General features: G+C 71.3%; 56 protein-coding genes and 3 pseudogenes (1 of these 59 running past the window's edge). 32 read left to right on the top strand and 27 right to left on the bottom strand.

All coding sequences use genetic code 11. The features are described from left to right. Window positions 1–195: 195 nt before the first annotated feature. The gene (locus tag ACF08M_RS09825) at window positions 196–783 is read left to right on the top strand and encodes a DUF1707 domain-containing protein (RefSeq protein ID WP_392184693.1); all 588 of its coding nucleotides are present in this window, start codon (window positions 196–198) and stop codon (window positions 781–783) included. A 73-nt stretch (window positions 784–856) separates the two neighbouring features. Beyond that, a complete protein-coding gene (locus ACF08M_RS09830; protein WP_392184694.1) occupies window positions 857–1,558 on the top strand; it encodes a hypothetical protein in 702 nt (233 codons plus the stop codon). Window positions 1,559–1,746: 188 nt separating this feature from the next. On the opposite strand, the gene ACF08M_RS09835 is transcribed toward ACF08M_RS09830, so the two are convergent. Both ACF08M_RS09835 and ACF08M_RS09840 read right to left on the bottom strand, forming a co-directional pair. After that, window positions 1,747–2,184 (bottom strand): Zn-ribbon domain-containing OB-fold protein, encoded by a 438-nt coding sequence (locus ACF08M_RS09835; RefSeq protein ID WP_392184695.1) that lies wholly within the window; start codon window positions 2,182–2,184, stop codon window positions 1,747–1,749. After that, a complete protein-coding gene (locus ACF08M_RS09840) occupies window positions 2,181–2,633 on the bottom strand; it encodes a DoxX family protein (protein ID WP_392184696.1) in 453 nt (150 codons plus the stop codon). The genes ACF08M_RS09835 and ACF08M_RS09840 overlap by 4 nt, the downstream gene beginning before the upstream one ends. Window positions 2,634–2,811: 178 nt before the next feature. Here ACF08M_RS09840 and ACF08M_RS09845 point away from each other — a divergent pair, with 178 nt between their 5' ends. The 3 genes and pseudogenes from ACF08M_RS09845 (at window position 2,812) to ACF08M_RS09855 (ending at window position 5,704) form a co-directional block, all read left to right on the top strand. Next, window positions 2,812–3,999 carry a flavin-containing monooxygenase gene (locus ACF08M_RS09845; protein ID WP_392184697.1) on the top strand — a complete coding sequence of 396 codons (1,188 nt, stop codon included), beginning with the start codon at window positions 2,812–2,814 and terminating at the stop codon, window positions 3,997–3,999. 98 nt (window positions 4,000–4,097) lie between these two features. Beyond that, window positions 4,098–4,502, top strand: a pseudogene (locus ACF08M_RS09850) (MFS transporter); the annotation flags it as partial. Window positions 4,503–4,708: 206 nt separating this feature from the next. Beyond that, window positions 4,709–5,704 carry an AraC family transcriptional regulator gene (locus ACF08M_RS09855; RefSeq protein ID WP_392184698.1) on the top strand — a complete coding sequence of 332 codons (996 nt, stop codon included), beginning with the start codon at window positions 4,709–4,711 and terminating at the stop codon, window positions 5,702–5,704. Between the two features lie 118 nt (window positions 5,705–5,822). On the opposite strand, the gene ACF08M_RS09860 is transcribed toward ACF08M_RS09855, so the two are convergent. Next, window positions 5,823–6,749, bottom strand: a complete 927-nt coding sequence (locus ACF08M_RS09860) for an NAD(P)H-binding protein (protein ID WP_392184699.1) — start codon at window positions 6,747–6,749, stop codon at window positions 5,823–5,825. A 109-nt stretch (window positions 6,750–6,858) separates the two neighbouring features. Further along, complete coding sequence (locus ACF08M_RS09865; RefSeq protein ID WP_392184700.1) at window positions 6,859–7,242, bottom strand: hypothetical protein; 384 nt, start codon at window positions 7,240–7,242, stop codon at window positions 6,859–6,861. 296 nt (window positions 7,243–7,538) lie between these two features. Between ACF08M_RS09865 and ACF08M_RS09870 the strand changes: the two genes are divergently transcribed. From ACF08M_RS09870 to ACF08M_RS09880, 3 genes are all read left to right on the top strand, one after another. Continuing rightward, complete coding sequence (locus tag ACF08M_RS09870) at window positions 7,539–9,767, top strand: acetate--CoA ligase family protein (protein ID WP_392184701.1); 2,229 nt, start codon at window positions 7,539–7,541, stop codon at window positions 9,765–9,767. Window positions 9,768–9,810: 43 nt separating this feature from the next. Beyond that, a complete protein-coding gene (locus ACF08M_RS09875; protein WP_392184702.1) occupies window positions 9,811–10,641 on the top strand; it encodes an enoyl-CoA hydratase/isomerase family protein in 831 nt (276 codons plus the stop codon). A gap of 304 nt (window positions 10,642–10,945) precedes the next feature. Continuing rightward, a complete protein-coding gene (locus ACF08M_RS09880; protein ID WP_392184813.1) occupies window positions 10,946–11,059 on the top strand; it encodes a PT domain-containing protein in 114 nt (37 codons plus the stop codon). Window positions 11,060–11,154: 95 nt separating this feature from the next. On the opposite strand, the gene ACF08M_RS09885 is transcribed toward ACF08M_RS09880, so the two are convergent. The 3 genes from ACF08M_RS09885 to ACF08M_RS09895 all read right to left on the bottom strand — a co-directional run bounded on the left by ACF08M_RS09885 (window position 11,155) and on the right by ACF08M_RS09895 (window position 13,803). Then, window positions 11,155–12,051, bottom strand: a complete 897-nt coding sequence (locus tag ACF08M_RS09885) for a hypothetical protein (RefSeq protein WP_392184703.1) — start codon at window positions 12,049–12,051, stop codon at window positions 11,155–11,157. 9 nt (window positions 12,052–12,060) lie between these two features. Continuing rightward, the gene (locus ACF08M_RS09890; protein WP_392184704.1) at window positions 12,061–13,086 is read right to left on the bottom strand and encodes a helix-turn-helix domain-containing protein; all 1,026 of its coding nucleotides are present in this window, start codon (window positions 13,084–13,086) and stop codon (window positions 12,061–12,063) included. Between the two features lie 276 nt (window positions 13,087–13,362). Then, entirely contained in the window at window positions 13,363–13,803 is a 441-nt protein-coding gene (locus ACF08M_RS09895) for an ATP-binding protein (RefSeq protein WP_392184705.1), read from the bottom strand. Window positions 13,804–13,959: 156 nt separating this feature from the next. Here ACF08M_RS09895 and ACF08M_RS09900 point away from each other — a divergent pair, with 156 nt between their 5' ends. From ACF08M_RS09900 to ACF08M_RS09915, 4 genes are all read left to right on the top strand, one after another. Then, entirely contained in the window at window positions 13,960–14,841 is an 882-nt protein-coding gene (locus ACF08M_RS09900; RefSeq protein WP_392184706.1) for a helix-turn-helix domain-containing protein, read from the top strand. Continuing rightward, window positions 14,838–15,047: a DUF397 domain-containing protein gene (locus ACF08M_RS09905; RefSeq protein ID WP_392184707.1), complete on the top strand. Its 210-nt coding sequence runs from the start codon at window positions 14,838–14,840 to the stop codon at window positions 15,045–15,047. The genes ACF08M_RS09900 and ACF08M_RS09905 overlap by 4 nt, the downstream gene beginning before the upstream one ends. Window positions 15,048–15,511: 464 nt before the next feature. Continuing rightward, window positions 15,512–16,996, top strand: coding sequence for an alpha/beta hydrolase (locus ACF08M_RS09910; RefSeq protein WP_392184708.1), 1,485 nt, complete (start codon window positions 15,512–15,514; stop codon window positions 16,994–16,996). Window positions 16,997–17,215: 219 nt separating this feature from the next. Continuing rightward, window positions 17,216–17,764: a DUF1062 domain-containing protein gene (locus tag ACF08M_RS09915; RefSeq protein WP_392184709.1), complete on the top strand. Its 549-nt coding sequence runs from the start codon at window positions 17,216–17,218 to the stop codon at window positions 17,762–17,764. Here ACF08M_RS09915 and ACF08M_RS09920 read toward each other — a convergent pair. After that, a pseudogene (locus ACF08M_RS09920) lies at window positions 17,754–17,972 on the bottom strand (hypothetical protein); the annotation flags it as partial. The gene ACF08M_RS09915 and the pseudogene ACF08M_RS09920 overlap by 11 nt on opposite strands. Here ACF08M_RS09920 and ACF08M_RS09925 point away from each other — a divergent pair. Next, on the top strand, window positions 17,880–18,077 hold the full coding sequence (locus ACF08M_RS09925; RefSeq protein WP_392184822.1) for a hypothetical protein: 198 nt from the start codon (window positions 17,880–17,882) through the stop codon (window positions 18,075–18,077). The pseudogene ACF08M_RS09920 and the gene ACF08M_RS09925 sit on opposite strands and share 93 nt — an antisense overlap. 111 nt (window positions 18,078–18,188) lie before the next feature. Here the strand turns inward: ACF08M_RS09925 and ACF08M_RS09930 are convergent, their stop codons facing one another. Then, window positions 18,189–19,667, bottom strand: a complete 1,479-nt coding sequence (locus ACF08M_RS09930; protein ID WP_392184710.1) for an MFS transporter — start codon at window positions 19,665–19,667, stop codon at window positions 18,189–18,191. 129 nt (window positions 19,668–19,796) lie between these two features. Between ACF08M_RS09930 and ACF08M_RS09935 the strand changes: the two genes are divergently transcribed. The 3 genes from ACF08M_RS09935 to ACF08M_RS09945 all read left to right on the top strand — a co-directional run bounded on the left by ACF08M_RS09935 (window position 19,797) and on the right by ACF08M_RS09945 (window position 21,937). Further along, complete coding sequence (locus ACF08M_RS09935; RefSeq protein ID WP_392184711.1) at window positions 19,797–20,687, top strand: sigma-70 family RNA polymerase sigma factor; 891 nt, start codon at window positions 19,797–19,799, stop codon at window positions 20,685–20,687. Between the two features lie 182 nt (window positions 20,688–20,869). Then, entirely contained in the window at window positions 20,870–21,484 is a 615-nt protein-coding gene (locus ACF08M_RS09940; RefSeq protein ID WP_392184814.1) for a flavin reductase family protein, read from the top strand. A gap of 126 nt (window positions 21,485–21,610) precedes the next feature. Then, the gene (locus ACF08M_RS09945; protein ID WP_392184712.1) at window positions 21,611–21,937 is read left to right on the top strand and encodes a hypothetical protein; all 327 of its coding nucleotides are present in this window, start codon (window positions 21,611–21,613) and stop codon (window positions 21,935–21,937) included. On the opposite strand, the gene ACF08M_RS09950 is transcribed toward ACF08M_RS09945, so the two are convergent. Next, window positions 21,894–22,307: a DUF2809 domain-containing protein gene (locus tag ACF08M_RS09950; RefSeq protein WP_392184713.1), complete on the bottom strand. Its 414-nt coding sequence runs from the start codon at window positions 22,305–22,307 to the stop codon at window positions 21,894–21,896. The two genes, ACF08M_RS09945 and ACF08M_RS09950, sit on opposite strands and share 44 nt — an antisense overlap. Next, a pseudogene (locus tag ACF08M_RS09955) lies at window positions 22,304–22,681 on the bottom strand (MFS transporter); the annotation flags it as partial. The gene ACF08M_RS09950 and the pseudogene ACF08M_RS09955, both read right to left, overlap by 4 nt. 213 nt (window positions 22,682–22,894) lie before the next feature. On the opposite strand from ACF08M_RS09955, the gene ACF08M_RS09960 reads away from it, so the two are divergent. Beyond that, on the top strand, window positions 22,895–23,146 hold the full coding sequence (locus tag ACF08M_RS09960; protein ID WP_392184714.1) for a DUF6400 family protein: 252 nt from the start codon (window positions 22,895–22,897) through the stop codon (window positions 23,144–23,146). Next, window positions 23,130–23,375: a hypothetical protein gene (locus tag ACF08M_RS09965; protein WP_392184715.1), complete on the top strand. Its 246-nt coding sequence runs from the start codon at window positions 23,130–23,132 to the stop codon at window positions 23,373–23,375. Before ACF08M_RS09960 ends, ACF08M_RS09965 begins: the two co-directional genes overlap by 17 nt. A 105-nt stretch (window positions 23,376–23,480) precedes the next feature. Here ACF08M_RS09965 and ACF08M_RS09970 read toward each other — a convergent pair whose 3' ends face one another. The 3 genes from ACF08M_RS09970 to ACF08M_RS09980 all read right to left on the bottom strand — a co-directional run bounded on the left by ACF08M_RS09970 (window position 23,481) and on the right by ACF08M_RS09980 (window position 26,706). Beyond that, the gene (locus ACF08M_RS09970) at window positions 23,481–24,530 is read right to left on the bottom strand and encodes a Zn-dependent alcohol dehydrogenase (RefSeq protein WP_392184716.1); all 1,050 of its coding nucleotides are present in this window, start codon (window positions 24,528–24,530) and stop codon (window positions 23,481–23,483) included. Then, the gene (locus tag ACF08M_RS09975; RefSeq protein ID WP_392184717.1) at window positions 24,527–25,681 is read right to left on the bottom strand and encodes an acyl-CoA dehydrogenase family protein; all 1,155 of its coding nucleotides are present in this window, start codon (window positions 25,679–25,681) and stop codon (window positions 24,527–24,529) included. The genes ACF08M_RS09970 and ACF08M_RS09975 overlap by 4 nt, the downstream gene beginning before the upstream one ends. Window positions 25,682–25,791: 110 nt before the next feature. After that, window positions 25,792–26,706, bottom strand: coding sequence for an SDR family oxidoreductase (locus tag ACF08M_RS09980; protein ID WP_392184718.1), 915 nt, complete (start codon window positions 26,704–26,706; stop codon window positions 25,792–25,794). 83 nt (window positions 26,707–26,789) lie between these two features. Between ACF08M_RS09980 and ACF08M_RS09985 the strand changes: the two genes are divergently transcribed. Next, window positions 26,790–27,716, top strand: a complete 927-nt coding sequence (locus ACF08M_RS09985; protein ID WP_392184719.1) for a cyclase family protein — start codon at window positions 26,790–26,792, stop codon at window positions 27,714–27,716. A gap of 63 nt (window positions 27,717–27,779) precedes the next feature. Here the strand turns inward: ACF08M_RS09985 and ACF08M_RS09990 are convergent, their stop codons facing one another. The 4 genes from ACF08M_RS09990 to ACF08M_RS10005 form a co-directional block, all read right to left on the bottom strand. After that, on the bottom strand, window positions 27,780–28,316 hold the full coding sequence (locus ACF08M_RS09990) for an ATP-binding protein (RefSeq protein WP_392184720.1): 537 nt from the start codon (window positions 28,314–28,316) through the stop codon (window positions 27,780–27,782). 517 nt (window positions 28,317–28,833) lie between these two features. Continuing rightward, on the bottom strand, window positions 28,834–29,808 hold the full coding sequence (locus ACF08M_RS09995; RefSeq protein WP_392184721.1) for an acyl-CoA dehydrogenase family protein: 975 nt from the start codon (window positions 29,806–29,808) through the stop codon (window positions 28,834–28,836). 7 nt (window positions 29,809–29,815) lie between these two features. Continuing rightward, entirely contained in the window at window positions 29,816–30,970 is a 1,155-nt protein-coding gene (locus ACF08M_RS10000; protein ID WP_392184722.1) for an acyl-CoA dehydrogenase, read from the bottom strand. Window positions 30,971–30,977: 7 nt separating this feature from the next. Beyond that, entirely contained in the window at window positions 30,978–32,171 is a 1,194-nt protein-coding gene (locus ACF08M_RS10005) for an amidohydrolase family protein (RefSeq protein WP_392184723.1), read from the bottom strand. Window positions 32,172–32,321: 150 nt separating this feature from the next. On the opposite strand from ACF08M_RS10005, the gene ACF08M_RS10010 reads away from it, so the two are divergent. Both ACF08M_RS10010 and ACF08M_RS10015 read left to right on the top strand, forming a co-directional pair. Further along, window positions 32,322–33,866, top strand: coding sequence for a class I adenylate-forming enzyme family protein (locus ACF08M_RS10010; protein WP_392184724.1), 1,545 nt, complete (start codon window positions 32,322–32,324; stop codon window positions 33,864–33,866). 146 nt (window positions 33,867–34,012) lie between these two features. Then, complete coding sequence (locus ACF08M_RS10015; protein ID WP_392184725.1) at window positions 34,013–34,591, top strand: GNAT family N-acetyltransferase; 579 nt, start codon at window positions 34,013–34,015, stop codon at window positions 34,589–34,591. Between the two features lie 116 nt (window positions 34,592–34,707). On the opposite strand, the gene ACF08M_RS10020 is transcribed toward ACF08M_RS10015, so the two are convergent. Continuing rightward, on the bottom strand, window positions 34,708–35,076 hold the full coding sequence (locus ACF08M_RS10020; protein ID WP_392184815.1) for an STAS domain-containing protein: 369 nt from the start codon (window positions 35,074–35,076) through the stop codon (window positions 34,708–34,710). 365 nt (window positions 35,077–35,441) lie between these two features. On the opposite strand from ACF08M_RS10020, the gene ACF08M_RS10025 reads away from it, so the two are divergent. Both ACF08M_RS10025 and ACF08M_RS10030 read left to right on the top strand, forming a co-directional pair. Beyond that, entirely contained in the window at window positions 35,442–36,071 is a 630-nt protein-coding gene (locus ACF08M_RS10025) for an RNA polymerase sigma factor (RefSeq protein WP_392184726.1), read from the top strand. Next, window positions 36,068–37,441, top strand: a complete 1,374-nt coding sequence (locus ACF08M_RS10030) for a zf-HC2 domain-containing protein (RefSeq protein ID WP_392184727.1) — start codon at window positions 36,068–36,070, stop codon at window positions 37,439–37,441. Before ACF08M_RS10025 ends, ACF08M_RS10030 begins: the two co-directional genes overlap by 4 nt. Before the next feature lie 28 nt (window positions 37,442–37,469). Here the strand turns inward: ACF08M_RS10030 and purU are convergent, their stop codons facing one another. Beyond that, window positions 37,470–38,348 carry a formyltetrahydrofolate deformylase gene (gene purU, locus ACF08M_RS10035; RefSeq protein ID WP_392184728.1) on the bottom strand — a complete coding sequence of 293 codons (879 nt, stop codon included), beginning with the start codon at window positions 38,346–38,348 and terminating at the stop codon, window positions 37,470–37,472. Between the two features lie 28 nt (window positions 38,349–38,376). After that, complete coding sequence (locus tag ACF08M_RS10040; protein WP_392184729.1) at window positions 38,377–38,814, bottom strand: hypothetical protein; 438 nt, start codon at window positions 38,812–38,814, stop codon at window positions 38,377–38,379. Between the two features lie 183 nt (window positions 38,815–38,997). Between ACF08M_RS10040 and ACF08M_RS10045 the strand changes: the two genes are divergently transcribed. Continuing rightward, window positions 38,998–40,287 (top strand): ABC transporter substrate-binding protein, encoded by a 1,290-nt coding sequence (locus tag ACF08M_RS10045; RefSeq protein ID WP_392184730.1) that lies wholly within the window; start codon window positions 38,998–39,000, stop codon window positions 40,285–40,287. 100 nt (window positions 40,288–40,387) lie between these two features. On the opposite strand, the gene ACF08M_RS10050 is transcribed toward ACF08M_RS10045, so the two are convergent. Both ACF08M_RS10050 and ACF08M_RS10055 read right to left on the bottom strand, forming a co-directional pair. After that, a complete protein-coding gene (locus ACF08M_RS10050; protein ID WP_392184731.1) occupies window positions 40,388–41,860 on the bottom strand; it encodes a hypothetical protein in 1,473 nt (490 codons plus the stop codon). Window positions 41,861–42,062: 202 nt separating this feature from the next. Continuing rightward, window positions 42,063–43,445, bottom strand: coding sequence for a transcriptional regulator (locus ACF08M_RS10055; protein WP_392184732.1), 1,383 nt, complete (start codon window positions 43,443–43,445; stop codon window positions 42,063–42,065). 283 nt (window positions 43,446–43,728) lie between these two features. Here ACF08M_RS10055 and ACF08M_RS10060 point away from each other — a divergent pair, with 283 nt between their 5' ends. From ACF08M_RS10060 to ACF08M_RS10070, 3 genes are read left to right on the top strand one after another with little or no spacing between them, the layout of a single operon-like run. After that, window positions 43,729–44,433, top strand: a complete 705-nt coding sequence (locus ACF08M_RS10060; RefSeq protein WP_392184816.1) for a bifunctional DNA primase/polymerase — start codon at window positions 43,729–43,731, stop codon at window positions 44,431–44,433. A 54-nt stretch (window positions 44,434–44,487) separates the two neighbouring features. Beyond that, entirely contained in the window at window positions 44,488–45,327 is an 840-nt protein-coding gene (locus ACF08M_RS10065; protein ID WP_392184733.1) for an ABC transporter ATP-binding protein, read from the top strand. Next, window positions 45,324–46,976 (top strand): transporter, encoded by a 1,653-nt coding sequence (locus tag ACF08M_RS10070; protein ID WP_392184734.1) that lies wholly within the window; start codon window positions 45,324–45,326, stop codon window positions 46,974–46,976. Before ACF08M_RS10065 ends, ACF08M_RS10070 begins: the two co-directional genes overlap by 4 nt. 80 nt (window positions 46,977–47,056) lie before the next feature. Here ACF08M_RS10070 and ACF08M_RS10075 read toward each other — a convergent pair whose 3' ends face one another. Next, entirely contained in the window at window positions 47,057–47,950 is an 894-nt protein-coding gene (locus ACF08M_RS10075; RefSeq protein WP_392184817.1) for an alpha/beta fold hydrolase, read from the bottom strand. Between the two features lie 676 nt (window positions 47,951–48,626). Beyond that, window positions 48,627–49,319, bottom strand: coding sequence for a metal-dependent transcriptional regulator (locus ACF08M_RS10080; protein WP_392184735.1), 693 nt, complete (start codon window positions 49,317–49,319; stop codon window positions 48,627–48,629). Window positions 49,320–49,618: 299 nt separating this feature from the next. Between ACF08M_RS10080 and ACF08M_RS10085 the strand changes: the two genes are divergently transcribed. Further along, window positions 49,619–50,374: an SIS domain-containing protein gene (locus tag ACF08M_RS10085; RefSeq protein WP_392184736.1), complete on the top strand. Its 756-nt coding sequence runs from the start codon at window positions 49,619–49,621 to the stop codon at window positions 50,372–50,374. Between the two features lie 25 nt (window positions 50,375–50,399). Here ACF08M_RS10085 and ACF08M_RS10090 read toward each other — a convergent pair whose 3' ends face one another. Next, window positions 50,400–51,581 carry an ATP-binding protein gene (locus tag ACF08M_RS10090; RefSeq protein WP_392184737.1) on the bottom strand — a complete coding sequence of 394 codons (1,182 nt, stop codon included), beginning with the start codon at window positions 51,579–51,581 and terminating at the stop codon, window positions 50,400–50,402. Then, the gene (locus ACF08M_RS10095) at window positions 51,578–52,339 is read right to left on the bottom strand and encodes a response regulator transcription factor (RefSeq protein WP_392184738.1); all 762 of its coding nucleotides are present in this window, start codon (window positions 52,337–52,339) and stop codon (window positions 51,578–51,580) included. The genes ACF08M_RS10090 and ACF08M_RS10095 overlap by 4 nt, the downstream gene beginning before the upstream one ends. A gap of 127 nt (window positions 52,340–52,466) precedes the next feature. Between ACF08M_RS10095 and ACF08M_RS10100 the strand changes: the two genes are divergently transcribed. The 4 genes in view from ACF08M_RS10100 to ACF08M_RS10115 are tightly spaced (at most 14 nt apart) and all read left to right on the top strand, a layout consistent with a single transcriptional unit that may run on beyond the window. Beyond that, window positions 52,467–53,000, top strand: coding sequence for a hypothetical protein (locus ACF08M_RS10100; RefSeq protein WP_392184739.1), 534 nt, complete (start codon window positions 52,467–52,469; stop codon window positions 52,998–53,000). A 14-nt stretch (window positions 53,001–53,014) separates the two neighbouring features. Next, on the top strand, window positions 53,015–54,055 hold the full coding sequence (locus ACF08M_RS10105) for a peptidoglycan-binding protein (RefSeq protein WP_392184818.1): 1,041 nt from the start codon (window positions 53,015–53,017) through the stop codon (window positions 54,053–54,055). Next, window positions 54,052–54,834: an ABC transporter ATP-binding protein gene (locus ACF08M_RS10110; RefSeq protein ID WP_392184740.1), complete on the top strand. Its 783-nt coding sequence runs from the start codon at window positions 54,052–54,054 to the stop codon at window positions 54,832–54,834. Before ACF08M_RS10105 ends, ACF08M_RS10110 begins: the two co-directional genes overlap by 4 nt. Next, window positions 54,831–54,884: the 5' portion of an ABC transporter permease gene (locus ACF08M_RS10115; RefSeq protein WP_392184741.1), read on the top strand. 1,176 nt of this gene lie beyond the right edge of the window; only the first 54 of its 1,230 coding nucleotides appear in the window; its start codon is at window positions 54,831–54,833; its stop codon lies off the right edge, out of view. Before ACF08M_RS10110 ends, ACF08M_RS10115 begins: the two co-directional genes overlap by 4 nt.

Here is a 54,884-nt window from a genome sequence, read left to right on the forward strand (position 1 = left end):
GGCGGGGGGCCCCCACCTACCCCCCGCGCCCCCCCGCCCCCCACGACCTGGGGCCCCCCCCCGCCCCCCCCCCGCGGGGGGGGGCCCGCGGGGGCCCGCCCCCCCCCCCCCCCCCCCCCCCCCCCCGACAGGCTCTCAGCCACCGGGGCTCCCAGTACTGGGATCCAGGGCTCCCCCGCCCATATCATCGCTTCCATGACTGCTGAGCCCGCCCGTTCCGCCGCCCGTGTGCGCGCTTCGGATGCCGATCGCGAGGCGGTGGTCGAGCAGCTGCGCGAGGCGGCCGCCGAAGGCCGTATCGACATGGACGAGCTGGACACCCGGCTCGGGCAGGCGCTCTCCGCCAAGACCTGCGCCGAACTGGTGCCCCTCACCGAGGACCTGGTCCCCATCGAGGTGGCCACCGGTGAGCCGCTGGTCCTCAAGGGCGGCATGCACGGCGTGACACGCTCGGGCGCCTGGAAGGTCCCCCCGGTGATACGCGCCCAGGGCGGCCTCGGCGGCGTCCGGATCGACTTCACCCGCGCCGAGTGCCGACTGCGCGAGATCGCGCTGGAAGTACGCGGCGAGATGGCCGGGGTGAAAATCGTGATCCCGGAGGGCTGGACCGTGCACACCGACAACCTGGACCAGGGATACGGCGGCCTGAAGGACAAGACCACCGACGCGCGGACCCCCGGCGCCCCGCTCCTGCGGCTGACGGGCTCCTGCGGCATGGGCGGTGTGGTCGTACGCCACCCGAACTTCCGCGAACGGCGCAAGCTGCGCAGCATCGAATCCTGAGTAGGTGTACCTAGTCCCTGCCGGGTGAGCGCGCCCATCCGCCGCGTTCCCCCGCGGGCATAGCGTCCCCCGTATGCCCGAGGAGACCGCACCCACCGACACCACGCCCGCCCCGACCCCCGCCCCGACCGGGGCCAGGTCCCCCTCCTCCGTTCTCGGGGCCTTCGGATGCGGCTGCGCCGCGCTCGTCGGCGTACCCGTTCTCGGCCTGGTCGCCCTGCTCGCATGGTTCTTTTCGGGGTCGACGGACATTCCCCGGGTCGCACCCGAGGAGATGGCGGACCGCGCCTTCCAGCGCTCCCAGGAGGCGTACGACCTCATGGGGTTCAAGCGCACCGTGGAGCCGGGGGTCGAGGACATCGGCGTCAGCACGGAGAACACCCTGGGCTCCGGCTACTGCTACGACGGAGGTCTGCTCGGGCTGGAGGACAAGACCGTCGACGGCGCCTATCAGATGAGCCACAGCTGGGCACTGGACCACGTGCCCGCGAGCCAGGCCGTCCCCGGTCTCCGCAGGCTGCGCCGGCAACTCAAGGACGACGGCTGGGAGATCACGTCCTACCGCGAGGGCGGGAAGAGCAAGTCCTTTGACCTGTACGTCCAGCGGGACGACGGGGCCGAGCACATGTCCTTCACCTGGTACCAGGACCGGGAGTACTTCACCGGCGGTGCCTCCGTGCCCTGCGCCTACGACCCCGAATGGAAGGACGGCGATGTGAGCCCCGCAGGGGACGACCAGCGGCCCCCCGCTCTCGGGCCCGGACAGCGGAGCTAGGGCCTGTATTGAGTTGCCCCGCGGCGTCACGGCGCTGGGCACGCACGCTCGCGGCGTTACCGAAACGCCCAGCTAGCTCCGCTACAAGGGCGCTCCGGCGCCTTGCGATCGCACGCACCCAGCCCCGCTCCTTCTTCCACGGGGCAACTCAATACAGGCCCTTGTGTGATGCGTCCGGCGCAGCGCACTCAGCAGTCTCCCGGGCGGAAGACGGGAACGGCTACCACCCCTTCCTCCCCTTCCGCCCCCTCCTCCCGCCGGAAGCCCACCCGCAGCGCCATGCCGATGGCGAGAGCGGACTCCTCGCACCCCACGAGCTCCGTCATCATCCGCGGCCCCTCGGCCAGGTCGACGACGGCGGCGGTGTACGGGACGCGGGCGCCGAACGGCGGCAGGTCGTTGCGGTGGACGACGGACCAGGTGTACAGCGTGGCATCCCCGCTCGCCGGCTCCCAGACGACGTCCTCGCTCCAGCAGTGCGGGCAGAATTCGCGGGGGTAGTGGTGGGCGCGCCCGCAGGCGCCGCAGCGGCGCAGCAGCAACTGCCCCCGGGCGGCGGCGTCCCAGTAGGGGCGGGTGAAGGCGTCGGGCTCGGGGAGGTCGAAACGTACGGCTGCCGTGGTCACAGGAAGAGTCCGATCGCGTCGTCGAGGGACCAGGTCTGCCAGGACATCGCGCACAGCGCGACGAGCGAGATGAGCGCCATCATCGCGTTCTGACCCTGCTCGGCCCAGTCGTGGATCATCAGCACGAGATAGAGGAGATTGAGCAGGAGTCCGGCGACGAGCGCGACGGGGGTGAGGAATCCGGTGATCAGGCCGAGCCCCAGGGCGAGTTCGGCGTACACGACGAGGTAGGCCATGGCTCTGGGGCGCGGGGCGACGACCCGCTGGAAGCCCGTGCGCACGGCCGCCCACCGGTGCTTCCCCGCGACGTCGGCGGCCCAGGCGATGCCCGTACCGCGCTCGAACCAGCCCTTCTTGTCCTTGTGCCGCCAGCTCTCCAGCCACCACAGGCCGAGGCCTATCCGGAGGACGGCAAGCCACTCGGCGCCGCCGAGCCAGATCGTCTGCATGGGTCTCCCGCTCACTGGAACCAACATCTGACGGTACGTCAGTTCACCTGATGACGAAGGCTGCCGCAAGAGTCGTGCACGAGAGAGGCGCCCGGGGGCGCGCGCCTGTGATCAATTCGCAATCGATTCCCGTCTTGACCGAGACCCATCAAGTACGTGCGCGATTACGCTCCGGGGCATGCCTGACAGCGCACAGACCGCCGGCGGCACCACCCCGGCCCCCGCCGATCTCACCGAGGGCCGGCCCGTGTACGTGATCGGCGGCGGCCCCGGTGGTCTCGCCGCCGCCGCGGCCCTGCGCGAACAGGGCATACGGGCGGTCGTGCTGGAGAAGTCCGGGAAGGTGGGGGCCTCCTGGCGCCGCCACTACGACCGGCTGCGCCTTCACACGACCCGGCGCCGGTCCGCGCTGCCGGGGCTCGCGATGCCACGCCGGTTCGGACGGTGGGTGGCCAGGGACGATGTGGTGCGCTACCTGGAGAAGTACGCCGAGCACCACGAACTGGAAGTGGTGACGGGGGTCGAGGTGTCCCGGATCGACCGGACCCCCGACGGAACGGGCTGGCAGCTGACCGCGACCGGCGGCCGGATGCTGACCGGCCGGGCCGTCGTCGTCGCCACCGGCCACAACCACACCCCGCGCATCCCCGACTGGTCCGGGCGCGAGACCTTCACCGGCAACCTCGTGCACGCCGCCGACTACCGCAACCCCGGCCCGTACGCGGGCAAGGACGTCCTCGTCGTCGGCATCGGCAACACGGGCGCGGAGATCGCGGTCGATCTGGTGGAGGGCGGGGCGTCCCGGGTGCGGATCGCCGTGCGTACCGTGCCGCACATCGTGCGCCGCTCGACGGCGGGATGGCCCGCGCAGGGGACCGCCGTCCTGGTACGCAGACTGCCGGTCCGGCTGGTCGACCTGGCCGGGGCGCTGATGGCCCGGATCGCCGTGCCCGACCTCGCCGCACAGGGGCTCCCTCGCCCGGACACCGGCCTGTACTCGCGGGTCAGGGCCGGCGCCATTCCGGTGCAGGACGTGGGGCTGATCGACGCGGTGAAGGGCGGCCGGGTGGTGCCGGTGGCCGCTGTCGAGTCGTTCGACGAGGACGCGGTGGTGCTGGCCGACGGGGAACGGATCACCCCGGACGCGGTGATCGCGGCGACCGGCTACCGGCGGGCCCTGGAGGGCCTGGTCGGCCACCTCGGCGTACTGGACGCCCGGGGCCGGCCGGTGGTGCACGGCGGCCGTACGCCCAAGCAGGCGCCCGGACTGTACTTCACCGGGTTCACCAACCCGATCAGCGGCATGTTCCGTGAAATGGCCCTGGACGCACGGAAGATCGCCAAGAGACTGGCGCGCAGGGGCTGACCGGGCGGGGGCCGGGCGGGGGCCGGGCGGGGACGCGGGGGCCGGGAACCGGGCACGGGCCGGGAACCGGGCACGGGCCGGCGGTGCTCGTGGCCCTGATGCTGGCCGCCTTCACCTTCAACACCGCGGAGAACCTGCCGATCGGCCTCCTGGAACTCATCTCCGAGGACCTGCGGGTGTCCCTGTCGGCGGTCGGCTACCTGGTCACCGGTTACGGCGTGGCGGTCGCCGTGGCGTCCCTGCCGCTCGCCCACGTCACTCGGGCCATGCCCCGCCGCCATGTGCTCACGGGACTGCCGGCCGCACTCGTCGCGTCCAGTCCGGCCGCGGCGCTGGCCACCTCCTACTGGCTGCTGCTCGCGGCGCGGCTGCTGACCGCGCTCGCCCAGGCGCTGTTCTGGGCCGTGATGGGGCCGGTGGCAGTGGGCCTGTTCGCACCCGAGATCCGCGGGCGCGTGGTCGGGGCGCTGTCCGTCGCCGGTTCGCTCGCCCTCGTGCTCGGCGAGCGACTGCTGCCCGGAGGTGCCGTCGCTGCGTCGTGCCCCCGTGCGGAGTGAGCGAAGTGATGCGGGAGCAACGGCGGCATCGCAGGGGCCGGCGGCCCGCACGCGCGGGGCGCGGCCGGGCAGGACCGACCGCGCCCCGCGCTGTTCCGAGGTCCAGCGGACGGCTCTGCGACTCACCGCCGCCGCCTGCGTACCGTTGACGTATGGACGTGTTCGACGAGTTGTTGCGCGGTGTGCGGGGCAAGGGCGCCGTCTTCGGCCGCTCGGTGCTGTATCCGCCGTGGTCGCTGAGGTTCCCGGGCGACGCGTATCTGACCCTGTGCGTGCCCCTGCGCGGTGAGGGCTGGATCGTCCCGGAAGGCGGCAGCGGGGACGGAGGCGGAAGCGGTGATCACGCGGCGCACCGGGTGCCGGTCGGTGAGACGGCGATCGTACGGGGGCCGGCCCCGTTCCTCTTCACCGACGCCCCTGCCACGGGTACGGGTACGGGCCGGGGCGTGGGACCGGGTACGTCCGTACGCGAGGTGCGCTGGGACACCGGCCCCGGAGCCGACCCGGTACCACCCGGCGAGCTCAGCGGCCCCACCGTACTGCTGGCCGCCGCCTACGACGTCCGCTCCGAGGTTCCGCGACGCCTGCTCCAAGTCCTTCCACCGGTGCTCGTCGTACCGGACGAAGAGGACTCTTCCCCCCTGCGCGACTATCTGGAGGGGCAGATCGGCAAGGCGCGGCCGGGCGGGCAGATCGTGCTGGACCGGCTGCTGGACTGGTTGCTGGTGTGCACGCTCCGCGACTGGTTCGACCGCCCGGAGGCGGCCCCGCCCGCCTGGTACCGGGCGCTCGGCGACGAGGTGGCGGGCCCGGCGCTGCACGCCCTGCACGAGGAACCGGCCCATGCGTGGACGACGGCGGAACTGGCGGCACGGGCCGGGGTCTCACGGACCACGTTCGCCAAACGGTTCACCGAACTGGTCGGGCAGGGCCCGGTGGCGTATCTGACCGAATGGCGCATGACACTCGCCACCGATCTGCTGAGCCGCCAGGACCTGACGGTGGCGGCGGTGGCCCGCCGGGTGGGATACGCCGACGCGTTCGGCTTCAGCACGGCGTTCAAGCGGGTCCGGGGCACCAGCCCGAGCGCCTACCGCCGCGGATCCGCGGAGCGGGAAGAACTGGGCCGGAAGGCCCCGACAGGCTGACCCCCCGACCCCCGCCCCTCTCGCCCCACCTCCCCTCTTCCCCTCCCTTCCTCGCCCTTCTCGCCCCTCTCCCCTCCCCTGCCTTCTCGCCCTTCTCGCCCTTCTCGCCCGCCCGGGCTCAGCCGGTCCAGGCGCCCCCGTCGGCCGCCTTGCGCACGAACGCACCGAAGTCCCGCGGCGCGCGCCCCAGCGCACGCTGCACTCCGTCGACGACCGGAGCCTCCTGGCTCGTACGGATCGGCTTCATCGCGTCCGTCCACAGCGCCGCCTCCTCGGGGGACATCCCCTGGGCGACCAGTGCCGTCACGAACTCCTGCTCGGGGACCGGAACGTACCCGGCCCGCCGCCCCGTGACCTTCGCGATCTCGGCCAGCGCGTCGTCGATGGTGAGGGCCCGCGTCCCGGACAGCTCGTACAACTGGCCCTCGTGGCCGGGCCGGGTGAGCGCGGCGACAGCGACGTCCGCGATGTCGTCCGCGTCGACGAACGCGGCGGCGCCGTCCCCGGCGGGCAGCGCCAGCTCACCGCCGATCACCCCGTCACGGAACACCCCCTCGCTGAAGTTCTGCGCGAACCAGCCGGGCCGCAGGATCGTCCACGGCACCCCCGAGGCCCGTACCGCGATCTCCCCCTCCAGGTGCGGCCCGGTTTCGTCGTAGGAATCCCCGAAGTACCCCGGCACATCGGCCCCCCGCGCGGAGAGCAGCACCAGCCGCCCGACCCCGGCCGCTGTGGCCCGTTCCACCAGGGCGGGGGTCCGGGAAGGCGTCAGGTCCAGCGGCACGATGTACACCGCCGCCACTCCGTCCAGCGCCGCCTCCCAGGTCTCCGGGTCGTCCCAGTCGAACGGCGTCTCCCCGGAGCGCGACGCCACCCGCGTCTCCACCCCTTGCTCCCGCAGCCGCTCCACGACCCTGCGCCCGGTCTTTCCGGTACCTCCGACGACGAGTACGGGCCCGTCCGTACGAGCGTTCTGTACTTCCTGAGCTTCCTGCGCTTGCTGTGCTTCCTGAGCTTCCTGCGCTTGCTGTGCGTTCTGTGTCATACGGGAAGCCTGTCCCGGCACCCCGCCCACCGGCCATGTCCCGGAATCCGGGATGAATGTCCGGCCGTCCGGCCGCCGAAGCAGGAAGTATGCGGGCATCCATCTCGTCTCAAGTGGTGAGGTGCCGTCGGATGAACGGCGCCGCTCCCAAGACGAGTGCGGCGAAGGCGATCAGTCGTTGAAGGCCGGGCTGAGCGGCGAGGTTGCTGTGCTGGATGCCATAGACCGCGTACCAGTTGGCGGCGAGGTCGGTCGCCATGATGGCGCATGCGAGATCGATTCCTCGGCGTTTGCCCGTGATCAGGAACACGGCGGCGAGCATGTCGAACAGCGCCAGCGACGACCAGTAGAGATTGAGCCACCCCGGTGCCCAGTCATACGGGTGCAGACCGTGGCTGAGGAGGTCGGTGACGTGCGCGGAAACGCCGACGAACAGCAGGCCGGCTGCGATGACGCAGGCCCATATGACCGCCCAGCGCGGAGTGTGGTGCATCCATCCGATCACCTTGTGGATCATCCCACCGCCGGGCGATGGCCGTCAGGCCGCCGGCCTGCGGCAGCAGATGAGGACGGCTGCGATCCCGGCACATTCACCGCTGAACCCTGTCCGTAGCCGAACTCCGGTTGCGCAGTTCCGACGGTCCCGCCCACTCTTCCGGCCGTCCGGTCCAGCCTTTGCCTTCACACCCATTCCTGACGGAGCGTCAGTTCAGTAACCTGACAGAGTGTCAGCTTCATGCTGGCCGGGCACGATCACCCGACGGACTTCGAGCAGGAGTGGGCGGAACGATGCTTGGATCGACTCACGGCACCCTCACCACCGACTTCCGCGCCAGGGTGGTGGCCTGCGGCGAAGAGCCGTATGCCATCGTCCACAGCATGGCGGCCGCCGCCACGGAGGGCGATCTCGATGTCAGCGGCCGCCCGTTGCACGCGCCCGTGCCGGACCTGGACCGGTTCTTCCGGCCCGAGTCCGTGGCCGTCATCGGCGCATCCGACGCCGAGGGGCGACCCAATACCGGGATCACCCGGCAGCTGATCGGCTGGGCCGAGCGGGTCGGGGCGCGGCTGCATCCCGTGCATCCCAGCCGGAAGTCCGTGTTCGGGCGGGCCTGTTCTCCTTCCGTCGCGGACCTGCCGGAGCAGGTCGATCTGGCGGTGCTGCTGGTCGGCGATCCGCTCCCGGTGATCGAGGAGCTCGCGCAGGCCAAGGTGAAGTTCGCCGTCGCCTTCGCCTCCGGGTTCGCCGAGACCGGTGAGGAGGGAGCCGCTGCCCAGGCGCGGCTGGCCGCGGCGGTGGAGCGGTCGGGGCTGCGGCTGCTCGGGCCGAACACCAACCTCAACGCCTTCGAGCGGTTCCGGGACGATCTGGACGGGCCGGCGATCGCGCTGATCACCCAGTCCGGTCATCAGGGGCGCCCCGTCTACGCCCTTCAGGAGCTGGGGGTGCGCCTCTCGCACTGGGCGCCCACGGGCAACGAGGCCGATCTGGAGACCGCCGACTTCATCTCGTACTTCTCGCAGCGCCCCGAGGTCGGGGCCATCGCCTGCTACGTGGAGGGGCTCAAGGACGGGCGCTCCTTTCTGCTCGCCGCGGACCGGGCGGCGCGGGCAGGGGTTCCGGTGGTGGCGGTCAAAGTGGGACGTACGGAGACGGGCGCCAGGATGGCCGCGTCACATACCGGCAAGCTGACCGGCGCCGACCAGGTGGTGGACGCGGCGATGCGGCAGTTCGGCGTGATCCGGGTGGACGGGCTCGACGAGCTCCAGGACACCGCGGCCCTGCTGGCACGGGCACGAAAGCCGCAGGCCGACGGGGTCGTCGTGTATTCGATCTCGGGGGGCACGGGCGCGCATTTCTCGGATCTGGCGACGGGGGCCGGACTGGAGCTCCCCACCCTGTCCGAGGAGAAGCAGCGCGAACTGCACGAGTGGATTCCCGGCTATCTGAACGTGGCGAACCCGGTCGACAACGGCGGCCATCCGGTCGGCGACTGGCGCGGCCGGAAGATCATCGACGCGATCCTCGCCGACCCCGACGTCGGGGTGCTGATCTGTCCGATCACTGGCCCCTTCCCCCCGATGAGCGACAGACTCGCACAGGACCTGGTGGACGCGGCGGAGACCACGGACAAGCTGGTGTGCGTGGTGTGGGGCTCGCCCGTCGGTACGGAGGACGCCTACCGCACGACGCTGCTGGGCTCGTCCCGCGTCGCCACCTTCCGTACCTTCGGCAACTGCATCACCGCCGTGAAGGCCTATCTGGATCACCACCGGTTCGCCGCGTCCTACCGCTCCCCCTTCGACGAGGCGCCGCGCACGCCGTCGCCCTCGTTCCGCAAGGCGCAGGCACTGATGCGCCCGGGCCACCAGCTGAGCGAGCACGCGGCGAAGCAGCTGCTGCGGGCGTACGGAATCCGCGTGCCGCGCGAGCAATTGGTGACCAGCGCCGCCGCGTCCGTCCGGGCGGCGGGGCTGGTCGGCTACCCGGTCGTCATGAAGGCGTCGGGCGCCCGGCTCGCCCACAAGACCGAACTGGGCCTGGTCAAGGTCGGGCTCACCTCCGCCAGCCAGGTGCGCGACGCGTACCGGGAACTGACCGACATCGCACGGTACGAGGGCATCGAGCTGGACGGAATCCTGGTCTGCCAGATGGTCGAGCGGGGCGTCGAGATGATGGTCGGCGTCACGCAGGACGCGCTCTTCGGGCCGACGGTGACGGTCGGGCTCGGTGGCGTACTGGTCGAGGTGCTGCACGATGCGGCGGTGCGCGTACCGCCGTTCGGCGAGGACCAGGCACGGTCGATGCTGGCCGAACTGCGCGGCCGGGCCCTGCTGGAGGGCGTACGCGGCGGCCCGCCGGTGGATGTGGACGCGCTCGTCGAGGTCGTGCTGCGGGTGCAGCGGATGGCGCTGGAACTGGGCGACGACCTCGCCGAGCTGGACATCAACCCGTTGATGGTGCTGGGGCGGGGACAGGGCGCGGTGGCGCTGGACGCCCTGGCCGTCTGCCGCTGACCGGTCCGGCCGCCCGGCCCGCCACCCACTCAGGAGCTGCCTCATGCCGTCCTCCCCCGAAGACACCACCGAGTCCACCGACCCGCTCGACTCATTGGTACTCCACGCCACTGACAACGGCGTCTCATGGATCACGCTGAACCGCCCCGAGGCGATGAACGCGGTCACCTGGGACCAGCGGGAACGCGTCATCGCACTTCTCGCCGGGGCCTCCGCCGACCCGGCGGTCCGGGCCGTCGTCCTCACCGCCACCGGCCGCGGCTTCTGCGCGGGCGCCGACCTGCGCGGCGCCCCTGCGACGGGCGACCGGGTACCCGGAGACGTGGCCCGCACCATCCGGCTCGGCGCGCAGCGCCTGATCGCCGCGGTCCTGGACTGCGAGAAGCCGGTGATCGCAGCCGTCAACGGCACGGCGGCCGGCATCGGCGCCCACCTCGCTTTCGCCTGCGATCTGGTGCTGGCTGCCGAGTCGGCGAAGTTCATCGAGGTGTTCGTACGCCGCGGCCTCGTGCCCGACGGCGGCGGCGCGTATCTGCTGCCGCGCCTGATCGGCCCGCAGCGTGCCAAGGAGCTGATGTTCTTCGGCGACTCGCTCCCGGCGGCGGAGGCGGAGCGGCTGGGTCTGGTCAACCGGGTGGTCCCGGACGAGGAGCTGGCGGCCACGGCCCGAGCCTGGGCACAGCGGCTGGCCGACGGCCCGACCCGTGCGATCGCCCTCACCAAGCAGCTGGTGAACGCATCGCTGGACTCCGACCGGGTGACGGCCTTCGCAGCGGAGGCGAACGCCCAGGAGATCAACATGACGACGCAGGACGCCAACGAGGGGGTGGCGAGCTTCGTGGAGCGGCGTATGCCGAAGTACCGGGGGTTGTGAGCGGCCTCGGGGCGCTCACGTCGGTCCCCTCCCAGCACCGGGCGGGACCGCCCGGTGCTGGGCAGTCACCAGGCCCTTCCGGTGCGGTGCGGCCGGGACTGACCGGTTGGCGTGAGCCATCGACGGGTCCCAGCCGCAACCTGCCTACTTCTCGGCGAAGACGTCTTCGACGGACGCGGCGGCGGGAGCACGCAGAAGCCACCGGCTCAGAACATCGAGGTCAGCACAGCCCGTAATGCGCTCACGCGCCTCCTCGGACACATCCACACCGGCCTGAGCAAGAAGGAGCAAGATGCCCCGCGCGATGCCCTCTGAACGGCCTTCCGAGCGGCCCTCAGCCCGGCCCTCCGAGCGGCCCTCCGCCCGGCCCTCCGCCCGGCCCTCGTCCCGGATCTCCTCCGAGAGAGACGACTTGTAAAAGGAAAGGTCCACGGCCACCAGGTTCCTCCACTGTTGTGCGGCCGGGACCCATCCATGGGCGCGAGCCACCGGCGGGCCCCGGCCGCAGTCCACCTACTCCTCGGCGAAGACGTCTTCGACGGACGCGGCGGCGGGAGCGCGCAGAAGCCACCGGCTCAGAACATCGAGGTCAGTACAGCCCGTAATACGCTCACGCGCCTCCTCGGACACATCCACACCGGCCTGAGCAAGAAGGAGCAAGATGCTCCGCGCGATGCCTTCTGAACGACCTTCCGAGCGGCCCTCCGCCCGGCCCTCATCCCGGATCTCCTCCGAGAGAGACGACTTGTAAAAGGAAAGGTCCACGGCCACCAGGTTCCTCCACTGTTGTGCGGCCGGACGGTTGCCCAGGCCCTGTGCGGTGAGTTCGACGATGGGGTCGGCGATGGTTTCCGGTACGTCCCGCAGAGCGGTCGACAGCGTTTTCAGTATGGCACCGATGTCCGGATCGCCTGCGTGTGTGATCGCCGCCAGCGTGGCCAGTGCCAGGTCCTTGCGGGCCTCTGCCACCTCCGTGATCACCGGCATGTTGTGCGGGCCCGCAACAAGGGCTTGCAGGGTGAGCACGGGCGATTGCGGGTGGCCGACAGGGAACGGGCGTGCTGCCCATTCGGCGGTTGCTCTGTCCTGGCAGACAACCAACAACATGGGAGGCAGCTTGTACTTCGCCTGAAGGTACGACAGGTAGTACATCCAGCTCGCGGGCTTGTCCGGGTCCTTCTTGCCCTGAGCCTCGATCGCAAGGAGGTACGACTGGTCGTCCTCCATGTCGATGCGCAGCAGGGTGTCGACACGGCGTTCGAGGGGCCTGTTCTCGGTGAGGTCCGTAGGCATGACGGTGGCCGAGGCGGGTGGGCCGATCTCGACGCCCAGTACCTCGGAGACGCGGGAGAAGAGTCCCGGGTACTCCTGAAAGATGCGGTGCATCGCCTCGTGGGACGAGCTGACCATGTGGGTTTCCTAGAGTTGTCGAACGGTCGGATGGGAGTTGTCGGTCCGGCAGTCGGCGCACTCTCCTGACTCCGCCGCGCGGAATGCCCGGTCGCAGCTCTCACAGTTCTGCAGCGGGAAGGGCCGGGGCGGGACATCGGCCGGGGATCGGAACGGAGGCAGCGGGGGAAGCCGGGCCGTGAGCCGGTGCGCGAGGAGCCCGGCGGGACGGATCAGCCTTTCGGGTGGGAGTTCGCTGGTCAGGGCGTGTTCTACGGCCGCGGGGCCGGCCTCGCGTTCCAGCCAGGCGGCGACGCCCGGGGCCAGGACGTCCACGTCCTGCGCGGAGAGCAGCAGGCGCGGGTCCTTGTGGTGCAGTCCGGCGAGCAGGTCGGCGGCGGTCCGAAGGAGGGGCCCTGCGGGAAAGGCCGGCTGCGGTACGAGCAGGGGCGTGGACCGGCCGCGCGGGGCGCGGTCGCAGCGCGGCGTGGGCTCGCGGCGTGGTGCGGGCTCGCAGCGCGGCGTGGGTTCACGGCGCCCCGTGGGCATAGTGCGGGCCGCAGACCCGAGCGGACGCGTGTCGTCGGCCTCGGCCTCCCGGCGTAATCGGCCGGGCGCGGGCGGCCGGGCCTTCCCTTGCGGGTGCGGCGAACAGTCACGACCCGGCCGGGTGTCTGCGGGCCGCCGGTCGGCAGGCTGGTTGCAGGAGACGGTACGGGTGACGATCCGGCCGTCGGCCAGGCGCGTGCGGGTGCGTCGCAGGTACCCATGGCCTTCGAGTTCGCGTAACGCGGCGGCGATCCGGGCCTCTCCCTCCGGGAAGCGGGCGGCGAGGTCCTTGATGCCGATCCTGGCTCCGGCGGGCAGCGACTGGATGTGTGCGGCCAGCCCGATCGCGGTGAGGGAGAGCTCGCGGTGCTGGGTGAGGTGGTTGCCCACGACCGTGAAACGGCTGCTGTGCCGGGAGTTGTCGTGTACGACGCCGGACGACGGTGTGGCGTATTCGCGTGTACGGGACGGCGAGGGCGGGGGCGCGCTAATCTGCTGGGTATCCATCGGGAAGCGTTCTCTTCCTCGTTGGTCAGGCCCTCGATCGGGATGCCAGTCCCGGCCGGGGGCCGTCGCATGTCTGGGAGGTTTTCGTTGCGGCGAGCATATGCCAGCCAATCAGCCTGATATCCAGCTAAGTTGGCCAATTTCACCCATGTGGGTGACGGGAGGCAGGGTGGGGTTGGGAAGGGTCATTTCCCTAGTCCTTCAAGGCTTTTGATGTCGTGCGGAGCCGCGTCGCGGACCACCGGATCGCGGAAATCCGCGACCCGGTGGCGGCGGTCACGACACGGGATCGAGTTCGGCCCAGACGGTCTTACGGGGGAAGGGGCCGGGACTGGCTCCCCAACGGTCCGCGAGCGCACCGACGATCAGCAGACCGCGTCCGGACTCGGAGACGCCGTCCGGGACGGCCGTGTCCGCCGGATCGGGCGGAAGGCACTCACCACGGGCGTCGCTCACCTCGATCCGCAACAGTGCGCCTCCGTCGTGGGTCGTTAGCTCCAGCCTGAAGTCCCGCCCCGGCACACGGCCATGAACCACGGCGTTGGCCGCCAGCTCGGCCACGATCTGGGCGGCCGACTCCGACGGGATTCCCCACTCGCCCAGCTGCGCGGTCGTCAGCAGCCGGGCCAGCCGCGCCCCCCGGCGAGTGGGCGACAGCAACACGGTGAACGCGCGGCTGGGATTGGGGCGCTGAGGGAGGGAGATTCCTTGTTTCACGTCACTCAGCGTGGCCGGGCGCACATACGCTGACCAGTGATCAAGCGGATGCGTACGGTTACTGTCCGGCGCTTGTCCGGAGGTGTCCGGGCTGTCCGGAGCAGGCGTGCGGGTAGGTGGTGCCGCGATGGTGACGGTACGTCGGAGGTGGCGCGGATGCGGGTGGATGCGAACGGTACGGAGCGGTCCGAGGGCGAGACGACGGACGAGCCCGGTTGGGAGGTCGACCCGGACGACGAGTCGGGCGCGGCGGTCGTCGCCACGGTGGGGCGGCAGTTGAGGCTGCGCCGGGAGGCGGCCGGGATGCGGGCGGCCGAGTTCGGCGTCGCGATCGGGTACGGGGAGGACCAGGTCTACAAGGTCGAGGCCGGGAAGCGGATTCCGCGCCCGGAGTATCTGGACAGGGCGGACGAGGTCCTGGGGGCCGGTGGGCTGATCACCGCGATGAAGAAGGACGTGGCGGAGGTCCGGTACCCGAAGAAGATCCGGGACTTGGCGCGGATGGAGGCGCGGGCGGTCGAGCTGCTGTCGTACGGCGACCACAACCTGCACGGTCTCCTACAGACGGAGGAGCATGCTCGGGCGTTGCTGAGGACGAGGCGCCCGGCCCTGTCGGACGACGAGGTGGAACGTGGTGTCGCAGCCCGCATGGCCCGACGCTCCATCTTCGACCGCTCACCGGCCCCTGAACTGAGCTTTGTTCAGGAAGAGGCGACGCTCAGCCGCCCCACTGGGGGCAAGATGGTGCTGCGCAGGCAGCTGGAACACCTCTTGGAGGTAGGAAAGTTGCGCAACGTCGAAATTCAGGTGATGCCGACGGTCCACTGGAATCACCCTGGGACAGGCGGGCGGATCCAGATGCTGAAGTTCGAGGACGGCACAGCAGTCGGGCGTTCCGATGACGAGTTCGGCGGTCGTCCCGTCTCCAGCCCGAAGCAGCTACGGATCCTTGAACTCCGCTATGGCATCATCCGGGCGGAGGCTCTCAGCGCACGGGAGTCGCTGGCCTTCATCGAGCGAGCGCTGGGAGAGACATGATCCGGAAGACCTCTGCTGGGGACGGCTCCGAGCTGGCGTGGTTCAAGAGCAGCTACAGCGACAGCAGTAACCCCAACGACTGCGTCGAGGTCGCCACCCCACCCGGCACGGTCCACGTCCGTGACTCGAAGAACGCGCAGGGCCCCCGGTTCGCCGTAACCCCCGACGCCTGGGCGGACTTCGTCGCGTACGCCGCCGGGAGCTGACCGCCGGCACTCACTCCGCGCCCGGCCGAGCCCGGCCGGGCCCGGCCCCGCTCGGGCGGGTTCGGGGCCCCTCGCCGCCTGAGCGTGTACCCGTCCGGTGAGTCCAGATCGCCGTACTCCCGGTTGAGTTCGGGCCGGTCCGGCGTGCCGCTGATGCGCGAGCTCCGCGAACCCCGCGACCTCGACACCGAGCACAGCCCCTACGAACAGGGGGCCCGCCCCTGCCAGGATCGACCGGCCGGTCCACAGGTCCAGCGGGCGGGGGGACGCCTCCGCATCCCTGGGCACCGCCCGTCCGGCGGACCCCGCGGCACCCCTGGTTCGTCCCTGACTCGCCCCGGAACGGCCCCTGACAACGGCACCGCGCGGCCGACAGCGCGCCTAGCCTCCTCAAGGAGTCCCGGCCGGGTCCGCACATTTCTTGAGCACGTCTCTCACGCACCGTCTCGTCAGGAGGATGAGTCATGCTGTTCAGAGGCAGGTCCGCGCTACGGCGCGCCGCCGTACGGAGCACGGCCGTGGTCGCGGGAACCGTCTTCGCCGCCGTCACCGGTTTCGCCGCTGCACCCCACGTGAACGCGGCGCCGGTGACCGCCGGAGCCCTGCAGTGGGCTCCGTGCGACGCCCCGGACAACCCGGGCGCCGAGTGCGCCACCCTCACGGTGCCGGTCGACTGGGCCCGCCCGGGCGGGCCGACGTTCGAGCTGGCCGTGGCCCGCCGCCAGGCCACCGACCCCGGTGCACGCGTCGGCTCGATGGTGTTCGGTCCCGGGGGTCCCGGCGACTCCGGCGTGGAGCGGGTGGTGAGCAGTATCAGCCGGTTCAGTCCCGAGGTCCGCCGCAGGTTCGACATCGTCAGCTTCGACCCGCGTGGTGTGGGCCGCAGCAACCCGGTGACCTGCTCCGGCGACCTGCTCGCGCAGCGGCCGTCACCGGAGCCGGCAAGCCAAGCGGACTTCGACGCCACCCTGGCCTACAACAAGCGGCTCCGCGCCGACTGCCGGGCACGCACCGGGCCAGTGTTCGACCACCTCGACACCGCCCAGACGGTCCAGGACCTGGACGCCCTGCGGGCCGCCCTCGGCGAGGCCGAACTGACCTTCCACGGCAGCTCGTACGGCACACTGCTCGGGGCGCAGTACGCCGAGGCCCATCCGCACCGGGTCCGGGCGATGGTGCTGGAGAGCGTGATGGACCACAGCGTTTCCAGCACCCGTGAGTTCCTGCGGTCCCAGGCGACCGCTGCACAGGACTCCTTCGACGAGTTCGTGAAATGGTGCGCCGACAACTCGGCCTGCGCACTGCACGGTCGCGACGTCCGCACGGTCTGGCAGGGGCTGCTGACCCGGGCCCGAAACGGCGAGCTGGAGAACCCCGCCAAGCCGGGAACCCCCCTCTCGTCAGCGGATCTGGTCAACGTGATCGCCTTCAAGAAGTTCTACAAAGCCGACTACGCAGGCCTGGCGGCGGCCATCGCCGGGATGGCGTCGAGCAGCCCGCTCCCCGCCTCGCCCACCTCGGTGTCGCCGCTTCCGCCGGCGACCCCCGTCTTCTGCTCGGACTGGCATCTGCCGGTGCGCAACTACCAGGAATACGCCTCGCTCGTCGGCGTGATGAACAGGACCGCACCCGACCTGCCCTCCCTGCTGCCGATCCAGATGACGGCGGCGTGTCTGGGCGCGCCGACCGCCAACCCGCAGCACCGCCTGACGGCCCGCGGCGCCCCGCCGATCCTGGTGTCCAACGCACTCCATGACCCCGCCACCGGCTACCCCTGGGCGGTCTCGGTGGCCCGGCAACTCGGCCGCAGCGGCGTGCTCCTCACCTACGAGGGCCAGGGCCACGGCAGCGTCACCAGAGGCCCCTGCATGGAGCACGCCGTCGACGGCTACCTGACCGACCTGACAGTGCCACCACGCGGCACCAGGTGCCCGGCCGTGCCGTCCTGAGCGGGCCGGCCTCCCGGCACTGTCTGGCGGTGAGGCGCTCGAAAACCAGTGGAGCAGCGCCACTGTGCGCCGTTACCGTGCTGCCGAACCAAGTCGTCTAGTCAAGGACGCGCCGTTGTACACCCTGTGAGACCTCCCAAGCGCTGATTTGTCGCGCGTCGCGCATGTGCGCCGCGCTTCTTCTTGCTGCGGACTTCTCACTGAAACCGGTGTACTTCTGTGCTCAAAAACTGGGTGGTCGTGCCCACCTGCCTGCCGCTCGTTCGCCGCCGTTGCCACGCGTGCGCGTCCGAGCGCTTCCGGGCAAGCGGTAAATTCCGCGTCAACGCACACCACAAGCTCATCGACGCCTGGCTCCTCGCGCTCTGTACCTCTTGCGGGGAAACCGCAAAGCTCACGGTCCTGGAACGGATGAATGTGCGCTCCGTACGACCTGAGCTGCTGGACCGGCTGCATGACAACGACCCTGGCCTGACAGCCGAGCTGCTCCAGGATCCGGTCGTGCAGCGCCGTCATCGCATCGCCCTCGACTGGGACAACGCCTGGCGCCTCGACACCGGCGGATCGGATCACCTGGACCACAAGGTGATCGACGTCTCGGTCCGCTTTGCGGCGCGGATCCCTGTCCGGCCGGTGCGGCTGATCGCTGAAGGCTGCGGTCTTTCACGGGCCGAGGTCGAGAGACTGCTCACGGAGGGGAAACTCGTTTCGGCAGCCCGGCTGAACGGCAGGCTCTCCGGCGACTTCACCTTCATGCTCAAGCGCTGAGCCCTTCTCGGGACCGGGGGCCTGTCCGGCGAGATCCGCCGGACAGGCCCTGGCCGGTGGCCGACGGCGGTACCTCGACGACGAAGAACAGGAAGGTGGTTCTGGTCGAGAGGACATGGACGTCGTCGGGGAACAGCTCACGGGCAGCCGGGGCGGACTGCGGCTCGCTGATGACGGCAACGCGGAAACCGGCGGTGGTGAAGGCATCGGCAGCGTCACCCGCGGCCCCTGCATGGAGCACGCCGTCGACGGCTACCTGACCGATCTGACCGTGCCACCACGCGGCACCAGGTGCCCGACCGTGCCGTCCTGAGCGGGCCGGCCTCCCGGCACTGCGTGGCGGTGAGGCGCTCGAAAAGCAGTGGAGCAGCGCCGCTGCTGCCGAGGAGTCGCGCTTGTGGGGTCAGGGCGGCGTTGGCGTGACTCACAGACTCGGTTCCTTCACCTGTGCTGCCTTGGGACGGGCCGTCGGCTGCTTGAACGCGTGCAGTGATAGCCACACGGCGACAAGGAGGCTCGCGACGCAGATTCCGAGTGCGACGTGGAAGCCGGTTTCGAATGCATGACGGGCCGTGCCCTGCATCTGGGTGGGGATTGCATGGAGGCTTCCGGTGGCGATGGTGCCGGGGGCAGAGTGCGTGTGCCCGAATAGCGACGCGCCCCAGGTGTGGTGGGTCACTGCTGCGCCGATGGCGCCGACGAGCGCGAGGCCTACGGCGGTACCGAGCTGGCGCGAGGAGTTCAGCACCGCCGAGGCAGCACCCGCTACGGGCGCGGAGACGTCGCGCATGGCCACGTGGGTGATCCCAGGAACCAGCAGTCCGAAACCGACTCCGGCGACCAGGTATCCGATGCCCGCCACGGCGAATGGGGTGGTTGACGTCAAGGTGCTCAGTGCTGCCACACCGAGTGCTCCGGCCGCGCAGCCCGTGGTCACGATGGCACGTGGCGTGAAGCGTTGACTGAGTTTGCCGGCCATCTGCGCGGCCACTAGGAAGGGGGCGTTCATCAGCAGCCACGACAGGCCGGTGTGAAGTGCGGACCAGCCGAGAAGGTTCTGGAACATCAACGTGACGTAGTAGAGCGTGCCGCTGAAGGCCAGGTAGCTGGTGAAGTAGATGAAGCAGGCACCGATGAACGCCGGGTTTCCGAGCACCGCTTTCGGTACCAAAGGATCGCTGGCGCGGCGTTGCCACTGCACGAACGCCACGAGAATGAGCCCGCCACCGATGAGCGGCAACAGGGTTCGTGCCGGATCCAAGGGCACGTCAGTCGTGGTGATCAGTCCGAAAGTCACTGATGCCAGGCCCACCGACGCGAGGACGACCCCTGGCACGTCAAGCGGCCGCGACTCGGAGGTCGTAGCGGCCCGCGGGACAGTCAACAGAATCAAGGCACCAGTGACGACAATGATCGGGAGATTGACCCAAAAGATCGTTGACCAGCCGAAGGCCGACAGCAGTAGGCCGCCGACGATCGGGCCCGCGCCGAAGCCAATGCCGCCGATTGCCGCCCACCAGCCGATCGCGTGACCGCGCTGCTCCGGCGGGTAGGTATCGGTCAGCACGGCGAGGGTGAGCGCCAAGATGTCGGCGCCGCCAACTCCCTGACCGATCCGCGCGCACACAAGCGCCGCGGGGCTGGACGCCAGAGCTGCTCCGGCAGAGCAGAGGCCGAAAGCGACCAGACCGGCCAACAGGACCGGCCGGTGGCCAAGCCGATCACCGAGCGCACCCATCAACGGGATCAGTGCAGCCAGCCCGAGGGCGTAGCCGCTGATGATCCACTCCAATGAGCCTGGCGCCACCTGCAGCTCATGCTGAATTGTCGGGAGGGCGACATTGACGATCGTGACGTCGAGCTGGATCAGGAAGCCGGCCAGACACAACGCCAGCAGCGCCATCCGGCGTCGTTGTCGGGCATCTAGGGTTGGCGCTGATTGGTTCGGGGTCATCACATCGTGCTCCTGTCACGTTCTCGCTCGTAGGCGTGTCACAGGCACTGACACCCCGCAACACGAGGACGTGACTGGATGGACTCTGCTGAACGGCTCAGCCGACACTTCGAAGAGAGTCGTCAACGGCTGACCGCACTGGCCTACCGGATCCTCGGCAACAGCGCGGATGCAGAAGACGCTGTCCAAGATGCCTGGGTACGCCTCAGCCGTCCCGGCGCAACAGACGTCGCCGTAGTGACCAACCTCGATGGATGGATGACGACCGTCGTCTCACGCACCTGTCTCAACAAACTCAGAGCACGAACCGCGCGACCCGAGAATCCAGCAGGTGCAGCCGGGCCTGAACTCCACGTGCACCCCGACCAGGCACTGAGCCCAGAGGATCAGGCTCTTCTCGCCGAGCAGGTCAGCCTGGCGCTCCACATCGTTCTACAAAGCCTGACACCACCCGAGCGCCTCACGTTTGTGCTGCACGACTCCTTCGGAATGCCGTTCAGCGAGATCGCCAACGTCCTCGGCAAGTCGACCGAAGCTACCCGCAAACTCGCCAGCCGCGCACGCCAACGAGTGCACGCCGTAGATCCCGCCGAGATTGAGACCAATCCCGCCAGCCAACGCAGCGTGGTCAACGCCTTCTTCGCAGCATCCCGGGACGGTGACATCGACGCGCTTCTCACTCTGCTGCACCCAGAGATCACCTTCCACGCCGACGGCGGAGCCACCCGGCCTGCCGCGTCCGCCACGATCCGCGGCCCAGAGAACGTGACACGACGCGCAGCGACATTCGCCATCCCGGACGCCACGTTCCAGCCCATCACGCTCAACGGCAACGCGGCCGTCATCGTCCGCAGTAACCACCGACCCGTCTCGATCATGGCTTTCGTGATCTCACACGGCCGAATCGCCCAGATCTACTCACTGCTCGACCGACCACGTATCGGGCAACTGATCAACGGCATCGGGTAGGCCCGCCAGCCCAGCGACAACGGAACTCCCCCAAAGCGCCCCTCGCTGAGCCGCTCAACCAATGTCTCGGGTCAGTACAGCAGTCACGTCATCCGCCGGACAGGCACCGGCGACCGAGCTCACAGGGGTTCCCATCTGACGCAGCGTCAGTTTCAATGGAATGCGTGATGGGACACGCAGGCATGGCCGCCACCGCCGTCCGGTACCTCAGGTCCGTCGGCGCCGCCACCACCGCAGGGCCGGCGCCGGTCGATCCGCTGCCTCGCCCGGATCTGCGGGCCGTCGCGGACGACGAGCGACTGCCGGTCGATCCGGCCGAATTCCGCCGCGTGCTGGGGCACTTCGCGAGCGGAGTCACCATCGTCACCGCACACGACCCGGACGACGAGCAGGGACCGGCGGGCTTCGCCTGCCAGTCGTTCGCCTCGCTCTCCCTGGACCCGCCGCTGGTCACGTTCATGGTCGCCCGTACGTCGACGACCTGGCCGCGCATCGCCCGCGCCGGGGCCTTCTGCGTCAATATCCTCGGCGCGGACCAGGGCACGCTGTGCCGGAACTTCGCGGTCAGCGGGGCCGACAAGTTCGCGGGAGTGGCGTACGAGGCGGCTCCCGCGACCGGGTCGCCGTTGCTGGACTCCGTACCGGCCTGGATCGACTGCCGCATCCAGGCCGTCCACACCGGCGGCGACCATCTGATCGTGGTCGGCCGGGTGGAGGCGCTGGGGGCGGCGGACGGGGGCGGGCCGCTGCTGTTCCACCGGGGCGTGTTCGGGCGGTTCGGGCCACTGGGCGGGTGAGCGGGCGCGCACCGGCGGCGGCGTCCCGGTCGTTTCCGGCCCGGACGGGTTCGTATGCGCGTACGATCGCCTGTCGGTCAGCGGCCGTGCGCCGCGCCTTCGACGCGTACCGAACCGGGGGATCTCATGCAGTGGGCAGCACGTCAGCGGTTCCACCACACTTCCGCGCTGATGCAGACCTGGGGCGCCGTGCTGCTGATCGTCGCCTGCGCCCTGTGGATCTGGCTGGGTTTCCTGCTGGCGGATGAGCAGGAGGTGTACTGCTACCACGTCTCGCGGTGCGAGGTGGTCACCGAGGTGCCGAAGCAGCTGACCGTCCTGGGGGCCTCCGTCCCCTTGTCCGTTCTCGGTACGGCGCTGCTCGTCGGCGGCAGTGTGCGCAGACAGACCAGCGCCCATGTCCTCCAGGTCATCGAGATGCAGAAGTCCGAGGAGCGCGCGCGGGCGAAGTAGCCAGGGCCGCCACGGCCCAGGCGCACCCCGCTCCCACCGCGTACCAGAGCAGATCGGGTGCGTTGAAGGTGGAGCCGAGCACCAGCCGCGCCACGGTGCTGTGCCGGGAAAGGTCCGCGGGCAGCCCGGTCAATTGCAGCAGCTCGACCGCCCAGCTGACCGCGAGCGCCGTCCCAGCTGCCGCTGCCGGGCGCGTGCGGGGCGCGACCAGGACCACCAGGGCGCAGATCAGCACCGTGTAGAGGGCGTCCCCGGCGTACTTGGCGACATCGCCGCCGGCCACCGCCCTGACACCGAGCCCGGCGGCAACGGTCAGCAGCGCCGCTCCCGCGGCCGCGACACGTGGCACCGCCACGACCGCCTCCCTCATCCGATCCGCTCCAGCCGCCGGATCGGCCGGGCCAGCAGCAGTGCCGTCACCACCAGCATATTGATCACCGCCCCGGCCAGCAGCACCTCCGGGGCGCCCACCCGGTCCGCGACCGGTCCGGCCAGCGCCCGGCCCGCCGCCAGCATCAGCAGCGAGCCCGCCACGTCGTACGCGCGCAGCCGGTTCAGTGCCTCGGGCGGCACATGGGTCTGGACCGTCGTCGACCACATCACCAGCCAGAACGCGAAGGCGGCACCGGCCATGAACTGCCCGGCCCCGAGTGCGGCCACCGGCATCCCCAGGCCCAGCACCACCAGGTTCACACAGACCGCAGTCAGCGCCAGGGCCCCCGCCGCGAGCGGGCGGCGCGGCCGACCGCATGAAGTACGTCACAGTGCCCCCCGTAGGCGGCGTCCGCCGTCGGAGCCCCGGCGTCGGCAACCCCCCGCCCCCGCCGACCGATCCGGGGCCTCCTCCCCCGGAGGCCGGGGGAGGAGGCCCCGCAGAGCGACTTAGCTCACCCTTCCCTGCCACCGCCTCCGCCTGATAGGCAGGTGGAGTTCCACCGGCACTTCGGAAGTTTCACCATGAACAAGGGAAATCCAGACAGCCTCATACCCTTCACCATCGATCTGACGTTCGAGGAAGCTCGGCGCCGGGTCGAGGTCGTGACCGCACTCGGGCCCGACTGGGACCCGGTCGCCGCCCTCCAGGGCGAGGACGAGGCGTACGCGCTCCTCTACTCGGGCCTGGACGCCGAACAGCAGCGCACCTACGACCAGCTCGTGGCGGCCGGCGTCCTTCCGGGAAGGGGACCGGGTCGTGCGACTGCCCATTGATCCGCAGGCGGACGCGGCCCGCCGCGCCTGGATGCCCTGCCCCGTCTGTGACGACGCCCGCCATTGCGAGAACTGCGCCGACCTCCGTACCTGCCGTGAGCACTGGCGCTATCTGATAGCCAACAACGGACCGGTCGTTCACCTCCAGTGCCCGCGGTGCACCCACCTGTGGTCCGTGAACACGCGGCCCGACGTCAGCCCGCGCGACAGCAGCGCCTTCGGCGACTGACGGTCCGGGAGGACGCCGGGCCCACAAGACCTTCGCAGGGACCGGATCACCAGCGGCCCGGAGCATCAGCGGCCCGGAACGCCCACGGCCCGGAACATCAGCGGCCTAGAACACCAGCACCCCCCGCGCCACCCGGCCGTGGTGCGCGTCGTCCGCCGCCTTGGCGAAGTCCTCCACCGGGTAGGTCTCGGTGACGAGTTCGTCCAGCAGCAGCCTGCCCTCCCGGTACAGCTCCGCGTAGAGCGCGATGTCCCGCTGCGGGCGCGAGGAGCCGTACCGGCAGCCCAGGATCGACTTGTCCAGGAACATCGACGAGACGAGAAACGACGCCTCGGCCGTCGCCGCGGGGACGCCCAGCAGGACCGCCTGACCGTGCCGGTCCAGCAGGTCGATCGCGGTACGGATCAGTTCCGTACGGCCCACGCACTCGAAGACGTGGTCGGCGCCGCTCGGCAGGATCTCCCGCACGGCCTGTGCCGACGTCAGGAAGTGCGTGGCGCCGAACTGCCGCGCCATCGCCTCCTTCGCCGGATTGGCGTCGACGGCGACGATCGTCAGGGCACCCGCGATCCGGGCACCCTGGATGACGTTGAGCCCGATGCCGCCGGTGCCGATCACCACGACGGAGTCGCCCCGGTCGACCTTCGCCCGGTTGAGTACGGCTCCGACTCCCGTCACCACCCCGCAGCCGATCAGGGCCGCCGAGGTGAGCGGCAGGTCCGCGGGGATCTTCACCGCCTGCACGGCCTTGACCAGGGTCCGTTCGGCGAAGGCCGAGTTCGACGCGAACTGGTACAGCGGCTCGCCCCGCCGCGAGAACGGCTGCCGCGGCATCCCGATCGCCTTGCGGCACATCGTCGGACGCCCCCGGTCGCACTGCGCGCACGCCCCGCAGCTGGCCAGCGTCGACAGCGACACGTGGTCGCCGGGCACCACATGGCCGACGCCCGCGCCGACCGCCTCCACCACGCCCGCGCCCTCGTGCCCGAGCACCACCGGCGACGGGAACGGAATCGTCCCGTCGATCACCGACAGGTCGCTGTGGCACAGCCCGGCCGCGGCCACCGCCACCAGCACCTCGCCGGGGCCCGGATCGCGTATCTCCAGATCGTCGACGATCTCGGTCCGCCGGCCGTCGAAGACGACGCCTCTCATCTCGGCTCCCTCGGTAGGCCGAGCACCCGCTCGGCGATGATGTTCCGCTGGATCTCGTCCGAGCCGCCGTAGATGGTGTCGGACCGGGTGAACAGGAACAGCCGCTGCGCCTCGTCGAGTTCGTACGGCGACCGCGCCGACCAGTCGTCCGGGCCGACGGCGCCCGCCGCGCCCCGGATCTCCACGGCCAGCTCGCCGAGGCGCTTGTGCCAGCCGCCCCAGAGCAGCTTCGCCACGCTGGGCGCGCCGGGGTCGTCCGTGCGGCCCAGGGTGCGCAGGGCGTTCCAGCGCATGGTCAGCAGCTCCGCCCACTGCCGCACGAGGCGTGCGCGCAGTACCGGGTCGGTGACGGCGCCGCCGTCGACGGCGGCGCGGACCACCCGGTCGAGCTCGGCGGCGAAGCCGATCTGCTGGACGAGCGTGGAGACGCCGCGCTCCAGGGCCAGCAGCCCCATGGCGACCGCCCAGCCGTTGCCCTCGCCGCCGACGCACTCCTCGGCGTGCGCCCCGTCGAAGAAGACCTCGTTGAACTCGCTGGTCCCCGACATCTGGCGGATCGGCCGCACCTCGATCCGGCCCGGCTGGTCCATCGGCACGAGCAGGAAGGACAGGCCGCGGTGGCGGCTGGAGCCGGGCTCCGTACGGGCCAGCACGAAGCACCAGTCGGCGTCCTTCGCCAGCGACGTCCAGATCTTCTGCCCGGTCACGCGGTGGCCGCCGCGGTCCGTGTCGGGTACGGCGGCCGTCCGCACCGCGGCGAGGTCCGACCCGGCGCCCGGCTCGCTGTATCCCTGGCACCACAGTTCCTCGCCGCGTGCGACAGCGGGCAGGAAACGACGCCGCTGCGCGTCGGTGCCGTGGGCGATCAGGGTCGGGGCCAGGAGGTTCTCGCCGATGTGGCCGACCCGGGCGGGGGCGCCGGCGCGGGCGTACTCCTCGGCCCAGACGACCTGCTGGGTGAGGCTTGCGCGGCGGTTGCCGTGGCCGGCGCCGTGGTCGCCCCAGCCGAGGCCGATCCAGCCGCCACGGCCCAGCTCCCGCTCCCAGGCACGGCCGCCCTCGGCGGCGCAGGGCTGCCCGAGGCGGGCCGCCAGCCAGGACCGGGCCTCCTGGCGGAAGGCGTCGTCCGCCGCGTCGAACGCGAAGTCCACGTCCACTCCTTGGGGTCGGGCGGAGATTCCCGCCCTTCGAGGGGCCCCGTGGCCTTGAGGCCGTCGGGGAGATGGCGGAGCGGGGTCCGGGGCGGTGCCCCGGTGGGAGGTCACGCGTTGGGCCTCGCCTTCGCCGCCGCGGCGGCGGCCATCTCCTCCAGCCGCGCCAGCATCGGCATCGGGTCCGTGCCCACCGTCCCCGGCAGGAAGTCCGCGATCCGCTCCGGGGTCCAGGCCCCCTCCGCGTACCCGGCCCGCAGCTCCCTCGGCTGGGCCCAGACCGCGATCTTCGGGCCGGCGATCGTGTACACCTGGCCGGTGATCTTTTCCTTGCGGGCCCGCTCGCTGAGCAGGTAGACGACGAGCGCCGCCACGTCCTCCGGCTCGCCGATCTCCTTGAGTTCCATGGGCACATTGGCGGACATCCGGGTGCGGGCGACAGGGGCGACGGCGTTCGCCGTGACGCCGTACTTGTGCAGGCCGAGCGCCGCGCTCCGTACCAGCGAGATGATCCCGCCCTTCGCGGCGCTGTAGTTCGCCTGGGCGACGCTGCCCTGATGGTTGCCGCTGGTGAAGCCGATCAGCGTGCCGCCGTCCTCCTGCTTCCGCATCACCGCCGACGCGGCCCTAAAGACCGTGAAGGTGCCCTTGAGATGGGTGGCGACCACCGGGTCCCACTCCTCCTCGGACATGTTGAAGAGCATCCGTTCCCGCAGGATCCCGGCCACGCACACGACCCCGTCGATCCGGCCGTACCGTGCGAGCGCCGTGTCCACGATCCGCTGCCCGCCCGCCATCGTGGAGATGTCGTCGGCCACGGCCACCGCCGTACCGCCCGCCGCCTCGATCTCCTTGACGACGGACTCGGCCACCTCGCTGCTCGGCTCACCGCCCCCGATGGACACGCCGTAGTCGTTCACGACGACTCTCGCCCCCTCGGCGGCCGCCGCGAGCGCGACCGCCCTCCCGATGCCGCGTCCGGCACCCGTCACGGCCACCACTTTGCCTGCCAAGAAGTTCCCCATGCCCGGCCCCTTCCCGCGGTTTCTGACGGACCGTTAGATTCTATGGGCCATCAGGTCCACGAGCACAAGCCCCGGGAGGCTCCATGTCACTGCCGGCCGAGTTCCACGACATCGCCGAGCGGGTGAACAACTGGGGCCGCTGGGGCGCCGACGACGAGATCGGCACACTCAACCTGATCACCGACGCGGTCGTACGGGAGGCGGCCGCCACCGTCCGCACCGGGCTGCGCGTGCCGCTCGCACTGCCCCTCCAGCAGGACGGCGTGCAGAGCGGGCTGATCCCCGGACGGATCAATCCGCTGCACACCATGGTCCAGATCAACCAGGAGCTCTTCGGCCCCGGCACCGTCGCCACCAGCGACGACACGGCGGTCCTGAGCCTCCAGACGGCCACCCACTGGGACGCCCTCACACACGCCTCGCACTCGGGGAAGATCTACAACGGCCGTCCGGCCGACACGATCACCGCCCACGGCGGAGCGCGGTTCAGCGGGATCGACAAGGCGCCGCACATCGTCTCGCGGGGGGTACTGCTCGATGTGGCCCGCGCCCACGGCGTGGACCGGCTGCCCGGCGACCACGCCGTCACCCCCGAGGACCTGGACGCGGCCGAGGAACTGGCGGGGGTCCGGGTCCGGGCCGGCGACATCGTGCTCGTACGGACGGGGCAGGTGCAGGTCCTCCTGGCGGGCGACAAGCACGCGTACGCCTATCCGTCACCCGGCCTCTCGGTCCGGACGCCCGAGTGGTTCCGTGCGCGCGATGTGGCGGCGGTCGCCAATGACACCCTGACCTTCGAGGTCTTCCCGCCCGAGATCGAGGATCTCTGGCTGGGGGTGCACGCACTGGACCTGGTCGAGATGGGCATGCTGCAGGGCCAGAACTGGAACCTGGAGACGTTGTCCACAGCCTGTGCGGAAGAGGGGCGCCACAGCTTCCTGCTCTCCGCGATGCCCGAGCCGTTCGTCGGCGCCACCGGCACCCCGGTCGCCCCCGTCGCCATCCTCTGAAGGCGCTCGGGCCGGTGCCGGAGCACGGTCCGGGCCGACTGCTTTAACCTTTATGCACGTGTTCTACGCACGATGTCTCAGGGCGCGCGGTGTCCTGTGCGGCTCACGGCCCGTGTCGCCCGCACCCGGTGCGTCGCGGACACCCTGGGGGCCGCGAACACCCTGCGTGACCGGGTGCACCGGCACGACCTGGAACAGCGGGGCGTCCCGGTCGACCTCGCACCAGATGCGCTTTCCCGCACCCTCCGGCTGCCAGCCCCAGCGGTCGGCGAGCCCGTCGACGAGCTCCAGGCCCCGGCCGCCGGTGTCCTCACCCGCCGCATGGCGCTGCTGCGGCGGGCGGCAGCTGGCGTCGGCCACCTCGACCCGTACGGTCCCGGCCGCCCCGGTCGAGCCGAACAACATGCGCAGGACGGCCGGACAACCGGTGTGGACCACCGCATTGGTGACCAGCTCCGAGATCAGCAGGATGAGCGTCTCGGCCAGCGGCTCGTCATCCCGTATCCCGGACCCGATCAGTCTCGACCGCGCCCATCTGCGGGCCCGCCCGACCTCCGCGGGATCCGGCCCGACCTCCAGCTGAACCTGAAGCACCTGCACCGCTCACACCATCCGAACCGGCGGACACATCGCCTCGCGCCTCCTCAGGGTCACGGAACGTGATTCCCTTACGAGCCAGCATGGTTGACGTACAGTCACCGCAACAAGCGCTTCGGGCATATTCCAGCGCGAAGGAGTACGCGTGGTGCATACTGTGCGACGCGCGCTGCGGGGAGTCGAACAAAGGCGCACCGGGACCGCGGGAGTTACCTCCCGGGCAGGCCCGGCGCTTCTGCGTGGAACGCGAGCAGGGCACCTCGTCCGGACCGGAGTCGCCGCATGGGCAACACCCGGATCACCCGGTTCCAGAACCTCTCGCATCCCACGGAGCGTACCCGAGCCCGGCACCGACTCCGTCACGTGACGAATCACACAAAGGACACAAGCCGGCATCGGAGTCGGCCGACTGCTCTGCGTAACTCCGCCGTGTGGGGCCTGGTCGCCCGCCCGTCACCTGCGCACCCCCCTCGCCCGCCCGCGGCCGGGCGGACGAAGCCTGCACGGAACCCGTCCGGAATCAGCACAGATCGGCCGCAAGGGTTTCCTCCGCCGTCGCCGCCGCCAGCCACTGCCCGGAGCGCAGCCAGGCCCGCTTGAGGTGCAGATGGACGTCTGCTTCCCAGGTGAAGCCCATGCCGCCGTGCACCTGGAGGCAGTCGCGCGCGTTGCGGACCGCCGCGTCGTCGGCGAGCAGTTTGGCGCCCGCGATCTCGGCCGGGTCCGCGGTGACGGCCGCCGCGTAGACGGCGCTGCGGGCCAGTTCGGTGCGGACCAGCATCCCGGCGCACAGATGTTTGACCGCCTGGAAGGACCCGATCGGCGAACCGAACTGTTCCCGCGCACAGGCGTGTTGGACGGCCATGTCCGTCGTACGGGCGGCGCTGCCGAGCTGTTCGGCGGCGGCGAGCAGGGCCCCCTCCTCGCGCGGCCGCGCCCCGTCGGGCAGCCGCTCGGCGGGCCCGGCGGGGACCGTGACCCGCCACAGGGGGGTGAACGGGTCGAGCGACCGTACGGGCTCGGCGGCCTCCCGGATCCGTACGGCATCCCGCAGCATCCCGCCGGCCGGGCCCCCTGCGTCCGCCGCCCCGGACCCCGCGTCCCCCGGTCCGAGCACGAGCAGTCCGTCGGCGTCGCCCAGGTGACCCACCGGCTTCCCGGCGTCCAGCACGGCGATCACCGCCCGGCCCTCCGCCGCCCCCTTCACCGCACCGGCGGCGAGGTGGGTGGCGATCAGCGGTCCCGGCAGCAGCGACCGCCCCACCTCCTCGAAGAGGAGGACCGACTCGGGCAGGCCGAGCCCGGCACCGCCCTTCGCCTCCGGCAGCCGCAGCGCGAAGAGCCCGGCCTCGCCGAGCTCCCGCCACAGGGCCCGGTCGATGCCCGTACCGCCGTCGAGATTCGCCCGCATCCGGTCCCTGCCGAAGCGTCCGGCGAGGAGTTCGCGCATCCCCGCCTTCAGGGCCCGCTGGTCGTCCGAGAGCTGGAAGTCCATGGCTGCGTCAGCGCCCCTTCGGCAGGCCGAGGATCCGCTCGGCGACGATGTTCCGCTGGATCTGCGAGGTGCCCGCGGCGATGGTGTACGAGAGCGAGGAGAGCCGGTCCAGGACCCACTCCCGGTCCAGATCACCGCTGTCCGCGCCGAGCACCTCGGCGGCCGCCTCGTACAGCTCCTGGCGGGCCTGCGAGTAGCGCAGCTTGAAGACCGAGCCGCCGGTGCCCGGGACGCCCCCGGTGTGCTGTGCCTCGCTGACGTTCCACTGGGTGAGCCGCCACAGCGCCCGGAACTCGGCGTTGAGCCTGCCCAGCCGGCGGCGCAGGACCGGGTCGTCCCAGCGGCCGTTCGTCCGCGCCTCGGCGGCCAGGGCGGACAGCGTGCGGCGGCAGGCGACGACCTCGCCGACGAACGCCGTACCGCGCTCGAAGGAGAGGGTGACCATGGTGACCCGCCAGCCGTCGTTCTCCGCGCCGACGCGGTGGGAGACCGGCACCCGCACCTCGTCGAGGAACATCTCGGCGAACTCGGTGGACCCGGCGAGGGTGCGCAGCGGGCGGACGGTGACGCCGGGGGCGTCCATCTCCATCGCGAGCCAGCTGATGCCGCGGTGCCTGGGCGCCGCCGGGTCGGTGCGGACCAGGAGTTCGCACCAGTCGGCGACCTCCGCGTGCGAGGTCCAGATCTTCTGCCCGCTCACCACGTAGTGGTCGCCGTCGCGCACCGCCCGGGTCCGCAGCGAGGCCAGGTCCGATCCGGCGTCGGGCTCGCTGAACCCCTGGCACCAGACCTCGTCGCCGCGCAGCACCGGCGGCAGCCAGCGTGCCCGCTGTCCGGCCGTGCCCTCGGCCGCGATCGTCGGCCCGGCGTGCAGCAGCCCGACGAAGTTCGCGCCGACGTACGGGGCGCCGGCCCGCTCCGTCTCCTCCAGGAAGATCAGATGCTGGGTCGGGGTGGCGCCCCGCCCGCCCGCGTCGGCGGGCCAGTGCAGGCCCGCGTACCCCGCGTCGTACAGCATCCGCTGCCAGGCGGTGTCGTACGCGCGCCGCCCCGGCCAGTCGTCGGGGCGGGGTTTCGCGGGCAGTGCGGGGAGCGCGGCGGCCAGCCACTCGCGCAGCCGTGCCCGGAACGCTTCTTCTTCCTCCGTGTACGCGAGGTCCACCGGACTCCTACTTGTCGAGGTCGAGGCCGAGCATCCGGATCGCGTTTCCGCGCATCAGTTTGTAGACGGTCTCGTCGTCCAGTCCCTTGACATGGTCGAGCGCGACCTCTTTGGTGTGCGGGAAGGTCGAGTCGACGTGCGGGTAGTCGGTCTCGAAGGTGGCGTTGTCCCGTCCGACGACGTCGAGCGAGGCGACCCCGTGCTTGTCGCGGAAGAAGCAGCAGAAGATCTGCCGGTAGTAGTACGTGGACGGCGGCTCGGGGATCAGGTCGCGCACCCCGCCCCAGGCCCGGTGCTCCTCCCACACGTCGTCGGCGCGTTCCAGGGCGTACGGGATCCAGCCCATCTGGCCCTCGCTGTAGGCGAGCTTCAGCCGGGGGTACTTGACCAGGACACCGCTGAACAGGAAGTCCATCATCGAGGCCATGGCGTTGTTGAACGAGAGGCTGGCCTGTACGGCGGGCGGGGCGTCCGGCGAGGCCGCGGGCATCTGCGAGCTGGACCCGATGTGCATGTTGACGACCGTGCCGGTCTCCTGGCAGGCCGCGAAGAACGGGTCCCAGTAGCCGGTGTGGATCGACGGCAGGCCGAGGTGGGTGGGGATCTCGGAGAAGGTCACCGCGCGCACCCCGCGTGCCGCGTTCCGCTCGATCTCCGCCACCGCCAGGCCGATGTCCCAGAGCGGGATGATGCAGAGCGGGATGAGCCGGCCGCCGCTGTCGCCGCACCACTCCTCCACCATCCAGTCGTTGTAGGCACGGACACAGGCCATCGCTACTTCCTTGTCCCGCGCCTCGGCGAAGGTCTGCCCGCAGAAGCGCGGGAAGGTGGGGAAGCAGAGGCTCGCCTCGACATGGTTGAGGTCCATGTCCTTGAGGCGCTCGGCCGGGTTCCAGCAGCCGGGCCGCATCTCGGCCCGGGTGATTCCCTCCAGCGTCATGTCGTCGCGGTCGAAGCCGACGGCGGCGATGTTCCGCTTGTACGGGAACTTCAGGTCCTCGTAGATCCACCAGTCGGTGGGCGGCCCGTCGGGGTCCATCGTGATGACGTACTTGCCCCCCGTGTACGCCAGCTCCCCGATGCCCGCGGTGAGCGGCTGCGGGCCGCGTTCGCGGTACTTGGCAGGCAGCCAGGTCGAGAAGAGGTGCGGCGGCTCGATCACATGGTCGTCGACGCTGACGATCCGAGGCAGTTCCGTCATGGTGTCCCCTTCGGCGCGCACTGCATGTATCTGATGGTTCGTCAGATTCAGTTTCGCACCCAGGCTAGCCCCGCACCCCTGGACCGACAAGGCGCGGCGCCCTACGCTCTCCGCACTATCTGACTATCCGTCAGCTGTGAGGGGTTCGCCGTGAACGAGACCGCACACGCGCTGAGCGCATCGGGCACCTTCTGGGAGCTCGTCGAGGGCCGGGCCGCCCTGACGCCGGACCGTCCGTTCCTGATCCAGGACGACCGCACGCTGACCTTCGGCGAACTGCGCGTCCGGGGCGAGCGGGTGGCGGCCGGGCTGTGGGAGATGGGCGTGCGTCCGAGCGGCGTCGTCGCCTGGCAGCTGCCGACCCGGATCGAGACGGTGCTGCTGTCGTTCGCGCTGACCCGGATCGGGGCCGTGCAGTCGCCCGTCATCCCGTTCTACCGGGACCGCGAGGCGGGGTTCGCGCTGCGCGGGTCGAAGGCCGGCTTCTTCGCCGTGCCGGGCACCTGGCGCGGCTTCGACCACACGGCGATGGCACACCGGCTGGCGGCGGCCGAGGAGCATCCGCCGCTGGTCTTCGAGGCGTACGGGTCGCTGCCGGACGGCGATCCGTCCGTGCTGCCGCCGCCGCCCGCCGACGGGACGGCGGTGCGCTGGATCTACTGGACCTCGGGCACCACCTCCGACCCGAAGGGGGTCCTCCACACCGACCGCAGCCTGATCGCGGGCGGCTCCTGCCTGGCCCACGCGCTGCGGCTGTCGGCGCACGACATCGGTTCGGTGGCCTTCCCGTTCGCCCATGTCGGCGGGCCGGACTACGCGGTGATGCTGCTGCTGTACGGGTTCCCCGCGGTCCTGTTCGAGCACTTCGCCCTGCCGGACGCGCTGGCGGACTACCGGCGTCACGGGGTGACGGTCGCGGGCGGTTCCACGGCGTTCTACTCGATGTTCCTGACCGAGCAGCGCCGGAACCCCGGCCGGAGGCTGATCCCCACCCTGCGGCTGCTGGCAGGCGGCGGGGCGCCCAAGCCGCCGGAGATCTACCACGCGGTGGTCCGGGAGATGGGCGTCCAGCTCACCCACGGGTACGGCATGACCGAGGTCCCCATGATCACCATGGGCGCCCCCGACGACACGGTGGAACACCTCGCCGGGACGGAGGGGCGCCCGCCCGCGGGGATGGAGATACGGATCACCGACGAGGACGGCGAGCCACTGCCCCACGGCACCGACGGCGAGGTGCGGCTGCGCGGCGAGGCCGTCTGCGAGGGCTATCTGGACCCGGTGGCGTCGGCGGCGGCCTTCGACGCGGACGGGTTCCTGATCACCGGCGATGTCGGCCGTGTCGAGGCGAGCGGACACCTGGTGCTCACCGGGCGGCTGAAGGACATCATCATCCGCAAGGGCGAGAACATCTCCGCCAAGGAGATAGAGGACCTCCTGCACGGGCACCCGGGAGTCGGCGACGCGGCGGTGATCGGGCTCCCGGACCCGGAGCGCGGCGAGCTCGTCTGCGCGGTCGTGGAGCAGCCGGCGGGCGCCGCGCCGCTGACGCTGCCGGAGGTCACGGGGTATCTGCGGGCCGAGGGACTCTCCGTGCACAAGCTGCCGGAGCGGCTGGAGGTGGTGGCGGCGCTCCCCCGCAACGAGGCACTGCGGAAGGTGCTGAAGTACCGGTTGCGGGAGCGGTTCTCCTGACCGGGGGCCGGGGGGCCGGGGGCCGGGGGCGTCCGGGCGGCCGGGGGCCGGGAGCGGCCGGGCGGCCGGGAGCCGGGCGTCCGGGAGCGGCCGGGCGGCCGGGAGCCGGGCGTCCGGGAGCCGGGCATCCGGGAGCCGTGGGGCGCGTGACGCAGCCCCTCGCCGGACTGGCAGAATCCGCCGTCATGACCGACACGGTGCACCGCCCGCTCCTCCGTTTCCGGCGCGCCGGGGAGAGCGACGTGGACGAGCTGGTACGTCTGCGGGACGAAGCCGCGCGCTGGCAGGCCGACCGGGGCATCGACCAGTGGCTGCCGGGCGAGCTCGGGCGGTCGCACTTCCTGGCCCGCCTCGACCACTGCGAGACGTGGCTGGCCACCTCGGGCGCGGATGCGCGGACCGTCGGCGCCTGGGAGGTGTGGTGGGAGGATCCGGCGGCCTGGGGTGCGCAACCGCCGGTCGCCGGTTACGTCCACCGGCTGGTGACCGACCGGACGGCCGCACCGGCCGGCGCCGGACGCCTCCTGCTGGCCGAGGCCGAACGGCGGATCGTTTCCTCCGGCCGGGACCTCTGCCGCCTGGACTGCCTGGCGGACAACCCGCGCCTGCGCGAGTACTACGAGGACGCGGGCTACACGGTCACGGGGACGCGCCCCGCCAAGGACGGCGACGGCGGCCGGACGTACGGCGTCACCCTGCTGGAGAAGCGCCTGCGCACGGCGTGAACCGAGGTCGCAGCGGGCCGTCGTAGCGAATTCGGTGAGCAGACGGGCCGCGGCGGCACTGGCAACCCGGTCTTCGTCCTCACTCGCACCACTCGCGTCACCCGCGTCACCCGCGCTCACGCCGGGAGCGGCTGGGCCTCGTCGTCGACGGCCGTGTACCGGTCGGGGTAGACGTCGAAGAGACGGCGTACGCCGAGGGCGGCGAGCACCCGGTTGACGTGGGAGCCCTCCACCGCGCCCCGGGCCGGGAGGATCAGCCGCAGCCGGCCCCCGCAGGAGCGCATCAGACGTCGGGCGGCGATCAGTACGCCGACACCGCTGGAATCGCAGAACAGGACCTCGGAGAGGTCGAGCACCACGTCGTGACGGCCGACGGCGACCGCCTCGTGGACGCAATGGCGGACGGCGGGCGACGACACCAGATCCAGTTCGCCGCGTATCCGCAGCACCGTCCAATCGCCCTGCACGGTCTCGGCCACTTTCAGTGGCGTCCGGGAGCGTTCCTGGGTGAGCCGGGGGGCGTGGGTGGTCGCAGCCGGTGGGTGGTTTCCACGAGGACAAGGATTCCTCACGCGACTGAGCCTCTCGTTCCGGGGATTCCGACGATCCGGAAGTTTCCGTTCCTTCTCGCGGCTGCCCCAGCCGCAGACCCATGAAACACCGGACCGCTCGACAACACACAGCCGGGTTCGGGCCGAAATGATCACTTCGGGTCCGATTCCGCCCTCCGTGACTGACGCGTTCCTTATCATCCCGGGCCTTCTCAGGGGCGTACTTGCCACAAAAGGCGCTCATGCTCAGCGCCGCCGACTACATTCGACGTGACGAGGGGAACAGGGCTGGGGGTCGCATGGCGAGAAACGCACCACCCCGCTGGGACCGCAAGATGCAGCAGCGGCTGGCACGCGGTGAGGCGGCTGCTCTCGGCGAGCTCTACGACCGGTTCGCCTCGCTCGTGCACAGCCAGGCCCACCGGATGCTCGACGACGAGACCGCCGCCGACCTGGTCACTCGCGAGGTTTTCGGTTACGTGTGGGAGAACCCGGACGCGTACGACCCGAAGCAGGGCTCGATGCGCTCCTGGGTGGCCCGGCTCACGCACCGCCAGTCCGTGCGGCGGCTGCGCGAGGAGGCGGACGGCCTCCGGAACGGCACGGGCGGTGCGGACGGGACACACGGGGAGTCCGGGGAGTCCGGGGAGCCCGGGGCCGTCTCCCCGGCCGATCTGGAGGAGCGGGTGCGCCGGGCCACGGCCGCCGCCCGCGCCGACTACATCGTCGCCGCCATGCCCGCCCCGTTGCGGGCCGCGCTGGAGCTCGCGTACGTCCAGCGCCGGGACTACCGGCAGACCGCGGCCGACCTCGGGGTCACCGAGGACGAGGCCCGCCGTCGGCTGCGGCTCGGTCTCCAGCTGCTCTCCACCGCGCACACCCGCCCGCTGGAAGGGTCGTCGCCGCACGGATACGGACGGCCCTTGTGACCGGTGACGACGACACCAACGGGCGCGGGGACGGCGGACACGGCGACGAGGTGCAGGGCGCACCGCGCATACCGGGACCGCGGGCCGCCGCGGACAACTTCGACCTCGACGCCGTACCCCTGCCGCCGCCCGTGCCCCCGGCCCCGGCCCCGCCCGAGGTACCGCGGCCGGCCTCGCGACCGACGACACGGGAACCGGAATCCGCCGTGGCACCACCGGACCCATCCGACCCGCCCGCCGCACCGGCCCTGGTGCTCCCCCACCGCGTCCTCAAGGCCCTCCTCGGTGCCTGGGCGCTGGCCGCGTGCTCGGCGGAGGAGACCGAGGCCGTCGAGGCGCATCTGACCGAGTGCGCCGCCTGCGCCGACGAGGCCCTGCGGCTGCGCGACGCGGTCGGCCTGCTCCAGACCGACCGCAGCCTGGACCTCGATCCGACGCTGCGTTCCCGGGTGATCGACACCTGTCTGAGCCGCCGCCCGGCCAAGATCCCGGTGCCGGACTGGGCCGCGCCGTACGACGCGGAGACCGCCCGGCTCGACGCGCTGCTGCGCGACATCGGCAGCTCGGAGTGGCACGCCCCCTTGCGGCTGAAGTGGTTCGAGGGCGAGCAGGAGGTCAGCCGCAGGACGACGGTCGCGGGGGTCATCGGCCATCTCATGGCCGTCGACGGACTGGTCGCCGCCGCCCTCGGCCTCGACGTACCGCTCGGCGACGGCACCACGGGCCGGGGCGACGACTGGCCGCTCCTGCCCGCCGCGCGGACGGAGAAGTACTGGTCCGCGACCCGTCGGCCGCCCACCCGCGCGATCCGTGAGCCGTGGCGCGAGCAAAGCCACACCCTCATCCGTACGGTGTCCTTCGCCGGCCGTGGAGTCGCCGAACTCTCCGTCTCGTACGGCGACTTCGCTCTTCCGATGCACGACGCCCTGCTGGACCGGGCCTTCGAGTGCTGGGTGCACGGCGGTGACATCGCCGATGCGGTGGACTATCCGTACGAGGCTCCGTCCGCCGCCCACCTCAACCGGATGGTCGACCTGGCGGCCCGGCTCATCCCGGCCACCCTCGCCGAACGCCGCAGATCGGGGCTGGCCGGGCCGGCGCGCCATCTGGTGACGGCCGGTTCACCGGGCCGTTCGCTGCACCTGGAGATCGAGGGCACGGGCGGCGGCGACTGGTACATCCCGCTGGACTCCCCCGCCGCGCGCGGCTCGGCCGCGCACACGGTGGCGCAGGTCGCACTGGACGGCGTCGAGTTCTGCCGGCTGGTGGCCGGGCACCTGCCTCCGGTGGAAGCGGCGGCAGGTCAGGAGGGCGACCGCGAGGCGATCCGCGACGTGCTGTTCGCGGCGGCCTCCCTGAGCCGGCTGTAGCAGCGGGGCCCGGCTCCCCGACAGGCTCTCAGGCGAAGATCACCGTGCGGCGGCCGTTGAGCAGGATGCGGCGCTCCGCGTGCCACTTCACCGCCCGCGCCAGCGCCTGGCACTCCACATCGCGGCCGATGGCGACCAGCTGGTCCGGTGTGACGCCGTGGCCCACCCGCTCGACCTCCTGCTCGATGATCGGCCCCTCGTCGAGGTCGGCCGTCACATAGTGCGCCGTCGCACCGATCAGCTTCACCCCACGGGCGTGCGCCTGGTGGTACGGCTTCGCGCCCTTGAAGCTCGGCAGGAAGGAGTGGTGGATGTTGATGATCCGGCCGCTCAGCTGCTTGCACAGATCGTCGGAGAGGACCTGCATGTAGCGGGCGAGGACGACCAGCTCGACCTTCTCCTCGCGGACCAGCTCCAGCAGCTCCGCCTCAGCGGCGGCCTTGTTCTCCTTGGCCACCGGAATGTGCCGGAAGGGGATGTCGTACGAGGCGACGAGCTCGGCGAAGTCCGTGTGGTTGGAGACGACGGCGGCGATCTCGATCGGCAGTGCCCCGATCCGGGAGCGGAACAGCAGGTCGTTGAGGCAGTGGCCGAACTTGCTGACCATCAGCACGACCCGCATCCGCTCCGAGGAGCGGTGGATCTGCCACTCCATCCGGAAGGAGTCGCCGACCGCGGCGAAGCTGGCCCGCAGTTTCTCCACGGTCACCGGGCTGTCCGCCGAGAAGTGGACCCGCATGAAGAACAGGCCCGTGTCGTGGTCGCCGAACTGCTGGCTGTCCTCGATGTTGCAGCCGGTCATGAAGAGATAGCTCGACACGGCATGCACGATGCCCTTTTTGTCCGGGCAGGAGAGGGTGAGGACGTACTGCCCCGGTGCGGTCTCGGCAGGCTGCGGCGCGGTCATCCCCGTAGCGTGCCACATCGGGCCGCTGTCAGGCCGAACTGGTCAGGATGCGGAGCACGTCGAGGGAGCGCGGCGGGGTGTCCGGATCCTCGCCGTCGTTGGCGGCGAGCAGCACATGGGCCTCGCGTGCGGCCCGCACGGCCTCCGGCCAGCCGTGGTGCTCCAGATACGCCGAGACGGGCGCGTCCGCGCCGACCTGGTGCATGATGCGCAGCACCCGCAGCACGGCGACATCGACGAGAGCGGACTCGTTGGAGTCACGGAAGATCGTCCCGACGTACTTCTCGGCGGACCAGTTGTCCAGCCAGGTGTCCTCGACCAGGCGGTACACGGCGTCGGTGACGTCGCCGTACCCTTCCCGGCCGGCCAGCCAGCACTCGTGGTGGAAGACGGGGTCGGAGAGCATGTGCAGCGCCGAGCGCACGTTGCTGCGCCAGCGCCACCAAGGCATGTCATTCAGCGGCATGCCGCCCATGGTGGAGGAGCGACGGCCGCGACGGGAAGTGTTCTCCGAACCTTGCTGCACGGTTGTCGATCGTACGTTCCCTTTTCGGCCGCCCGCACCGGCCCCCGTAATTCACCCGGATGTCACCGAGCGTTGCGTGGAGCACACAGCGGTGTTACCCCGCGGGCGGAAATGTTCGTGTCCATGACCGGACGGCGACGCCCCACCTCCCCCCGCCCCTACGCGTTCCTCACGAGTACGGCGGCGGTCGGGGCATTGCTGGTCACGGGCTGCGGTGCACTCCCTGGAGCCCCGGGGAACTCCAGGGAGCCGCTCACCGTGGTGACGTGGGCCCCCGGCGGCGAGGCGACACCGGACACCGTCAATACGGCGGACAGGTCGGGCATGACCGCCATGGCGCGTACGTACGCCCGCTGGGTCAACGCCGACGGCGGGCTCGACGGTCACGAACTGCGCGTCGTCACCTGTGACGAGGCGGACACCTCGGCCGGCGCGGGGAACTGTGCCCGGCTGGCCGTCAAGGAGAAGGCGGTCGCGGTCGTCGGCTCGTACAGCCGGCACGGATCGTCGTTCATGCCGCCGCTGGAGAACGCCGGAATCCCCTACATCGGCGGCTACGGAGCCTCCGACGAGGAGTTCGACAGCTACACCTCCTACCCCGTCAACGGCGGCCAGGCGGCGCTCCTCGCGGGCAACGCCCGCCAGCTCGCCCGCACCTGCGAGCGGGTGTCCGTGGTACGGCCCGACACCCTGGCCGGCGACGGCCAGGCCTGGCTCCTCGACACCGGTCTGACCGACGCCGGCCGGCCCGGACCCGCCGACATCCGGGCGGCGGAGTCGGCGACCTCGTACGACGAGGCCGCCGGGCGGGCGCTCGACGCGGCGGGGACGCGCGACGGCTGTGTGACGGCCGTGCTCGGGGACCGTACGGGGACGTTCTTCGACTCCTTCCGGCGGCTCGGACCGACGTCCGGGAACGTGCGGATCTCGTCCGTCCTCGGCAGCGTCGGACAGCCGCTGATCGACAGCACCGGCGGCCGGAACAGCCCGTTCGAGGGGGCGTACCTCACCGGCTGGTACCCGGACTCGGGCGACGCCCGCTGGGACCCGATGCGGAAGGTGATCCGCAAGTACGCCTTCGGCGACAACCGGATCGATCCGGACGACACCGGCGTCCAGACCACATGGATCGCGTACACCGTGCTGAACGAGCTGGTGAAGGCGGTCGACGCCCCGCAGATCACCGCCAGGAAACTCGCCTCCGCCCTCAACCACGGCACCCCGGCCGACACCGGCGGTCTCACGCCGGTGCTGCGCTGGCGGTTCAAGGACATGCTCGGCTCGTCCGCGTACCCGCGCGTCGTCAACACCGAGGTGACGTTCCAGGTGGTGCGGAACGGGCGGCTCGTCGCGGACAGGAAGGGCTTCGTGGACGTCGCGAAGACGCTGTCGGACGCGAGCGCGAAGGGCTGAGGCACCAAAGGCCCCGCCCTCCGGCCGCCGCTCCCCGGTCACCGGTCACCGGTCGCCGCTCCCCGGTCACCGGTCACGGGTCACCGGAGGGGCCCGGCCCTCAGAGCTGGGTCGCCGCCCGCTGGGTCAGCCCGTACTTCGAGGCGATCGCGTTCCACAGCCCCGACGCCTCCTGCTTCGCCTTGCTCGCCTCACCGCTCTGCACGGTGGCCTGCTGCATCTCGTTGGTCGTCCGGGCCTTGCCGTGCTTGCAGACCTTCTTGCCGTGCTTGGCCTGGCCGGCCCACGCGGCGTAGTGCTCGTCGGCGGCGGCGGACGCCTGCCAGCCCTTGGTGAGGGAGGCGGTGAGCCGTTCGTGGTCCGGCAGCTGGTCGACGCTCAGCTCCTGGAGCCGGGTCACCAGATCACGGCGCTGCTGGGCGGCGCCCTTCAGATCGGTCACGGCCTGGTCCAGATCCTGGCAGTTCTTGGTCTTCCCGACGGCCCCGATGACCGCGGCACGGCTGTTGTTGCTGTCCGCCAGCAACTTGTCGAGCGCTTCGGCCTGCAGCTTCACCGGATCGGCCGCGGCCTGCGTGGGGGTCTGGTCGCCGGGTGTACTCGCGGCCGCCACCGGCTGCTTGTCGTCCTTGCTGTGGTCGTCGCCGCCGCCGCTCAGCAGCGCACCCGCACCGAGGCCGACGACCGCGCAGCCGGCGACGACCGCCGCGATGAGTGTGACGTGTGGCCTCTTGCGCTTCTGGGCCCGGCCCTGGGGCTGGTCGTCCATGGGCTGATACGACGACTGCGGGGCCTGCGGGGCCTGCGGAGGCCGAGGGGCCCCCTGGTGCTGCGGTCCGGGGGCGAACTGGGGCATCTGCTGGGTGGCGCCCGAGGGCTCCTCGCTGCGGAACAGGTTGTCGAACTCGGCGGGCGGCTGCCGGTCGCCGGGGGCCCCGGGCCTGATGTCGTACGGGGCGCCACCGGGGACGGGCGGGATGTACTGGGTCGCTTCGGCGTCGCCCCCGTGCGCGGGCGGCTGCTGCGGCTGGTGGTACGCCTGTGTCTGCGGCTGCGGCTCCGGTGCTCCGTGGCCGAGGAACTGGGTGGCCCCGGCGGGAACCTCCGGCGGCAACCCGCCCGGCGCGGGTCCGGCGGGCACCGGTGCGATGTACTGCGTGGCCTCCGCGTCCCCGCCCATGCTCATGCCGGGCACGGCCTCGGGCGGCAACGGCTGCGCGTACGGCTGCTGGGGCTGCTGGAACTGCTGGGGATGCTGGGGCTGTACGGGAGGCAGCGGCTGGGCCTGGGGCTGTCCGTACCCCTGCGCCGGCTGCCCCTGCCCGTACTGATGACCACCCTGCCCATACGCCCCCTGCCCCGGGGCGTGCGCCGGTGGCTGCGAGGAGGGGTCCTGGTGCGCCGCCTGCGGCCCCCAGGGCTGCCCCCACGGCTGGCCGCCCGCCGGGGCGGCCTGATCCGCGGGCCCCCCGGGTATCCAGGGCTCACCGCCACCCGCGGGCAGCACGACACCTTCGTGCGCGGGCCGTACAGCAGGGAGTTGCTGCTCGTCACCCTGTCCGCTCTGCGTCACCGGGACTCCTACGTGTAAACCTACGGAATCGTCGACTCACGCTATCGGGTGGTCCCCGCCGTCCGCCAAGCGCGTGTTGCCACTCACCACCCCTTCACACGAGGTGTAACATCGAGCGCCCCCGAGACGCTGTTACGGGGGCGCCTCGGACACGATGCCCCGGGCTCTCCCATCAGGGACTCTCCCATCAGGGACTCTCCCGTCAGGCCGCCTGGAGTTCCAGCCGCGCCCCGAACTCCCGCACCGCCGTCTCGTCCCCGTAGGGCACCAGCCGCTGCTGCAGGTCCTCCAGGTACTCCACACCCCGGCTGGAGCGCACCGACCCCAGCAGCTCCATCGCCCGCGTGCCCGTGTGGCAGGCCTGCTCCACCTCGCGCAGCTGGACCTGGGCCGTGGCGAGGAGGACCAGACCGATGCCGCGGCGGCGGGCCCGGGACTCCGGGTGGCCGTCCAGGGACTCCTTCGCCCGGCGGGCCGCCGCCTCCGCCTGGCCGAGATCGCGATGGCAGTGCGCCAGCTCGTCGGCGAGGTACGCGTGGTCGAAGTGGGCGATCCAGTCGGGATCGTCCCCGGTGTCCGGATCGGCGTGCTCCATGGCGGCCAGCGCCCGGCCCGTCACCGCCTGGCAGGTGCGGGCGTCGCCGAGCAGGGCGTGCCCACGGGCCTCCGCCGCGTAGAACATCGCCTCCGCCCTCGGGGTGATCCGCCCGCGCGCACCTTCCTGCGCGGCCCGCGCCAGCTGGGCGATCTCGCGCGGGTTGCCCAGCTGCGCGGCGAGATGGCTCATCGACGCGGCCAGGACGTAACCCCCGTACGCCCGGTCGCCCGCCGCCTGGGCCAGGCGCAGCGCCTGGATGTAGTAGCGCTGGGCGAGGCCCGGCTGGCCCGTGTCGACCGCCATGTACCCGGCGAGTTCGGTGAGCCGGGCGACCGCCGCGAAGAGCTGCCGGCCGACCGGTTCACGGTACGCCCCCGAGAGCAGCCCGGAGACCACGCTGTTCAGGTAGTGCACCAGGACCGGCCGCACATGTCCGCTGCCGAACCGGTGGTCGAGGTCGACGAGCGCGGTCGTCATCGCCCGTACCGCCGCCACGTCCGACATCCCGACGCGGGCTCCGGCGGACCGTGCCACCTGCGGGTCGGCGCCGGTGATCAGCCAGTCGCGGCTGGGTTCGACCAGCGCCGAGGAGGCGACCGTCGAACCGGACAGGAAGTCGCGGCGGCCGACGTCGCTGCGCCACAGCTCGCAGACCTGCTCGATCGCACCGGTCACGGTCGGGGCGAACTGCAGGCCGACGCCGGACGACAGATTCTTGCCGTTGGCCATGCCGATCTCGTCGATCGTGACCGTACGGCCGAGCTTGCGGCCGAGCGCCTCGGCGATGATTCCCGGTGCCCTGCCGCGTGGTTGCTGTCCACGCAGCCAACGGGCCACGGAGGTCTTGTCGTACCGCAGATCGAGCCCGCGTTCCGCGCCGACCATGTTGACGCGCCGGGCGAGGCCGGCGTTGGAGCATCCGGCTTCCTGAATGAGCGCCTGGAGCCGTTCGTTCGGCTGGCGGGCGACGAGAGGCCTGGCTGCCATGTTTCCCCCTGAGGCCGCAGTGATCGATGAGCGGATCACTGCCCGGCAATTCCACGGAAAATGCGCACATTCATCGTGATCGTCACGTCCGTCGTGTTCGTTGTCATTCATGTCGGCATATGACAGAGGCCGACCGTTCCGGAGGTGCCCGTAACTGGCTACCCGCCCTGCCGGGCGCCGCCTCGCGCGCGCCCCCACCCATGCATCCATGCGCCCCGCATGCCGGACCGGTACGCCGTGACCGGGCCCGCCGCGCCCGTAACCCCGGGTGGTGGCGGAAGTTGTGCTGGGCGTGGAAGAGCCCATCGGAGTCGAAGAGCGCATCGGGGTCGGGACAGCCGCGCAGGTCCCCCAGCAGCGGGGCGAGCAACTGCTCGACGCCGCGGTGCGGTACGCGGAGGAGCGGCACTGGGACGTATGCCCCGGCACCTGGCTGGAGGCCGCCGAGGGCACCGAGCGATGTTCGTGCGAGGACGCCGGCTGCGCCTCCCCCGGCGCCCATCCCGCCGCCCCCGACTGGGCGGACCGGGCGACCGGCAGTGGTGCCGCGGCCCGCCGGTTGTGGTCCGCACAGCCGGGGGCGTCGATCCTGCTGCCGACCGGCCGCGCCTTCGACGCGATCGACGTACCGGAGTCCGCCGGGTTCCTGGCACTGGCCCGGATGGAGCGGATGGGCCTGCCGCTCGGGCCCGTCACCCGCGCCCCCGACCGGCGGATGTACTTCTTCGTCCTGCCGGGCACGGCGGCCGAGGTGGACGAGCTCGTACGGAAGTTGGGCTGGCGGGCCGCCGCGCTCGACCTCGTCGGCCGCGGCGACGGCCACTATGTGACGGGACCGCCGACCCGGGTCGGCGGCCGCGGAGTGGTGCAGTGGGCCCGTCGGCCCACCCACGCCAACCGGTGGCTGCCGGAGGCGGCCAAGCTCATCAATCCGCTCGCCTACGCCTGCGCACGGGACGTGGCCGACGCACGGGCCCGCCTCTCGTAGAGCACCCTTTCGTAGGGTGTCCCCATACACGGGGACCACGAAAGGCAACACATCATGCAGGACCGGGCAGAAAACGACAGAGCGGTACGGACGGGGGCAGCGGAGGAGGCGGGTGGAGCGCCCATCGCGCCGCCCGCCGTTCGCGTACAGGGGCTGTGGAAGCGGTTCGGGGAGCAGACCGCGGTCGCCGGGATCGATCTGGAGCTGCCCGCGGGCAAGTTCATCGGTCTGGTGGGTCCCAACGGCGCGGGCAAGACCACCACGCTGTCGATGGTCACCGGACTGCTCCGCCCCGACCACGGGCTGGTCGAGATCGGCGGCCACGACGTGTGGCGCGACCCGGTCGAGGTGAAGTCCAGGATCGGCGTGCTCCCCGAGGGGCTGCGGCTCTTCGAACGCCTCTCGGGACGCGAACTCCTCGCGTACACAGGCCGGTTGCGCGGGCTTCCGGGCGCCGAGGTGGACAAGCGGGCCACCCAGCTCCTCGATGTGCTCGACCTGGCGGGCGCCCAGCACAAGCTGGTCGTCGACTACTCGACCGGTATGCGGAAGAAGATCGGGCTCGCGGCGGCACTGCTGCACAACCCCGAAGTGCTCTTCCTGGACGAGCCGTTCGAGGGCGTCGACCCGGTGTCGGCGCAGACCATCCGCGAGGTGCTGGAGCGGTACACCCGCTCGGGGGCGACCGTCGTCTTCTCCAGCCATGTGATGGAGCTCGTGGAGTCCCTCTGCGACTGGGTGGCCGTCATGGCCGCCGGCAGGATCCGGGCCCAGGGCACCCTGGCCGAGGTGCGCGGCGAGGCGTCCTCGCTGCAGAACGCCTTCCTCGAACTCGTCGGCGCGGGCTCCCGGGCCACCGGCGACTCCCTGGACTGGCTGGGCGGCGACCGATGAGCGTGCTCGACACTCCCGTGGGCGCCGCCCGCGGCCGGGACACCACGAGCGGCGGCGAGGGGCTCGTCCCCGTCTTCGTACGGCTCAAGCTGACCCTGCTGCGCAACGGACTGCGGCAGTCGGCCGGCCGCCGGGCCGCCTACATCACCTCCATCGTCTTCGCCCTGCTGATCGCCGCGGGCCAGCTGATCGGGCTGATCGCGCTGCGCGGGCACGCCCACATCGACACCCTCGGCGTCCTGCTGACCGGGGTGCTGGCGGTCGGCTGGGCCGTGATGCCGCTGTTCTTCCCCAGCGGTGACGAGACCCTCGACCCGAGCCGTCTGGTGATGCTGCCGTTGCGGCCGCGCCCGCTGGTCGCGGCGCTGCTGGCGGCATCGCTCGTCGGCATCGGTCCGCTGTTCACGCTCTGCCTGACGGCCGGTTCGGTGGTCGCGGTGGCGCACGGGGCGGCGGGGGCGGTGTTCGCCGTGGTGGCGGTGCCCCTCACGCTGCTCCTGTGCGTGGCGCTGACACGTGCCGTGGCCACGGCCAACACCCGGCTGCTGACGTCGCGCAAGGGCCGCGATCTCGCGGTACTGAGCGGGCTCGTGATCGCAGTGGGCTTCCAGTTCGTCAACTTCGGTGCGCAGCGGCTCGGTCGGGCGGGCGGCCTCGCCTCGCTCGACCCGGCTGCGGACGTGGTGCGCTGGCTGCCGCCCGCCTCGGCGATCGGGGCCGTGGACTCGGCCTCGCGGGGCTCCTACGGGCAGGCCGCCGGACAGCTGCTGCTGGCCGTGGCGGCGCTGTTCGCGCTGTTGTGGCTGTGGCAGCGGAGTCTGGTGAAGCTGATGACGGCCCCGGACGGCTCGACCCTCGCGGCCGCCGGACCGGGCCGCGAGAAGTCCGGCGGGAGCGCCTCCAGGCTCTCCGCGCTCCTGCCCTCGGGGCGTACCGGACCGGTGATGGAACGCAGTCTGCGGTACATCGCACGCGACCCGAAGACCAAGGCCTCCTGGGTCACGGCGCTGGCGGTCGGGCTGATCGTGCCGATCGTCTACGCGCTGCAGGGCACCGGCTCGATGTACTTCGCCTGCTTCGCGGCCGGAATGCTCGGCATCCAGATGTACAACCAGTTCGGCCAGGACACCTCCGCGTTCTGGATGGTGGCGCTGACGATCTCCTCCACCCGGGACGCCTACCTCGAACTGCGGGCGCGGGCCCTGGCACTGCTGCTGATCACCCTGCCGTTCACGATCCTGGTGACGGTGGTGACGGCGGCGGTGCTCGGCGACTGGGGTGCACTGCCGGGGGTCATGGGGCTGTCGTTGGCCCTGCTGGGCGCGATGCTGGCGACGGGTGCGGTGGCGTCGGCGAACTTCCCGTACTCGATCCCGCAGGACGGGGCGTTCAAGAACGTGGCACCGGGGCAGGCCGGGCTCGCCTGGATCTCGATCTTCGGCGGCATGGTCTCGGCGGCGGTGCTCTGCGCGCCCGTGATCGCGGTGACGATCTGGCTGCACGTCGCCGATCTGGAGCAGTGGCTGTGGCTGCTGCTGCCGGGCGGGGCCGCGTACGGGGCACTGATCGCCTGGGCGGGGCTGCGGCTCGCCGCTCCCCGGACGGCGAAGCGGCTCCCGGAGATCCTGGCCGCGGTCAGCAAGGGCTGAGGAGAGCGGGTCCGCGGGGCCCGCTCTCCGTACGTCTGCCCCCTTCTCGCGTTCTCGCGTTCTCGCGGGCGGACGGGTTCCTACGGGGATACGGGCTCGCGGTCGCCCCGGGGGTCCTCGGCGCACTGTTCCAGGAAGGGTTCGACCGCCGCTCGCCAGCCCTCCGGCTGGTCGTAGTGGACGAGATGACCGGCGTCGGCCACCTCCGCGTACTGCCCGCACGGCAGTACGCGGACCATCTCCTGGGCCTCCGCCCGGCCCAGCTCGCCGTCGAGACCGCGGAGCACCAGGGTCGGGCACCGGACCTGCGCCAGCTCCTCCCAGTGCGCGTCGAACACCCAGGTCGCGCGGGACTGGAGCATCTGGCGGCGGGAGAAGACGGGGCGCCAGCCGTCGGCCCGCTCGGCCATCACCTCGGCGAAGAACTCGCCCCGGGCCGGGCTGGGCCGCTCCACCCAGGGGTCGTCCTCGCCGAACCACTTCCGTACGTCGGAGAGCGTGGCGAACGGCACCGGCCAGGACGTGAACCAGTCCTCCCACTCCCGTTGCGAGGCCGCGCCGAGCGCGGAGGCCCGCATGTCGCAGACGACCAGGGCCCGGACGAGATCGGGGCGCTTCGCGGCGAGCTGCCAGGCGGTGAGCGCTCCCATCGAATGTCCGATGAGGGTGACAGGGGCGAGGTCGAGCTGTTCGATCGCCGCCTCGACGTCGGCGACGTACGCCTCACGGGTGTACGGGCCCTCGGCCGGCTTCTCGCTGCGGCCGTGCCCGCGCTGGTCGAGGCCGACGGCGCGGTGCCGCTCGGCGAGCCAGCGGGTGGTCGAGGCCCAGTGCGAGGCCCGGCCCATCAGTCCGTGGAGCAGTAAAACCCCGGGGGCGCGTTCGCCCTCCGTGCGCCCCTTGGCCGGGTCGGCGAACTCCCAGGCCGCGAGGCGTACGCCGTCGGTCCCGGTCACATCGATACGCCGCACCATATGTTCTGGCACCCCCTTCTCGTCCTCGATCACCGCTTGATCCCGCTCGATCACCGCGTGGTCGCGCCACGCCAGACTATCGAACCTTTATTCGAAAACAGGCTCTGGCATCCAACACCCCTCGTTCGAGTGACCGGCTCCAAGGATTGATGGCAGCCGGGGAGGGGAGACCTTCACCGGGAGGCGGGCCACTCGGGGATGAGGGCCCGCAGGGACCGACCTCGAGAGCTCGGGGCTCCGGGTCGAAGCAGGGGAGGACAGGCCCCGGCGCCACCAGGCGCCGGGGCCCTCTGCTGTTGCCGTACGGGGAGAGGCCGATACCGGAGCACATGCGTGGGCGGCCGATGCCGGAGCATTTTCGCGGGCGGCCGGGAGCGCGGCAGCCGCCTCCCGGGGCGAGTGCCGGACATGCCGAATGCGCCGAACGAGCACGTACGACGGGCGCATGCACCTGCTCCCTCCCCGACCGTGCGGCCAGATGGCCGAACACTCTCAGGTATGCCTCAGCCACAGCCTGGCACGGGATCCGTCCGGGCGCTGCGGTTCCGGACGGAAAAAGAGCAAGCGGACGTCGAGATTCAGCGCCCGTCGGCGCCCCGCCCGTTCGCTCGCACGTCTATTCGCATATCTGTTCGTGTGTCTATTCGTGCGTCTGTCAGCTGCCTGTCAGCTGTCTTCAGCGCTTCGCCACGAACACATGCGAGGCGACCTCGGTGTCCAGCTCCGCCGCCTCGCCACTGCTGCCGACCAGCACCCCGCCGGGCGACTGGGTCACGCTGACCACGGAACCGGGCTGCACGCCCGCCCGCCGAAGCGTGTACATCAGCTGGGCATCCGTCTGGATCGGCTCGCCGATCCGGCGCACGACGACCGTCTTGCCCTCGGTGCCCGGGTCGAGCTCCGACAGGCTCACCATGCCCTCGTCGAGGAACGGATCCACCTCCGCCTTCTCGCCCAGCTCCTCCAGGCCCGGGATCGGATTTCCGTACGGGGACTCCGTCGGGTGGCGCAGCAGCTCCAGCACCCGCCGCTCCACGGCCTCGCTCATCACATGCTCCCAGCGGCATGCCTCGGCGTGGACCTGCTCCCACTCCAGGCCGATCACATCGACGAGCAGGCACTCGGCGAGCCGGTGCTTGCGCATGACGCGGGTCGCGAGGCGGCGCCCCTCGTCGGTCAGCTCCAGGTGGCGGTCGCCCGCGACCTGCACCAGGCCGTCGCGCTCCATGCGCGCCACCGTCTGGCTCACCGTGGGACCGCTCTGGTCCAGCCGTTCCGCAATCCGGGCGCGCATGGGGACCACGCCTTCCTCTTCGAGTTCGAGGATGGTGCGGAGATACATCTCCGTGGTGTCGATCAGTCCGGACATTCGTGCCCCTCGATGCTGTGACATGAAAAACGTCGTGACATTGAAAAACGTCGTGCGCTGGCCCTCACCCAATTCTGACGCATACCACCGACAACCGTGCCGTGCCGACCGGGCGCCGCGCAGCTGGGCGGCGCGGGCGGTGTTGACAGGCCACTGGTCCAGACCGCAACGTGATCCGCGGCACGGACGCCTCACGATCACTTCTCCTTGTACGTCCCCTCGTACGTCTCGCCCTACTTCTCCTCGTACTCCTCCTCGTACTTCTCCTCGCTTCTCCCCCGCCGGAAAGGGCCTCCTCGATGAGCGACAGCACGCTGGCCGGTCAGTTCTTCGACGCAGCGATCGGCCTGCTGGAGCGGGTACGCGACGAGGAGTCCGGCAACATCGCGGCGGCCGGTGCCGCGATCGCCGACACCGTCGCGGCGGGCGGCAGGCTCTTCGCCTTCGGCGCCGGACACTCCTCGCTGGCCGCGCAGGACGTCGTCTACCGGGCGGGCGGCCTCGCCCTGATGAACCTGCTGGCCGTACCCGGGACGGTCGGCGTCGACGTCATGCCGGCGACCCTCGGCTCGGCGCTGGAACGGGTCGACGGGCTGGCGGGCGCGGTCCTCGACTCCAGCCCCGCCAGGGCGGGCGACGTCCTCGTGGTCATCTCGCTCTCCGGGCGCAACGCGCTTCCGGTGGACATGGCGATGAACGCGCGCGCACTCGGCCTGAAGGTCATCGGCGTCACCTCGGTCGCGTACGCGGACGGCACCCGGTCCCGGCACGCCTCGGGCGGCTTCCTGCGGGACCACTGCGACATCGTGCTCGACAGCAAGATCTCCATCGGCGACGCGGAGCTGACCGCCGAGGGGATCGGGGCACCGTTCGCGCCCGCCTCGACGGTGGTCACCAGTGCGGTGATGCAGGCGATGATGGCCGCCGCCGTGGAGCAGCTCGTGGCGCGCGGGATCGAGCCGCCGATGCTGCGGTCGGGGAACGTCGACGGCGGCCACGAGTGGAACGGGCGCGTCATGACGGAGTACCGGGACCGGATCTTCTACCGGCGCTGATCGCGCCGGGCCGCCCGCCGCCACGCTACGGGCACGTCGGCAGCACGACCCGGACCGTCAGTCCGCCGCCCGGGTTCGCCGTCGCACTCGCCTCGCCGCCGTGCGCCCTCGCGATCGACGCCACGATGGAGAGCCCCAGGCCGGCTCCCTCACCGGGAGCATGGCGGCGGGCCTGCGCCCGGCGGAACGGCTCGAACAGCAGCGGCACGGTCGCCGCTTCCACCACCGGCCCGGTGTTGGCGACCTCCAGACCGCCCAGTCCCACCCGGATCCGTACCGTCCCGCCGGGGTGGTTGTGGCGCAGCGCGTTGGCGACCAGGTTGTGCACGAGATGGCCCAGCAGGACCGGGTCGCCCTCGGCCGACAGTGGCCGGGCCTCCGCCTCGACGGTGATGGAACGGTTCTTCGCGTCCGGCTCCAGCGCCTCGGTCACCGTGGCCGCGATCGCGTCCAGTTCGACCCGTTCGCGCTGCCGCAAGCCCTCGTCACAGACCGCGAGGAGCAGCAGTCCCTCGATGAGCTGCTCACTGTCGGCGGCGGTGTCGATGAGTTTGTCCCGGATCCAGGCGACCTTCTCGGGCGGCGGGTCGTCGGCGAGGCCGATCTCGGCTGCGGCCCGCTGCACGGCGAGCGGGGTGCGCAGCTCGTGGGCGGCGTCGGCGGCGAACCGCTGGCGGGCGGCGACCAGCTCCTCGATCCGGTCGAGCATCCCGTCGAAGGTGTCGGCCAGTTCCTTGAGCTCGCCGGGCGGGGCCTTCAGCGCGAGGCGTTCGTGCAGGTTGCTGCCGGAGAGCCGGCGGGCGCGGGCGGTGATGACGCCGACCGGCCGCAGCACCCGGCCCGCCATCCACCAGGCGAGCGCGACGGAGAGCGCCGAGTAGACGGCGAGGGAGACCCCGGAGACCGTCAGCAGCTGGTTGAGCGCGGCGTCCCCGGCCGCGGTGGTGACCCTCTTCGCCACCGCGTACTGCCCGGGTTCCATGACCACGGTCTGCGCCCAGTCCGACGACGGCGGCTCGGGCGTGGAGGCCACGCCCGACCGAATGGCGGGGGTGGCCCCGTCGGGGACCGCCGGGGCCACCGCGGTCAGCACACTGGCATAGAGGCGCTCGCTGACCACCAGGTAGACCAGCCCCATCAGCAGGGCGCCGGCCAGCACCAGCAGTCCGCCGTACAGCGCGGTGAGCCGGGCGCGCTCGCTCCTCACCGGCGCTCCCCCGGCCGGTCCGCGGAGCCGCCCGGCTGGTCCGCCGGCCCGTTCACCCGTCCGGTCGCGGGGCCGTGGTGCCCCGGCCCGTCCGTGAGGCCGTCCCCGACGCGGTAGCCGGCCCCCGGGACCGTCTCGATCACCGGGGGCGCGCCCAGTTTGGCGCGGAGCTTGGACAGGGTGACCCGGACCGCGTTGGTGCGATAGCTGGTGTCCTCCTCCCACACCTCCTCGATCAGGTCGTCGGCGCTGACGACCGCGCCCTCGGCCCGCAGCAGGGTCTCCAGCACGGCGAACTCCTTGCGGGAGAGCGAGAGGTAGCGGCCGTCGCGGCAGACCTGGCGGCGGGCGGTGTCGAGCGTCAGCCCGGCCCGTTCCAGGACCGGCGGGAGAGCGGGGCGGGCACGGCGGCCGAGCGCCAGGACCCGGGCGAGGAGTTCGTCGTACGCGAACGGCTTGGTCAGGTAGTCGTCGGCGCCGAGCCCGAGGCCGGCCACCCGGTCCCGTACCGTCCCGGACGCGGTGAGCATCAGGATCCGGATCAGCAGGCGCATGCCTACGACCCGCCGGCACACCTCGTCGCCGTGCAGCCCCGGCAGATCGCGGTCGAGGATCATCACGTCGTACGCGCCGAACCGAAGCCGGTCCAGCGCCGCCCGGCCGTCAAGGGCGATGTCCACCGCGACAGCGTCGCGGCGCAGCCCCTCGGCGATCATCCCCGCCAGGAATTCCTCGTCCTCCACCACCAGCACACGCATGCGCCCTGTTTAACCCAAAGCGATGTTTCGTCGGTGTAAGCATCCGGGCTGAGAGAAACGAAACCGCGTCCTCACGCACGCTCAAGCCGTACACACCCGGCCTGTCAGCAACGGACGAGGAGTCCTCATGAACCCGGTCATTTCCCGCCGGCCCACCTCCCGCACACAGAGCCGCGGCGTCGTCGCCGCCTGCCTGATCGCCGCCGCCGTCGTCCTGTCGGCCACCGCCTGCTCGGGCGACGGCGGCGGAAGCGGAAGCGGAACCAAGAGCGGCGGCTCTGCTTCGGGCACCAAGAAGACGAACGAGGACCAGGCCCTGGAGCACCGCAAGTGCCTGCGGGAGCACGGCCTGGACGTCGCGGAGCCGAAGCCCGGCGAGGACAGCCGCGGAATAACCATCGGCAACGGCGGCAAGAGCAAGACAGAGATGGAGAAGGCGTTCAAGGCCTGCCAGGACAAGGCGGTCGGCGGCGGGCCCAAGGAGCTCACCCAGGCCGAGAAGGACAAGATGCTCGCCTTCGCCCGGTGCATGCGCAAGAACGGCATCGACATGCCCGACCCGAAGTTCGACGGCGGGATGGCGCAGGCACCCGCCGTACAGCAGAAGGACATGAAGAAGTTCGAGAAGGCCAACGCGGCGTGCGAAAGTGCCGGGCGGTGAGGCGCGGACGCGTCATGGTGGCCGCCGCGGCAGTCCTCGCCGTGGCGGCCGGGTCACTGGCTCTCACCCAGTTCGGCTCCGCCGGGGAGACAGGCGGCCCGAGGAACACCGGGCTGCCCCCGGCCACCGCCGCGGTCGAGCGCCGCGACCTGCGCGACAGCGCCCAGGCGGACGGCACGCTCGGCTACGACAAGCAGCGCAAGGTCAACGCGGGCGCGGCGGGCACCATGACCTGGACCCCGCGCACCGGCTCGACCGTCAAGCGGAACGAGCGGCTGTACGAGGTCAACGGCCGGGCGGTGTGGCTGATGTACGGCTCGGGGCCGATGTACCGGACGCTGAAGCCGGGCGACCGGGGCCGGGACGTGGAGCAGCTGGAGCGCAACCTCGCGGAGCTCGGCTACACCGGCTTCACCCCGGACGACGAGTACACCGAGCTGACCGCGGCCGCCGTCAAGCGCTGGCAGATGTCCCACGACAGCGAGCGGACCGGAACGGTGGGGCCGCAGGACATCGCCTTCGCCCCGGCGGAGGTCCGGATCAAGAGCGTCGAGGCGGCCGTCGGCGAACTGGCCCAGCCCGGCGCTCCGGTCCTCACCACGACCGGCTCCGAGCGCATCGTGACGTTCGAGCTCGACGTCGCCGAGACCCAGCTCGCCAAGGCGGGCACCAAGGTCACCGTGGATCTGCCGGACGGCAGCAGCGCGGCCGGGTCGGTCTCCTCGGTCGGCCGGACGGCGAAGCCCGGCAAGGACCCGCAGGACAACAGCCCCAAGGTCACCCTGACCGTCTCCTTCGACAAGCCGGACCAGGTCGGCGGCTTCGACCAGTCGCCGGTCACGGTGAACCTGACCGGCGAGCTGCACAAGGACGTCCTCAGCGTCCCGGTGAACGCACTGCTCGCGCTGCCCGGCGGCGGCTTCGGCCTCCAGGTCGTCCAGGACGGCAGGGTCCGCGAGGTGAAGGTCGAGCTCGGCATGTTCGCCGAGGGCCGGGTCGAGGTGTCCGGCGGCGGGCTGCGCGAGGGCATGAAGGTCGGGGTGCCGAAGATATGAGCACGGTCGTCGGCCTCAGGGGCGTCACCAAGGAGTACCCGGGCCCGGTCGCCGCCCTGCGCGGGGTGGACCTCACCGTCGAGGAGGGCGAACTCCTCGGCATCGTCGGCCCGTCCGGCTCCGGCAAGTCCACGCTGCTGCACATCATCGGCACCCTGGACCGCCCCACCGCCGGGTCGGTCCACATCGCGGGGCACGACGTGGCGGCGCTCTCCGACCGCAGGCTCTCCGCGCTGCGTGCCCAGCATGTCGGCTTCGTCTTCCAGGCGTTCCACCTGGTGCCGGGTGTCAGCGCCCGCGACAACGTCGCGGAGGGCCTGCTGTACTCGGGCCTCTCCCGTACCGTACGCCGCCGCAGGGCCGCCGAAGCGCTGGAGCGGGTCGGGCTTGCCGACCGCCTCGACCACAAGCCGCACCAGCTCTCCGGCGGACAGAAGCAGCGGGTCGCCATCGCGCGGGCCGTCGTGGGGGAACCCGCGCTGCTGCTGGCCGACGAACCGACCGGGGCGCTCGACTCGGCGTCCGGGGAAGCGGTGATGAAGCTGCTGCGCGACCTCAACCGGGAGGGCGCCACCATCGCGGTCATCACGCACGACACCGAGATCGCCCGGGACCTGCCGCGCGAGGTGCGCATCCGGGACGGCCAGGTGGTCGCGGACGTACGCAACCCGTCCGCGGACGCACGCGATCAGCCCCCGGGCATGCGCGATCCGTCCACGGATGTGCGCGACATCTCCGGAGACGGCCGCTCGCCCGCCACGACGGGAGCGGACCAGTGAGGGCGCGGCGCGCGGGCCGCGGCGCCGACGGCCCGGGGCGGCTCAAAGCG

The organism is Streptomyces sp. NPDC015032 (genome assembly GCF_043080425.1).
Classification (GTDB): domain Bacteria; phylum Actinomycetota; class Actinomycetes; order Streptomycetales; family Streptomycetaceae; genus Streptomyces.

Bases quoted from the DNA above. Each gene is read 5' to 3' on its own strand.
- ACF08M_RS09825 (WP_392184693.1), top strand. From the start codon at position 196: ATGACTGCTGAGCCCGCCCGTTCCGCCGCCCGTGTGCGCGCTTCGGAT.
- ACF08M_RS09830 (WP_392184694.1), top strand. From the start codon at position 857: ATGCCCGAGGAGACCGCACCCACCGACACCACGCCCGCCCCGACCCCC.
- ACF08M_RS09840 (WP_392184696.1), bottom strand. From the start codon at position 2,633: ATGCAGACGATCTGGCTCGGCGGCGCCGAGTGGCTTGCCGTCCTCCGG.
- ACF08M_RS09845 (WP_392184697.1), top strand. From the start codon at position 2,812: ATGCCTGACAGCGCACAGACCGCCGGCGGCACCACCCCGGCCCCCGCC.
- ACF08M_RS09855 (WP_392184698.1), top strand. From the start codon at position 4,709: ATGGACGTGTTCGACGAGTTGTTGCGCGGTGTGCGGGGCAAGGGCGCC.
- ACF08M_RS09860 (WP_392184699.1), bottom strand. From the start codon at position 6,749: ATGACACAGAACGCACAGCAAGCGCAGGAAGCTCAGGAAGCACAGCAA.
- ACF08M_RS09865 (WP_392184700.1), bottom strand. From the start codon at position 7,242: ATGCACCACACTCCGCGCTGGGCGGTCATATGGGCCTGCGTCATCGCA.
- ACF08M_RS09870 (WP_392184701.1), top strand. From the start codon at position 7,539: ATGCTTGGATCGACTCACGGCACCCTCACCACCGACTTCCGCGCCAGG.
- ACF08M_RS09875 (WP_392184702.1), top strand. From the start codon at position 9,811: ATGCCGTCCTCCCCCGAAGACACCACCGAGTCCACCGACCCGCTCGAC.
- ACF08M_RS09880 (WP_392184813.1), top strand. From the start codon at position 10,946: ATGCCCTCTGAACGGCCTTCCGAGCGGCCCTCAGCCCGGCCCTCCGAG.
- ACF08M_RS09885 (WP_392184703.1), bottom strand. From the start codon at position 12,051: ATGGTCAGCTCGTCCCACGAGGCGATGCACCGCATCTTTCAGGAGTAC.
- ACF08M_RS09890 (WP_392184704.1), bottom strand. From the start codon at position 13,086: ATGGATACCCAGCAGATTAGCGCGCCCCCGCCCTCGCCGTCCCGTACA.
- ACF08M_RS09900 (WP_392184706.1), top strand. From the start codon at position 13,960: ATGCGGGTGGATGCGAACGGTACGGAGCGGTCCGAGGGCGAGACGACG.
- ACF08M_RS09905 (WP_392184707.1), top strand. From the start codon at position 14,838: ATGATCCGGAAGACCTCTGCTGGGGACGGCTCCGAGCTGGCGTGGTTC.
- ACF08M_RS09910 (WP_392184708.1), top strand. From the start codon at position 15,512: ATGCTGTTCAGAGGCAGGTCCGCGCTACGGCGCGCCGCCGTACGGAGC.
- ACF08M_RS09925 (WP_392184822.1), top strand. From the start codon at position 17,880: ATGGACGTCGTCGGGGAACAGCTCACGGGCAGCCGGGGCGGACTGCGG.
- ACF08M_RS09930 (WP_392184710.1), bottom strand. From the start codon at position 19,667: ATGGCGCTGCTGGCGTTGTGTCTGGCCGGCTTCCTGATCCAGCTCGAC.
- ACF08M_RS09935 (WP_392184711.1), top strand. From the start codon at position 19,797: ATGGACTCTGCTGAACGGCTCAGCCGACACTTCGAAGAGAGTCGTCAA.
- ACF08M_RS09940 (WP_392184814.1), top strand. From the start codon at position 20,870: ATGGCCGCCACCGCCGTCCGGTACCTCAGGTCCGTCGGCGCCGCCACC.
- ACF08M_RS09945 (WP_392184712.1), top strand. From the start codon at position 21,611: ATGCAGTGGGCAGCACGTCAGCGGTTCCACCACACTTCCGCGCTGATG.
- ACF08M_RS09950 (WP_392184713.1), bottom strand. From the start codon at position 22,307: ATGAGGGAGGCGGTCGTGGCGGTGCCACGTGTCGCGGCCGCGGGAGCG.
- ACF08M_RS09960 (WP_392184714.1), top strand. From the start codon at position 22,895: ATGAACAAGGGAAATCCAGACAGCCTCATACCCTTCACCATCGATCTG.
- ACF08M_RS09970 (WP_392184716.1), bottom strand. From the start codon at position 24,530: ATGAGAGGCGTCGTCTTCGACGGCCGGCGGACCGAGATCGTCGACGAT.
- ACF08M_RS09980 (WP_392184718.1), bottom strand. From the start codon at position 26,706: ATGGGGAACTTCTTGGCAGGCAAAGTGGTGGCCGTGACGGGTGCCGGA.
- ACF08M_RS09985 (WP_392184719.1), top strand. From the start codon at position 26,790: ATGTCACTGCCGGCCGAGTTCCACGACATCGCCGAGCGGGTGAACAAC.
- ACF08M_RS09995 (WP_392184721.1), bottom strand. From the start codon at position 29,808: ATGGACTTCCAGCTCTCGGACGACCAGCGGGCCCTGAAGGCGGGGATG.
- ACF08M_RS10005 (WP_392184723.1), bottom strand. From the start codon at position 32,171: ATGACGGAACTGCCTCGGATCGTCAGCGTCGACGACCATGTGATCGAG.
- ACF08M_RS10025 (WP_392184726.1), top strand. From the start codon at position 35,442: ATGGCGAGAAACGCACCACCCCGCTGGGACCGCAAGATGCAGCAGCGG.
- purU (WP_392184728.1), bottom strand. From the start codon at position 38,348: ATGACCGCGCCGCAGCCTGCCGAGACCGCACCGGGGCAGTACGTCCTC.
- ACF08M_RS10040 (WP_392184729.1), bottom strand. From the start codon at position 38,814: ATGCCGCTGAATGACATGCCTTGGTGGCGCTGGCGCAGCAACGTGCGC.
- ACF08M_RS10045 (WP_392184730.1), top strand. From the start codon at position 38,998: ATGACCGGACGGCGACGCCCCACCTCCCCCCGCCCCTACGCGTTCCTC.
- ACF08M_RS10055 (WP_392184732.1), bottom strand. From the start codon at position 43,445: ATGGCAGCCAGGCCTCTCGTCGCCCGCCAGCCGAACGAACGGCTCCAG.
- ACF08M_RS10065 (WP_392184733.1), top strand. From the start codon at position 44,488: ATGCAGGACCGGGCAGAAAACGACAGAGCGGTACGGACGGGGGCAGCG.
- ACF08M_RS10070 (WP_392184734.1), top strand. From the start codon at position 45,324: ATGAGCGTGCTCGACACTCCCGTGGGCGCCGCCCGCGGCCGGGACACC.
- ACF08M_RS10075 (WP_392184817.1), bottom strand. From the start codon at position 47,950: ATGGTGCGGCGTATCGATGTGACCGGGACCGACGGCGTACGCCTCGCG.
- ACF08M_RS10080 (WP_392184735.1), bottom strand. From the start codon at position 49,319: ATGTCCGGACTGATCGACACCACGGAGATGTATCTCCGCACCATCCTC.
- ACF08M_RS10085 (WP_392184736.1), top strand. From the start codon at position 49,619: ATGAGCGACAGCACGCTGGCCGGTCAGTTCTTCGACGCAGCGATCGGC.
- ACF08M_RS10095 (WP_392184738.1), bottom strand. From the start codon at position 52,339: ATGCGTGTGCTGGTGGTGGAGGACGAGGAATTCCTGGCGGGGATGATC.
- ACF08M_RS10100 (WP_392184739.1), top strand. From the start codon at position 52,467: ATGAACCCGGTCATTTCCCGCCGGCCCACCTCCCGCACACAGAGCCGC.
- ACF08M_RS10105 (WP_392184818.1), top strand. From the start codon at position 53,015: ATGGTGGCCGCCGCGGCAGTCCTCGCCGTGGCGGCCGGGTCACTGGCT.
- ACF08M_RS10110 (WP_392184740.1), top strand. From the start codon at position 54,052: ATGAGCACGGTCGTCGGCCTCAGGGGCGTCACCAAGGAGTACCCGGGC.